Origin of the sequence: Streptomyces sp. NPDC101118, from assembly GCF_044759445.1 — a bacterium.
Taxonomy (GTDB): Bacteria; Actinomycetota; Actinomycetes; order Streptomycetales; family Streptomycetaceae; genus Streptomyces.
The window spans coordinates 1-57,385 of record NZ_JBIVZG010000010.1; the positions used below are offsets into that span (position 1 = coordinate 1).

46 protein-coding genes, 1 rRNA gene and 2 pseudogenes (1 of these 49 cut by a window edge) are annotated in these 57,385 nt (G+C 74.8%); 35 read left to right on the forward strand and 14 right to left on the reverse strand.

Features of this window, described 5'->3' with window-relative positions; genetic code table 11:
- The 3 genes and pseudogenes from rrf to ACIQUQ_RS17780 all read left to right on the forward strand — a co-directional run.
- A 5S ribosomal RNA gene (rrf, locus tag ACIQUQ_RS17770) occupies nt 1–91 on the forward strand; the annotation flags it as partial.
- 138 nt (nt 92–229) lie between these two features.
- Nucleotides 230–1,249 (forward strand): annotated as a pseudogene (locus tag ACIQUQ_RS17775) (hypothetical protein); the annotation flags it as partial.
- A 357-nt stretch (nt 1,250–1,606) separates the two neighbouring features.
- Nucleotides 1,607–2,524: a hypothetical protein gene (locus ACIQUQ_RS17780; RefSeq protein WP_403977016.1), complete on the forward strand. Its 918-nt coding sequence runs from the start codon at nt 1,607–1,609 to the stop codon at nt 2,522–2,524.
- Nucleotides 2,525–2,597: 73 nt separating this feature from the next.
- Here ACIQUQ_RS17780 and ACIQUQ_RS17785 read toward each other — a convergent pair whose 3' ends face one another.
- The gene (locus ACIQUQ_RS17785) at nt 2,598–3,869 is read right to left on the reverse strand and encodes a DUF1015 domain-containing protein (RefSeq protein WP_403976660.1); all 1,272 of its coding nucleotides are present in this window, start codon (nt 3,867–3,869) and stop codon (nt 2,598–2,600) included.
- Nucleotides 3,870–3,954: 85 nt separating this feature from the next.
- Here ACIQUQ_RS17785 and ACIQUQ_RS17790 point away from each other — a divergent pair, with 85 nt between their 5' ends.
- The 4 genes from ACIQUQ_RS17790 (at nt 3,955) to ACIQUQ_RS17805 (ending at nt 8,065) form a co-directional block, all read left to right on the forward strand.
- A complete protein-coding gene (locus ACIQUQ_RS17790; protein WP_403976662.1) occupies nt 3,955–4,998 on the forward strand; it encodes an HAD-IIA family hydrolase in 1,044 nt (347 codons plus the stop codon).
- Between the two features lie 132 nt (nt 4,999–5,130).
- The gene (locus ACIQUQ_RS17795) at nt 5,131–6,180 is read left to right on the forward strand and encodes a FecCD family ABC transporter permease (RefSeq protein WP_403976664.1); all 1,050 of its coding nucleotides are present in this window, start codon (nt 5,131–5,133) and stop codon (nt 6,178–6,180) included.
- Nucleotides 6,177–7,238, forward strand: a complete 1,062-nt coding sequence (locus ACIQUQ_RS17800; protein ID WP_403976666.1) for a FecCD family ABC transporter permease — start codon at nt 6,177–6,179, stop codon at nt 7,236–7,238. Before ACIQUQ_RS17795 ends, ACIQUQ_RS17800 begins: the two co-directional genes overlap by 4 nt.
- Before the next feature lie 5 nt (nt 7,239–7,243).
- Nucleotides 7,244–8,065, forward strand: a complete 822-nt coding sequence (locus ACIQUQ_RS17805; protein WP_403976667.1) for an ABC transporter ATP-binding protein — start codon at nt 7,244–7,246, stop codon at nt 8,063–8,065.
- A 57-nt stretch (nt 8,066–8,122) separates the two neighbouring features.
- Here ACIQUQ_RS17805 and ACIQUQ_RS17810 read toward each other — a convergent pair whose 3' ends face one another.
- Complete coding sequence (locus ACIQUQ_RS17810) at nt 8,123–8,470, reverse strand: SCP2 sterol-binding domain-containing protein (protein ID WP_403976669.1); 348 nt, start codon at nt 8,468–8,470, stop codon at nt 8,123–8,125.
- 190 nt (nt 8,471–8,660) lie between these two features.
- Between ACIQUQ_RS17810 and ACIQUQ_RS17815 the strand changes: the two genes are divergently transcribed.
- The 5 genes from ACIQUQ_RS17815 (at nt 8,661) to ACIQUQ_RS17835 (ending at nt 14,036) form a co-directional block, all read left to right on the forward strand.
- The gene (locus ACIQUQ_RS17815) at nt 8,661–9,017 is read left to right on the forward strand and encodes a hypothetical protein (RefSeq protein WP_403976671.1); all 357 of its coding nucleotides are present in this window, start codon (nt 8,661–8,663) and stop codon (nt 9,015–9,017) included.
- Nucleotides 9,018–9,024: 7 nt separating this feature from the next.
- Entirely contained in the window at nt 9,025–9,840 is an 816-nt protein-coding gene (locus ACIQUQ_RS17820) for a TlyA family RNA methyltransferase (protein WP_403976673.1), read from the forward strand.
- Nucleotides 9,837–10,742 carry an NAD kinase gene (locus tag ACIQUQ_RS17825; protein ID WP_403976675.1) on the forward strand — a complete coding sequence of 302 codons (906 nt, stop codon included), beginning with the start codon at nt 9,837–9,839 and terminating at the stop codon, nt 10,740–10,742. The genes ACIQUQ_RS17820 and ACIQUQ_RS17825 overlap by 4 nt, the downstream gene beginning before the upstream one ends.
- Before the next feature lie 119 nt (nt 10,743–10,861).
- Entirely contained in the window at nt 10,862–12,619 is a 1,758-nt protein-coding gene (gene recN / locus ACIQUQ_RS17830; protein WP_403976677.1) for a DNA repair protein RecN, read from the forward strand.
- A 316-nt stretch (nt 12,620–12,935) separates the two neighbouring features.
- Nucleotides 12,936–14,036 carry a glycosyltransferase family 4 protein gene (locus ACIQUQ_RS17835; protein ID WP_403976679.1) on the forward strand — a complete coding sequence of 367 codons (1,101 nt, stop codon included), beginning with the start codon at nt 12,936–12,938 and terminating at the stop codon, nt 14,034–14,036.
- Between the two features lie 606 nt (nt 14,037–14,642).
- Here ACIQUQ_RS17835 and ACIQUQ_RS17840 read toward each other — a convergent pair.
- Nucleotides 14,643–16,256 carry a PucR family transcriptional regulator gene (locus tag ACIQUQ_RS17840; protein WP_403976681.1) on the reverse strand — a complete coding sequence of 538 codons (1,614 nt, stop codon included), beginning with the start codon at nt 16,254–16,256 and terminating at the stop codon, nt 14,643–14,645.
- A gap of 195 nt (nt 16,257–16,451) precedes the next feature.
- Between ACIQUQ_RS17840 and ACIQUQ_RS17845 the strand changes: the two genes are divergently transcribed.
- A complete protein-coding gene (locus ACIQUQ_RS17845; protein ID WP_403976683.1) occupies nt 16,452–18,008 on the forward strand; it encodes an APC family permease in 1,557 nt (518 codons plus the stop codon).
- 11 nt (nt 18,009–18,019) lie between these two features.
- Nucleotides 18,020–19,654, forward strand: a complete 1,635-nt coding sequence (locus tag ACIQUQ_RS17850; protein WP_403976685.1) for a flavin monoamine oxidase family protein — start codon at nt 18,020–18,022, stop codon at nt 19,652–19,654.
- 10 nt (nt 19,655–19,664) lie between these two features.
- Here the strand turns inward: ACIQUQ_RS17850 and ACIQUQ_RS17855 are convergent, their stop codons facing one another.
- Together ACIQUQ_RS17855 and ACIQUQ_RS17860 are read right to left on the reverse strand one after the other, a co-directional pair.
- The gene (locus ACIQUQ_RS17855) at nt 19,665–21,047 is read right to left on the reverse strand and encodes an FAD-binding oxidoreductase (RefSeq protein ID WP_403976687.1); all 1,383 of its coding nucleotides are present in this window, start codon (nt 21,045–21,047) and stop codon (nt 19,665–19,667) included.
- Nucleotides 21,048–21,271: 224 nt separating this feature from the next.
- Nucleotides 21,272–23,080 carry a glycoside hydrolase family 15 protein gene (locus tag ACIQUQ_RS17860; protein ID WP_403977017.1) on the reverse strand — a complete coding sequence of 603 codons (1,809 nt, stop codon included), beginning with the start codon at nt 23,078–23,080 and terminating at the stop codon, nt 21,272–21,274.
- 602 nt (nt 23,081–23,682) lie between these two features.
- On the opposite strand from ACIQUQ_RS17860, the gene ACIQUQ_RS17865 reads away from it, so the two are divergent.
- The 12 genes and pseudogenes from ACIQUQ_RS17865 to ACIQUQ_RS17920 all read left to right on the forward strand — a co-directional run bounded on the left by ACIQUQ_RS17865 (nt 23,683) and on the right by ACIQUQ_RS17920 (nt 39,916).
- Complete coding sequence (locus ACIQUQ_RS17865) at nt 23,683–25,335, forward strand: CTP synthase (RefSeq protein ID WP_403673307.1); 1,653 nt, start codon at nt 23,683–23,685, stop codon at nt 25,333–25,335.
- Between the two features lie 97 nt (nt 25,336–25,432).
- Entirely contained in the window at nt 25,433–26,059 is a 627-nt protein-coding gene (locus ACIQUQ_RS17870; protein ID WP_403976689.1) for an NUDIX domain-containing protein, read from the forward strand.
- A gap of 325 nt (nt 26,060–26,384) precedes the next feature.
- A complete protein-coding gene (locus tag ACIQUQ_RS17875; RefSeq protein WP_403976691.1) occupies nt 26,385–28,439 on the forward strand; it encodes a tetratricopeptide repeat protein in 2,055 nt (684 codons plus the stop codon).
- 151 nt (nt 28,440–28,590) lie between these two features.
- Nucleotides 28,591–29,706, forward strand: coding sequence for an alanine dehydrogenase (ald, locus tag ACIQUQ_RS17880; protein WP_399955115.1), 1,116 nt, complete (start codon nt 28,591–28,593; stop codon nt 29,704–29,706).
- A gap of 372 nt (nt 29,707–30,078) precedes the next feature.
- A complete protein-coding gene (locus tag ACIQUQ_RS17885; RefSeq protein WP_403976693.1) occupies nt 30,079–31,239 on the forward strand; it encodes a ParA family protein in 1,161 nt (386 codons plus the stop codon).
- Nucleotides 31,224–31,709: a hypothetical protein gene (locus ACIQUQ_RS17890; RefSeq protein ID WP_403976695.1), complete on the forward strand. Its 486-nt coding sequence runs from the start codon at nt 31,224–31,226 to the stop codon at nt 31,707–31,709. Before ACIQUQ_RS17885 ends, ACIQUQ_RS17890 begins: the two co-directional genes overlap by 16 nt.
- Nucleotides 31,710–33,593: 1,884 nt before the next feature.
- Nucleotides 33,594–34,928 carry a segregation/condensation protein A gene (locus tag ACIQUQ_RS17895; RefSeq protein ID WP_403976697.1) on the forward strand — a complete coding sequence of 445 codons (1,335 nt, stop codon included), beginning with the start codon at nt 33,594–33,596 and terminating at the stop codon, nt 34,926–34,928.
- The gene (gene scpB / locus ACIQUQ_RS17900) at nt 34,925–35,542 is read left to right on the forward strand and encodes an SMC-Scp complex subunit ScpB (RefSeq protein ID WP_403976699.1); all 618 of its coding nucleotides are present in this window, start codon (nt 34,925–34,927) and stop codon (nt 35,540–35,542) included. The genes ACIQUQ_RS17895 and scpB overlap by 4 nt, the downstream gene beginning before the upstream one ends.
- Nucleotides 35,542–36,894 (forward strand): pseudouridine synthase, encoded by a 1,353-nt coding sequence (locus ACIQUQ_RS17905; RefSeq protein WP_403976701.1) that lies wholly within the window; start codon nt 35,542–35,544, stop codon nt 36,892–36,894. The genes scpB and ACIQUQ_RS17905 overlap by 1 nt, the downstream gene beginning before the upstream one ends.
- A 150-nt stretch (nt 36,895–37,044) precedes the next feature.
- Nucleotides 37,045–37,818 (forward strand): annotated as a pseudogene (locus tag ACIQUQ_RS17910) (NUDIX hydrolase); the annotation flags it as partial.
- Nucleotides 37,819–38,039: 221 nt separating this feature from the next.
- Entirely contained in the window at nt 38,040–39,056 is a 1,017-nt protein-coding gene (locus tag ACIQUQ_RS17915) for an ADP-ribosylglycohydrolase family protein (protein ID WP_403976703.1), read from the forward strand.
- A gap of 98 nt (nt 39,057–39,154) precedes the next feature.
- Nucleotides 39,155–39,916, forward strand: a complete 762-nt coding sequence (locus ACIQUQ_RS17920) for a DNA polymerase beta superfamily protein (RefSeq protein WP_403976705.1) — start codon at nt 39,155–39,157, stop codon at nt 39,914–39,916.
- Between the two features lie 63 nt (nt 39,917–39,979).
- On the opposite strand, the gene ACIQUQ_RS17925 is transcribed toward ACIQUQ_RS17920, so the two are convergent.
- The 3 genes from ACIQUQ_RS17925 to ACIQUQ_RS17935 form a co-directional block, all read right to left on the reverse strand.
- On the reverse strand, nt 39,980–40,657 hold the full coding sequence (locus ACIQUQ_RS17925; RefSeq protein ID WP_403976707.1) for a DNA polymerase beta superfamily protein: 678 nt from the start codon (nt 40,655–40,657) through the stop codon (nt 39,980–39,982).
- 10 nt (nt 40,658–40,667) lie between these two features.
- Complete coding sequence (locus tag ACIQUQ_RS17930; protein ID WP_403976709.1) at nt 40,668–41,162, reverse strand: Rieske (2Fe-2S) protein; 495 nt, start codon at nt 41,160–41,162, stop codon at nt 40,668–40,670.
- A 77-nt stretch (nt 41,163–41,239) separates the two neighbouring features.
- Nucleotides 41,240–41,584: a DUF952 domain-containing protein gene (locus tag ACIQUQ_RS17935; RefSeq protein WP_403976711.1), complete on the reverse strand. Its 345-nt coding sequence runs from the start codon at nt 41,582–41,584 to the stop codon at nt 41,240–41,242.
- Between the two features lie 162 nt (nt 41,585–41,746).
- On the opposite strand from ACIQUQ_RS17935, the gene ACIQUQ_RS17940 reads away from it, so the two are divergent.
- The 5 genes from ACIQUQ_RS17940 (at nt 41,747) to der (ending at nt 46,780) form a co-directional block, all read left to right on the forward strand.
- The gene (locus ACIQUQ_RS17940; RefSeq protein WP_403976713.1) at nt 41,747–42,214 is read left to right on the forward strand and encodes a YidB family protein; all 468 of its coding nucleotides are present in this window, start codon (nt 41,747–41,749) and stop codon (nt 42,212–42,214) included.
- A gap of 389 nt (nt 42,215–42,603) precedes the next feature.
- On the forward strand, nt 42,604–43,692 hold the full coding sequence (locus ACIQUQ_RS17945; RefSeq protein ID WP_403976715.1) for a prephenate dehydrogenase: 1,089 nt from the start codon (nt 42,604–42,606) through the stop codon (nt 43,690–43,692).
- A gap of 185 nt (nt 43,693–43,877) precedes the next feature.
- On the forward strand, nt 43,878–44,582 hold the full coding sequence (gene cmk, locus ACIQUQ_RS17950) for a (d)CMP kinase (protein WP_403976717.1): 705 nt from the start codon (nt 43,878–43,880) through the stop codon (nt 44,580–44,582).
- A 56-nt stretch (nt 44,583–44,638) separates the two neighbouring features.
- Nucleotides 44,639–45,226, forward strand: coding sequence for a lysophospholipid acyltransferase family protein (locus ACIQUQ_RS17955; protein ID WP_403977018.1), 588 nt, complete (start codon nt 44,639–44,641; stop codon nt 45,224–45,226).
- Nucleotides 45,227–45,325: 99 nt separating this feature from the next.
- Nucleotides 45,326–46,780: a ribosome biogenesis GTPase Der gene (gene der / locus ACIQUQ_RS17960; protein WP_399955070.1), complete on the forward strand. Its 1,455-nt coding sequence runs from the start codon at nt 45,326–45,328 to the stop codon at nt 46,778–46,780.
- Nucleotides 46,781–46,804: 24 nt separating this feature from the next.
- Here der and ACIQUQ_RS17965 read toward each other — a convergent pair whose 3' ends face one another.
- Nucleotides 46,805–47,239 carry a hypothetical protein gene (locus tag ACIQUQ_RS17965; RefSeq protein ID WP_403976719.1) on the reverse strand — a complete coding sequence of 145 codons (435 nt, stop codon included), beginning with the start codon at nt 47,237–47,239 and terminating at the stop codon, nt 46,805–46,807.
- A gap of 136 nt (nt 47,240–47,375) precedes the next feature.
- Entirely contained in the window at nt 47,376–48,173 is a 798-nt protein-coding gene (locus ACIQUQ_RS17970; protein ID WP_403976721.1) for a hypothetical protein, read from the reverse strand.
- Between the two features lie 298 nt (nt 48,174–48,471).
- On the opposite strand from ACIQUQ_RS17970, the gene ACIQUQ_RS17975 reads away from it, so the two are divergent.
- Nucleotides 48,472–49,125 carry a transglycosylase family protein gene (locus tag ACIQUQ_RS17975; protein ID WP_403976723.1) on the forward strand — a complete coding sequence of 218 codons (654 nt, stop codon included), beginning with the start codon at nt 48,472–48,474 and terminating at the stop codon, nt 49,123–49,125.
- On the opposite strand, the gene ACIQUQ_RS17980 is transcribed toward ACIQUQ_RS17975, so the two are convergent.
- The 3 genes from ACIQUQ_RS17980 to ACIQUQ_RS17990 are packed head-to-tail and all read right to left on the reverse strand — an operon-like array spanning nt 49,025 to nt 53,212.
- A complete protein-coding gene (locus ACIQUQ_RS17980; RefSeq protein ID WP_403976725.1) occupies nt 49,025–49,765 on the reverse strand; it encodes an ATP-binding cassette domain-containing protein in 741 nt (246 codons plus the stop codon). The genes ACIQUQ_RS17975 and ACIQUQ_RS17980 overlap by 101 nt on opposite strands.
- A complete protein-coding gene (locus ACIQUQ_RS17985) occupies nt 49,755–52,730 on the reverse strand; it encodes an ATP-binding cassette domain-containing protein (RefSeq protein WP_403977020.1) in 2,976 nt (991 codons plus the stop codon). The genes ACIQUQ_RS17980 and ACIQUQ_RS17985 overlap by 11 nt, the downstream gene beginning before the upstream one ends.
- Entirely contained in the window at nt 52,718–53,212 is a 495-nt protein-coding gene (locus tag ACIQUQ_RS17990) for a hypothetical protein (protein ID WP_403976727.1), read from the reverse strand. The genes ACIQUQ_RS17985 and ACIQUQ_RS17990 overlap by 13 nt, the downstream gene beginning before the upstream one ends.
- A 136-nt stretch (nt 53,213–53,348) precedes the next feature.
- Here ACIQUQ_RS17990 and ACIQUQ_RS17995 point away from each other — a divergent pair, with 136 nt between their 5' ends.
- From ACIQUQ_RS17995 to ACIQUQ_RS18005, 3 genes are all read left to right on the forward strand, one after another.
- Entirely contained in the window at nt 53,349–53,870 is a 522-nt protein-coding gene (locus ACIQUQ_RS17995) for a hypothetical protein (RefSeq protein WP_403976729.1), read from the forward strand.
- Between the two features lie 170 nt (nt 53,871–54,040).
- The gene (locus ACIQUQ_RS18000; protein WP_403977022.1) at nt 54,041–55,300 is read left to right on the forward strand and encodes an ABC transporter substrate-binding protein; all 1,260 of its coding nucleotides are present in this window, start codon (nt 54,041–54,043) and stop codon (nt 55,298–55,300) included.
- Between the two features lie 106 nt (nt 55,301–55,406).
- Complete coding sequence (locus ACIQUQ_RS18005) at nt 55,407–56,420, forward strand: helix-turn-helix transcriptional regulator (protein WP_403976731.1); 1,014 nt, start codon at nt 55,407–55,409, stop codon at nt 56,418–56,420.
- On the opposite strand, the gene ctaD is transcribed toward ACIQUQ_RS18005, so the two are convergent.
- Nucleotides 56,326–57,385, reverse strand: the 3' portion of a protein-coding gene (ctaD, locus tag ACIQUQ_RS18010) for a cytochrome c oxidase subunit I (protein ID WP_403976733.1). The gene runs 686 nt beyond the window's last position; only the last 1,060 of its 1,746 coding nucleotides appear in the window; the start codon falls outside the window, past its right edge; it ends in the stop codon at nt 56,326–56,328. The genes ACIQUQ_RS18005 and ctaD overlap by 95 nt on opposite strands.

The window sequence follows — 57,385 nt, forward strand, 5'->3', positions numbered from 1 at the left end:
GCCCGGTTACATTTCGAACCCGGAAGCTAAGCCTTTCAGCGCCGATGGTACTGCAGGGGGGACCCTGTGGGAGAGTAGGACGCCGCCGAACAATCTTTCAAAGGACCCTTGGTCCCAGCGTTCACGCTGGGACCAAGGGTCCTTTTTGTTTTATGCCTTTTGCCGAAGCGCGACCGCGGGCTGGTTGCGCGAGAATGATTGCGGCACCCCGAAGACAGGAGTCTCACCCATGTCCACCAACTCTCCCGACGATCGTCCGGAGCGCGAGCCTCGGCGTCGCGACGGCGACAGGGGCGGCTACCGCGGGGGCCGCGACGACCGCTCCGGTGGCGGCCAGCGTCGCGACGACGACCGCGGCGGTTACCGCGGCCGCGACGACCGTGGAGGCGACCGCGGTGGCTACGGCCGGCGCGACGACCGCCCCCAGGGTGGCGGTTTCCGCCGCGACGATCGCCCGCAGGGTGGCGGCTTCCGCCGTGACGACCGTCCGCAGGGTGGCGGCTTCCGTCGTGACGACCGTGCCCCGCGCCGGGACGATGAGCGCGGTGGCTTCCGCCGCGACGACCGTCGGGACGACCGTGGTGGCGACCGCCGTGACGACCGGGGCGGCTACGGCCGTCGGGACGACCGCCCGCAGGGTGGCGGCTTCCGTCGCGACGACCGTGCCCCGCGCCGGGACGACGAGCGCGGCGGTTTCCGCCGCGACGACCGCCCGCAGGGTGGCGGTTTCCGTCGGGACGACCGCCCGCAGGGCGGTGGCTTCCGCCGCGACGACCGTCCGTCGGGTGGTTTCCGTCGGGACGACCGGCCGTCCGGCGGGTTCCGCCGTGACGACGAGCGTGGTGGCGACCGCGGTGGCTACGGCCGCCGCGACGACCGCCCGCAGGGTGGCGGCTTCCGCCGCGACGACCGTGCCCCGCGCCGGGATGACGAGCGCGGCGGTTTCCGCCGTGACGACCGTCCCCAGGGTGGCGGTTTCCGTCGGGACGACCGTCCGCAGGGCGGTGGCTTCCGCCGCGACGACCGTCCGTCGGGTGGTTTCCGTCGGGACGACCGTGCCCCGCGTCGGGATGACGAGCGCGGCGGTTTCCGCCGCGACGACCGTCCCCAGGGTGGCGGCTTCCGCCGCGACGACCGGCCGCAGGGTGGCGGTTTCCGTCGGGACGACCGGCCGTCCGGCGGGTTCCGCCGTGACGACGAGCGTGGTGGCGACCGCGGTGGCTACGGCCGCCGCGACGACCGCCCGCAGGGTGGCGGCTTCCGCCGCGACGACCGCGCGCCGCGCCGGGACGACGAGCGCGGCGGCTTCCGCCGCGACGACCGTCGGGACGACCGCGGTGGCGACCGCCGTGACGACCGGGGCGGCTACGGCCGTCGGGACGACCGTCCGCAGGGTGGCTACCGCCGCGACGACCGTGCCCCGCGCCGCGACGACGAGCGCGGCGGTTTCCGCCGCGACGACCGCGGTGGCGACCGCCGTGACGACCGCGGCCGTGGCGGGGACCGCGGTGGTTACCGTGGCCGCGACGACCGGGGCGGCGACCGTGGCGGCTACGGCCGTCGCGACGACGAGCGCGGTGGCTTCCGCGACCGTGACCGCGAGCCCGTGAAGCGCCTCCCCATCGACGAGGACGTCACCGGCAACGAGATCGACGACGACGTCCACCAGGAGCTGCTCAGCCTGCCCAAGACCCTGGCCGAGGACGTGGCCCGGAACCTGGTCATGGTCGCGCGCCTGATCGACGAGGACCCCGAGCAGGCGTACGCGTACTCCCGCATCGCCCTGCGCCTGGCCTCCCGCGTCGCCGCCGTCCGTGAGGCCGCAGGCTTCGCCGCGTACGCCACGCAGAAGTACAGCGAGGCCCTCGCCGAGTTCCGCGCCGCCCGCCGGATGACCGGCTCCGTCGAGCTGTGGCCCGTCATGGCCGACTGCGAGCGCGGCCTCGGCCGACCCGAGCGCGCCCTCGCGATGGCCGGCGAGCCCGAGGTGCAGAAGCTCGACAAGGCCGGCCAGGTCGAGATGCGCCTGGTCGCCGCCGGGGCCCGGCGCGACATGGGGCAGCTCGACGCCGCCATCGTCACCCTGCAGAGCCCGGAGCTGGCCTCCAACTCCGTGCAGCCCTGGACCGCCCGCCTGCGCTACGCCTACGCCGACGCGCTGCTGGCCGCCGAGCGCGAGGACGAGGCGCGCGACTGGTTCGCCAAGGCCGCCGAGGCCGACAAGGACGGCACCACCGACGCCTCCGACCGGCTCGCCGAGCTCGACGGCATCGAGTTCACCGACGCCATGGCCGACGAGTCCGAGGACGAGGACGAGGCGCCCCACGCCTCGGACGAGGCCTTCGACGAGGACGGGGACGACGAGGACGACGTCGACGACGAGGCCGACGACCAGGACCCCGAGGAGGTCCGGCGCGCCGAGGCCGCGGGCGACGTGACCGAGTACTACGACGAGGACGACGAGGAGTACGAGTCCTTCGACGAGGACCCGGCCTCCGACGCCGACGCCGGCGACAAGGCCTGACGGCCGCCGCGCAGCAACTGACGGAGGGCGGCACCCCCACCGGGGGTGCCGCCCTTCGGCGTTCCCGGGCCGCTCAGTCCAGGGCGCGCAGCACCAGGCCGGTGGCCGGCTTCGGGCCGAACGACGTGGACTTGCGGGGCATCGTCACGCCCTGCCGCGCCAGGTCCCGTACGACCTCCTCGCGGACCGGGTGCATCAGGACCGCGGTGCCGCCGTTGCGCTCGGCCATCTCCACCGTCGCCGCCGTGTCGTGGATGTAGGCGATGTGCTCCGGCTCGTCCGGCACGTGCCACAGGTGGTCCAGCAGCGTCGCGTGCAGGACCGTCGCGTCCAGGCGCCGCCACGCCTCGGGGCGGTCGGTGCGCACCGTGCGCTCGATCAGCTCCGGGTCCGGGTCGGTGACCAGGTGGAAGGTGCCGTCGCCGGTGACCAGGAAGGCGTTGCCGCCGGCCGCGGCCCCGGCGAGGGCGGTCATCGCCGTCTCGAGCGGCCCCTCGACCTGCTGGACCCGGAACGAGCCGGCCAGTGCGGCCAGCGCGTCCGCCACCGGCAGCCGGCGCAGCATCCGGTGGATCGCGCGGACCTGCAGCGGGTACTGCGTCGTGTCCACCAGCAGGACCAGGCCGTAGTCCCAGGGGCTGGGGCCGGTCTGCTCGGACTGCAGGCGCAGGTACGTCGCCCAGCGGTGGTGCCCGTCCGCGATCAGGGCCTGGCGGTGGGCCAGGTCCCCGGTGACGGCCGCCAGCTCGGCCGGGTCCGTCAGGGCCCACAGGCGGTGGTGGAAGCCGTCCTCGGTGGTCGTCGAGAGCAGCGGCTCCCGGTCCGCGACCGCCTCGATGACCGCGGCCGCGCCCGTGTGTGCGCCCTCACCCGGGTAGGTCAGCAGCAGCGGCTCCAGGTTCGCCGACGTGGCGCGCATCAGCCCCGCCCGGTCCGTGACCACGTGCGGCATCACGTCCTCGTGCGGCAGGACGATGCCCGCCTCGGCGGGGGAGAGGGCCAGAGCGCCGATCACACCGCGCTGCACCATGCCGTCCCGGCGCTGCTCGTACACGTACAGGGCCGGCTCGGGGTCGGCGTGCAGGACGCCCTCCGCCAGCCAGTCGGCCAGGGTGCGGGCGGCCTGCTCGTTGCGGGCGTCGGGCGTGGCGGCCTGCGGGAGGATCAGCCGCACGATGTTGTGCGGGTCGGCCGACTCCAGGTGGTTCAGGCCGTCCGGGCGCACCACCACGTCGTACGGGGGAGAGGTGACGGCCGCGAGGCTGCCGACCCGCTCGGGGACGTAACGCAGTCCGTGGAAGGGGATCAGGCGCAGTCCCTGCCCGGCGGGCCCAGATGTGGTCATTGATGCATGGTAAGTGCGCCGCCACGATGCGGGATGATCGGGGGAGAGCTACCGGAACAGCCGAATCGTACGAGGAGCGGACAGGATGACTCGGGTGACCAGGACCAGGCCCGCGGGCAGCGCGCGGAGCCTGCACCGGGCGTACGACACCGCCCTGCTGGACCTCGACGGGGTGGTGTACGCGGGCGGTGAGGCGATCGCGCACGCCGTGGACGCGCTGGGCACCGCCCGGGCCGACGGGATGCACCTCGCGTACGTCACCAACAACGCGCTGCGGACCCCGGACGCCGTCGCCGCGCACCTCACCGAGCTGGGCGTACCGGCCGCCGCGGGCGACGTGATCACCTCGGCGCAGGCGGTGGCCCGGCTGATCGCGGAGCAGGTGCCCGCCGGGTCGCGGGTGCTCGTGATCGGCGGGGAGGGGCTGCGCGTCGCGCTGCGCGAGCGGGGGCTCGTACCCGTGGAGTCCGCCGAGGACGACCCGGCGGCTGTGGTGCAGGGGTACGGGGGCCCGGACCTGGCGTGGGGGCGCTTCGCGGAGGCCTCGTACGCGATCGCGCGGGGCGTGCCCTGGTTCGCGTCCAACACCGACCTGACCATCCCGAGCGGCCGGGGCATCGCGCCGGGCAACGGGGCCGCCGTCGAGGTGGTGCGCATCGCGACGGGTGCGGAGCCGCAGGTGGCGGGCAAGCCCCTCACGCCGATGCACCGAGAGACGATCCTGCGGACCGGGGCCGAGCGGCCGCTGGTCGTCGGGGACCGGCTCGACACCGACATCGAGGGCGCCCACAACGGCGGCGTCGACTCGCTGCTGGTGCTGACCGGTGTCACGGACGCGGCCGGGCTGCTGGCCGCGGAGCCGCGGTACCGGCCGACGTACGTGGCGGCCGACCTGCGGGGGCTGCTCACCGGGCAGCCGGAGGTCGCGCCGGCCGGCGACGGCTTCGTCTGCGGGGGCTGGACGGCGGCCGCGCGGGACGGCGTACTCGCGCTGGAGGCGGACGGCGGAGCCGGGGAGGGCGACCCGCTGGACGGGCTGCGGGCGCTGTGCGCGGCGGCCTGGACGCACGCCGGGGAGGGCGCGTGCGCGCTGGACTCGGGGAAGGCGCTGTCGCGGCTGGGGCTGTGACGACCGGGTACGGGCACCGGGGCTCGGTTCCGGGCCGGGACCGTGCGGCCGGCGCCGGTTCGGGGCAGGCGGCGGAAGTGATCTTCAACCGGGAATCCTGGGATGATCGCAGGGTAGGCTAACCTAACTCGCGTGTTGGTTGAGAGTCCTCCCGAACAGAGCGCGCCGCCCGGCGCGCCCGCGCCGCGCTCGCGGCAGGCCGTGCGCGTCACGGGCCTGGCCGCCGCGTCGGTCGTGCTCGTGCTCGTCCTGACGGCGAGCATCGCCGTCGGGTCCAAGCCGATCCCGCTGGACCAGGTCTGGCACGGCCTCTTCCACTACTCCGGCACCGTGTCGGACGTGGTGGTGCGCGACACCCGCGTGCCGCGCACCGTGCTCGGGCTGCTCGTGGGGCTCGCACTCGGACTCGCCGGCGCGGTGATGCAGGCGCTCACCCGCAACCCGCTCGCCGAGCCGGGCATCCTCGGCGTCAACGCGGGCGCGGCGGCCGCCGTGGTCTCCGCGGTCAGCTTCCTCGGCGCGTCCACGCTCTCGGAGTTCGTCTGGTACGCGTTCGCCGGCGCCGCCTTCGTGTCGGTGCTGGTGTACGCACTCGGCGGCAGCCGCAGCGCCACGCCCGTACGGCTCGCGCTGGCGGGCACCGCGGCCAGCGCCGCCCTCGTCGGTTACATCAACGCCGTCGTCCTCATGGACAGCAAGGCGCTGGACCGGCTGCGGTTCTGGACGGTCGGCTCCCTGACCTCCGCCAACATGGACACCGTGTGGCAGGTGCTGCCGTTCATCGCGGTCGGTGCACTGCTGGCGCTCACCCTGGGCCGCCCGCTCAACGCCATGGCCATGGGCGACGACACCGCGAAGGCGCTGGGCGCACACCTCACCCGCACCCGTGTCATCGCCATGGCGGCCATCACCCTGCTCTGCGGCGCGGCCACCGCCGCCTGCGGGCCGATCGTCTTCGTCGGGCTGATGATCCCGCACCTGGCCCGGGTGATCACCGGGCCCGACATGCGGTGGATCCTCGCGTACTCCGCCGTCCTGTCGCCCGTGCTGCTGCTCGGCGCCGACGTGGTCGGCCGGATCATCACCCGCCCGGCGGAACTCCAGGTCGGCATCGTCACCGCGCTGATCGGCGGCCCCGTCTTCATCTTTCTCGTGCGACGCCGGAGGATGGCGCAGCTGTGAGCGTGACCCGGCGGGGCAAGAACCCCGCGACCCGTGTGCTGCGCGCCCCCGGCGGGATCTCCCTGCGGGTCGAGCCGCGCGCCCTGGCCGCCGGCACCGTCCTCGCCCTCGTGGCGCTGGCCGCGGCCGTCGTGCTGATCGGCACGGGCGACTACCCCATCGCCCCGCTGGACGTCGTACGCACCCTGCTCGGCGACGGCGTGCCCGCCGACGAGTTCATCGTGAACGACCTGCGGCTGCCGCGAGTGCTGGTCGCGCTGCTGGTCGGCGCCTCGCTCGGGATGGCCGGCGCGATCTTCCAGTCCGTCACGCGGAACCCGCTCGGCTCGCCCGACGTGCTCGGCTTCGGCTTCGGCTCGGCCGTCGGCGCCCTCGTGGTCATCGTCCTCTTCCACGGCGCCGCCACCGCCGTCGCCGGAGGTGCCCTGGTGGGCGGCGTGCTCACCGGCGCGGCCGTCTACCTGCTGGCGTGGAAGCGCGGGATCCACGGGTACCGGCTGGTGCTGGTCGGCATCGGCGTGGACGCGATGCTGGTGGCCGCCGTCAACTACCTGCTGACCAAGGCCCAGATGGTCGACGCCACGCGGGCCATGGTCTGGCTGACCGGATCGCTCGCCGGCCGGGACTGGGCCCAGGTGTGGCCGCTGCTGGCGGTCTGCGCGGTGCTGTTCCCGCTGGTCCTCGGCCAGAGCCGGGCGGTGCGGGTGATGGAGATGGGCGACGACGCCGCGTACGCGCTCGGCGTACGGGTCGAGCGCACCCGGATGCTGCTGATGCTGGCCGCCGTGCTGCTGACCACCGCCGCCAGCGCCGCCGCCGGGCCCATCGCCTTCGTCGCCCTGGCCGCCCCGCAGCTGGCCCGGCGGCTGACCCGCTCGCCGGGGGCCAACCTGCTGTCCGCCGCGTGGATGGGCGCGGTGCTGCTGATCGTCTCGGACTGGGCCTCGCAGCGGGCCTTCGGGACGGACCAGCTGCCGGTGGGCGTCGTCACCGGCCTGGTCGGCGGCGTGTACCTGCTGTGGCTGCTGGTCGGCGAGCGCAAGGCCGGGCGGATCTGATCGAGATGAGGAGCACCCAAGTGCAGCGGCTGACCGCCGAGAACGTCACCCTCGGCTACGACCAGCGGGTCATCGCCGAGAACCTGTCGGTCGAGATCCCCGACAACTCCTTCACCGTCATCGTCGGCCCCAACGCCTGCGGCAAGTCCACGCTCCTGCGCGCCCTGTCGCGGATGCTGAAGCCCAGCGCCGGCCGGGTGCTGCTGGACGGGCAGGCCATCGCGTCGATGCCCGCCAAGAAGGTGGCCAGGACCCTGGGACTGCTCCCGCAGTCGTCCATCGCCCCGGACGGCATCCGCGTCGCCGACCTGGTGGCCCGCGGCCGCTACCCGCACCAGGGGCTGCTGCGGCAGTGGTCGTCCGAGGACGAGCGGATCGTCCAGGAGTCGATGGCCTCGACCGGGGTGGCCGAGCTGGCCGACCGCGGTGTGGACGAACTCTCCGGCGGCCAGCGGCAGCGCGTGTGGATCGCGATGGCCCTGGCGCAGGAGACCCCGCTGCTGCTGCTCGACGAGCCGACCACGTACCTCGACATCCAGCACCAGATCGACGTGCTCGACCTGTGCGCGGAGCTGCACGAGACGCGGGGCCGGACGCTGGTCGCGGTGCTGCACGACCTGAACCACGCGGCCCGGTACGCCACCCACCTGATCGCCATGCGGGACGGCCGGGTCGTCGCGGAGGGCGCGCCGGCGGACATCGTCACGGCGGAACTGGTGGAGGAGGTCTTCGGGCTGCGCTGCCAGATCATCGACGACCCGGAGACGGGCACCCCGCTGGTGATCCCGGCCGCGCGCTCCCCCCGGACGAAGCCGGCGGCGGTCTAGCGGCGCTCGGGAGTGGGCGGTGCGGCGCGTCTCGGTGGCGCGGCGGTGCGGCGCGCCTCAGAGGAGGGAGCGCAGGCGCAGCAGGTCGCGGAAGCCCGCCTCCAGCCGGACCCGGCCGGAGGCCCAGGCGGCCGCGAAGTTCAGCCGGCCGTCGACCATGGCGACGAGGTCGTCGCCGGTCATCGCCAGCCGGATCTCCGCCCGCTCGTGCGGCGGGCCGGGCTCGGTGCCGACCACCCGGATCCGGCCGTTCTCGAGCCGCCCGGTGAAGGTGGTGTCCAGGTCGGTGATGTGGCAGCTGAGCGACCGGTCCAGCGCGGCCGCGCCGCGCACGTCCTTGTCGGCCCGCGCCAGGTTGCCGGAGAGCTGGTCCAGTGCCGTGCGGCACTCCTCGATCGTCGCCATCGTGCTGACGACCGTACCGCAGGGCGGTACCGCGTGACCGGTGACCGTGCACGGTGACGTGTCACGGTGCAATGGCATGGGGGTGCGCTCCGGTGCGTGCGCCGGTGGGCCCGGTGCGGCCGGTGAGCGGTGTGGCCGGTGTGACGCAGCGGTGCACCGGGGAGGCGCCGCTTCGGGGTAGCGTCGGGGTATGACCGAGTACCGTCCGGAGCCGGAGGCGCCGTCCGCCGCGCCCGGCACCGCCGAGCCCCTGGCCGGGACCGCCGTGCCCGTGCCCGCCGGGGCCGGGGCCGAGCTCGCCGCGGCCGTTGCGGCCGGGGCCGAGGACACCGTTCCGGACCCCGCCGGCCCCGGGCCGCTCGGGGTGGAGCGCACCCCCACGGGCCGTCCCGAGGTGGACGCCGCCCTGGACCGGCTGGCCGATGCCGACCACCTCCCGGCGGAGGGCCACGTCGCGGTGTACGAGGATGTGCACAGGGAGCTGCGCGACGCGCTGACCGCGCTCGACGCGCACCCCGCCCCAGGACCGTACGAACACAGGAGCTGAACCGAACGTGGCAGGAGTGGCACGCCGCCGCCTGGACGCCGAACTGGTACGCCGCAAGCTGGCCCGCTCGCGCGAGCACGCCGCCCAGCTGATCGCCGCCGGCCGCGTCACCGTCGGCGGCACCACCGCGACCAAGGCCGCCACCCAGGTGGAGACGGCCGCGGCGCTGGTCGTCCTCAAGGACGACAGCGACCCCGACTACGTCTCCCGCGGCGGCCACAAGCTCGCCGGGGCCTTCGCCGCCTTCGTCCCCCGGGGGCTGAAGGTCGAGGGCCGCCGGGCCCTGGACGCGGGCGCCTCCACCGGCGGCTTCACCGACGTCCTGCTCCGCGCGGGCGCCGCGCACGTCGTCGCCGTGGACGTCGGCTACGGCCAGCTCGCCTGGTCCCTCCAGAGCGACGACCGGGTCACCGTGAAGGACCGCACGAACGTCCGCGAGATGACCCTCGAACAGATCGACGGCATCCCCGCCGACCTCGTCGTCGGCGACCTGTCCTTCATCTCCATCGGCCTGGTCCTGCCCGCCCTCGTGCGCTGCACCGCGCCCGACGCCGACCTGGTGCTGATGGTCAAGCCCCAGTTCGAGGTCGGCAAGGAGCGCCTGGGCAGCGGCGGCGTGGTCCGCAGCCCCGAGCTGCGCGCCGAGGCCGTCCGCGAGGTCGCCCGGCAGGCCGGCGAACTCGGCCTGGGCGTCCTGGGGGTGACGGCGAGTCCGCTGCCCGGGCCGTCGGGTAACGTCGAGTACTTCTTGTGGCTGCGGGCGGGGGCACCGGCACTCGACCCGGCGGATGTTGACCGTGCAGTGGCGGAGGGGCCGCGGTGACGACTTCTGTGGGACGGACCGTCTTTCTGATCGCGCACACCGGCCGTCCGGCCGCCGTACGCAGCGCCTCCCTGGTGGTCCAGGGACTGCTGCGGTGCGGTATCGGCGTGCGGGTGTTCGAGCACGAGGCCGTGGACCTCCCGCTCCCGCCCGAGGTGGAACTCGTCACCGAGCGCAGCCCGGACGGGCTCGACGGCTGCGAGCTGCTCGTCGTCCTCGGCGGCGACGGCACCCTGCTGCGGGGCGCCGAGTTCGCCCGCGGCTCCGGTGTGCCGATGCTCGGGGTCAACCTGGGCCGCGTCGGCTTCCTCGCCGAGGCCGAGCGCGACGACCTGGACAAGGTCGTCGACCGGGTCGTCACCCGCGAGTACGAGGTCGAGGAGCGGATGACCCTCGACGTGACGGTCCGCACCAACGGAGACGTGGTCCACACCGACTGGGCGCTGAACGAAGCGGCGGTCCAGAAGGTGTCACCCGAACGGATACTGGAAGTCGTCATCGAGGTGGACGGCCGGCCCGTCTCGGGCTTCGGCTGCGACGGCGTGGTCTGCGCGACCCCGACCGGCTCCACGGCGTACGCGTTCTCCGCGGGCGGCCCGGTGGTCTGGCCGGAGGTCGAGGCCCTGCTGATGGTGCCCATCAGCGCCCACGCGCTGTTCGCGAAGCCGCTGGTCACCTCGCCGGACTCGGTGCTGGCCGTCGAGGTCCAGACCGGCACCCCGCACGGGGTGCTCTGGTGCGACGGCCGCCGGACGCTGGAGCTGCCCGCGGGCGCCCGCGTGGAGGTCCGGCGGGGCGCGGTGCCGGTCCGGCTGGCCCGGCTGCACCACGCCGTCTTCACGGACCGGCTGGTCGCGAAGTTCGCCCTGCCGGTGTCCGGCTGGCGGGGCGCCCCGCACTGACGTCCAGGCCGGCCCGTCTCCTGCCCGGATTCGGGTACGAACACGCGTACGGAAGCCGTTCGGGGAGGGAGACCGGCCCCGTGGACCGGGGTGTGGCATCGGGCGGCCGAAACCTCGGTATGGTCGGGTCCGTGCTGGAAGAGATGCGGATACGGGCCCTCGGGGTCATCGACGACGCGGTGGTCGAGCTCTCGCCCGGATTCACCGCGGTGACCGGCGAGACCGGCGCGGGCAAGACGATGGTCGTCACGAGCCTCGGGCTGCTGCTCGGCGGGCGGGCCGACCCGGCCCTCGTACGGATCGGCGCCAAGGCCGCCGTCGTCGAGGGCAGGATCACCCTGGCGCCGGACGCGGCGGCCGCCGTACGGGCCGAGGAGGCCGGGGCCGAGCTGGACGACGGGGCGCTGCTGATCAGCCGCACCGTCTCCGCCGAGGGGCGTTCGCGCGCCCACCTCGGCGGCCGTGCGGTGCCCGTGGGGCTGCTCGGCGAGCTGGCCGACGACCTGGTCGCCGTACACGGGCAGACGGACCAGCAGGGTCTGCTGCGGCCCGCCCGGCAGCGGCAGGCGCTGGACCGGTACGCCGGTGACGCGGTGGCCGTCCCCCTGGAGAAGTACACCGCGGCCTACCGCAGGCTGAGGGCGGTGGCGGCCGAGCTGGAGGAGCTGACCACCCGGGCCCGGGAGCGGGCCCAGGAGGCGGACCTGCTGCGCTTCGGGCTGGACGAGGTCGCGGCCGTCGAGCCGGCGGCCGGCGAGGACGTGGAGCTCGCCGCGGAGGCGGAGCGGCTCGGTCACGCCGAGTCCCTGGCCTCGGCCGCCGCGCTGGCCCACGCGGCCCTCGCGGGCAACCCCGAGGACCCCGAGGGGGTCGACGCGAACACGCTGGTCGCGGGCGCGCACCGGGCGGTGGAGGCCGTACGGTCCCACGACCCGGCGCTCGCCGGGCTGGCCGAGCGCATCGGGGAGATCGGCATCCTCATGGCGGACGTCGCGGGGGAACTCGCGGGGTACGCAGACGACCTCGACGCCGATCCGCTGCGGCTGGCCGCGGTGGAGGAGCGGCGGGCGGCCCTCACCCAGCTCACCCGGAAGTACGGGGGGTCCGAGGGCAGCGTGGCCGAGGTCCTGGCCTGGGCCGAGCGGGGTGCCGCACGGCTGACGGAGCTGGACGGCGACGACGAGCGGATCGGCGAGCTGACCGCGGAGCGGGACGGGCTGCGGTCCGAACTGTCCGGCCTTGCGCAGGCGTTGACCGACGCCCGGGCGGAGGCGGCGGAGCGGTTCGCCGCGGCCGTGACCGAGGAGCTGGCCTCCCTGGCGATGCCGCACGCGCGGGTGACCATCGACATCCGGCAGACCGAGGACCCGTCGGGCGACGGGGTCGAGGTCGGCGGGCGCGCGGTGCTGTACGGCCCCGCGGGCGCGGACGAGGTGGAGCTGCTGCTGGCCCCGCACCCCGGCGCGCAGCCGCGGCCGATCGCCAAGGGCGCGTCGGGCGGTGAGCTTTCGCGCGTGATGCTGGCCGTGGAGGTGGTCTTCGCCGGGTCGGACCCGGTGCCGACGTACCTCTTCGACGAGGTCGACGCGGGCGTCGGCGGCAAGGCGGCCGTCGAGGTCGGCCGGCGGCTGGCGAAGCTGGCCAAGTCGGCCCAGGTGGTCGTGGTCACGCACCTGCCGCAGGTGGCGGCCTTCGCCGACCGGCAGCTGCTGGTCGAGAAGACCAACGACGGCTCCGTGACGCGGTCCGGCGTGACCGTCCTGGAGGGCGAGGACCGGGTGCGGGAGCTGTCCCGGATGCTGGCCGGCCAGGAGGACTCGGAGACGGCCCGGGCACACGCGGAGGAACTCCTGGCGGCGGCACGGGCGGACGGCTGACGGGTTCCCGTTTGGCTGACGGGTTTCCGTACGGCCGACGGGCTTCCGTACGGCCGGCGGGTTCACGGGAGGCCGGGCCGCGGGCGGTCCGGCCTCCCGCCGTCCGGCGGTCCGCTTCCGCTTCCGGTTCCGTCCGGTTGTGGGCGAGGGCGACCGGTTTGGTCGCCCATGTGGGTGATCCCGCGGCGGTGGTGACGTTTCCTCACACGGGATCCACCCGAGGAAGGTCCCGGAAGACGGGCACGTACTGGCATCCTGGGCGGCGGTACGCGGGTACGCGTGCCGCCGCCCCTCTCGTTACAGGAGCCCCGGCCACGTGAGCAGTACCCCGGTCCCGGTCACGCCGTACGGGCGCACCCCGCTCCGCACCGTCCAAGTGCTGGGGGGCGGCGGCGCGGGGAGCAGCGCGCACGTCCGGTCGCTCGCCGCCGGTCTCGCCGCGCGCGGGGTGCGGGTGACCGTGTGCGCGCCCGTCGAGACCGAGGGCGAGTACGACTTCACGGGCGCCGGCGCGCGGTTCGCCCCGGCCGCGGTGACGGCCCTGCGCGCCGCCTGCACCGGTGCGGACATCGTCCACGCGCACGGGCTGCACGCCGGGATGCGGGCGGCGCTGGCGCTGCGCGGGCAGCGGGTTCCGCTGGTGGTGACCTGGCCGTCGGGGCCCTCGGGCGAGGGGCCGCTGGGACAGCTGACGCGGCTGCTGGAGCGGCGGGTGGCGCGGGCGGCCGCAGTGGTGCTGGGGGCGTCTTCTGCGCAGGTGGACCAGGCCCGGCGGCGGGGGGCGCGCGACGCCCGGCTGGCGCCGGTGACCGTGCCGGCCGCGCGGCAGGCCCCGGACGCGCCGGACGCGGGGAAGGTGCGGGCCGAACTGGGGGTCGTGGAGCGGCCCTTGCTGATCGCGGTGGGGTCGCTGGTGCCGCACCGGGGGTACCACGTGCTGCTGGACGCGGCCCGTGAGTGGCGCGCGCTGGATCCCGTACCGCTGCTGGTGATCGCGGGGGAGGGGCCGCAGCGTGCGGTGCTCGCCCGGCGCATCGAGACCGAGGGGCTGCCGGTCCGGCTGCTGGGGCAGCGGCCGGACGTGGCGGAGCTGCTGGCCGCCGCGGACGTGGCGGTGCTGCCGAGCCGGTGGGAGGCGCGGTCGCTGCTGGCGCAGGAGGCGCTGCGGGCCGGGGTGCCGCTGGTGGCCACGGCGGTGGGCGGGGTGCCGGAGCTGGTGGGGGAGGCGGCGGTGCTGGTGCCGTACGGCGATGCGGGGGCCTTCGCGGGGGCGGTGGCGGCGCTGCTGGACGACGCCCCGCGGCGGGCCGGGCTGGCTGCCGCCGGGCTCCTCCAGGCCGGGACGTGGCCGTCCGAGGACGACACGGTGGCGCAGGTCCTGGCGGTCTACGACGAACTGATGGACCGGGTGCGCTGACCCTCCCGGGCGGGTTCCGTGCGGGTCCCGTGCCGGGTGCCGTGCCGGGTGCGGTGCGGGTCCCGTGCCGGGTGCCGTGCCGTTGGGGTGCGGGCCGTCTGCCGGGTGCGGTGCGGGCCGTGTGCCGGGTGCGGGTGGTTGCCCTGCGGGGCGTGTCCCCTACCCGCCCTTCCTCCGTTCCCCGGGCTTCGCCCGGACCCGTTTCGGGGGCTCCGCCCCCGGACCCCCGCTCCTCAAACGCCGGAGGGGCTTGATGTGCCGGCGGCACTGGATATGCCTGCGGCGCCCGGGGGTGCCTGCGGCGCGGGATGTGCCGGCGGGGGCTGGGTACGCGCAGCGAAATCCAGCCTCGCCGGCGTTTGAGGCGCGGGGTCCGGGGCGGAGCCCCGGTCTCGGGAAAGGGGCGGGGTGGGGAAACGGCTCCGCGCAGCGGCAACGGCCCGCACCACAACGGCGCCGCACACCGCACGGGACCCGCGCCCCCGGCAACGAACCGCACCCCGCACAGGACCGCACCCGGAAGCGCACCGCACCCGGCACGGGACCGGGGCCGGCACGGGGGGTGGGGTGGGGCGGGGGGTGGGGTGGGGCGGGGCCCGCCGGAGGCTAGAGGTGGCGGCGGGCCCTCAGCGCCAGGCTCAGGGACAGGACCGTTTCCGGGTCGTCCAGGTCCGTGCCCAGGAGTTCCGAGATGCGGGCCAGGCGGTTGTACAGGGTCTGGCGGTTCAGGTGGAGCTCGCGCGCGGTCTCCGCCTTGCGGCCCGCGTGGGCAAGGTACGTCTCCAGGGTCGGCAGCAGCGGGGGCCGCGAGGTGGTGTCGTGCGTGCGGAGGGCGCCGATCGCGCGGTCCACGAAGGCCGCCAGGTCCGGGTGGTCCCGCAGCCGCCACAGCAGCAGGTCGATGTCCAGGCGCCGGGCGTCGTACCAGGGGCGGGCCGGCAGGCCCTGGGCCGCGGTGGCCGTCTCGGCGGCGTGCCGGAGGCCCGAGGAGGCCGCGGCCCAGCCGCCCGCGACGCCCACCACGACCACGGGCGCCGAGCCGGCACGGTCCAGCCCCGCCCGTTCCACGCCCGCCCGCAGCGCCGCCGCCACCCGGTCGGCGACCGCGGTGCGTTCGGTGTCCGTGCGGAGGGCCAGCAGCAGCGGGACCCTGCCCTCCACCGGGCGGACGCCCAGCAGCACCGGGACGCCGACCGCGGACAGCTCCTCCAGCACGGCCCGTGCCAGGACCGCCCAGTTGCCGGACGGGCCCAGGTCCGAGCCCAGCCGCATGACGACGGGCAGCAGCGGCCCCGAGCCCGGCTTGAAGCCCAGGACCCGGGCCTGCGCCGGGGCGTCCTCGGCGGAGATGCGGCCCTCGGCGAGGTCCGTCAGGAAGTCGCCGCGGCCGCGCGCGGCCAGTTCCTCCTCCTGCCGGGCCTGCATCAGGACCACGGCCAGCACCCCGGCCGTCCGCTCCGCGGCCATCCGGTGCACCGGCAGCAGCGGGGCGGCCACGCCCAGCAGCACCAGCCGGGCCCGTACCGAGGAGGTGCCGTGGCCGCCGCCGGGCACGTCGACCAGCACGCTGTTGGCCGGCGGGGCCTCCTCGCGCTGGCCGCGCAGCCCCTCCCACACCTGCAACGGGTCGGCGCCCGCCTCGCCGGACGAGCTCCCGGCGGCGTACAGCAGCTGGCCGTCCGGGGTCTCCAGGAAGACCGGGTTGGCGGTGAAGTCGGCCAGGATGCGCAGCACCTGGGGGATCCCGCCGCCGCCCAGCAGCGCCTCCGTACAGCGCCGGTGGACCTCCTCGGCGCGCTGGAGCAGGGCGTAGTGCCCGTTGACGATCTCGGTGTGGACCTCTTCGGTCACCGTGACGAAGGGGACCTCGCGGTGCAGCTGGACCAGGGGCAGGCCGGCCGCGCGGGCCGTCTCCACGATGGTGGCCGGCAGCCGGCTGAAACGCGGGCCGAGCTCCACCACCAGGGCGGCGATGCCCCGGTCGGCGAGCCGGCGTACGAAGGCCCGCTGCTCGGCGGGGCGGGTGCCGAGCCCGAGGCCCGTGGTCAGCAGCAGCTCACCGCCCTTGAGCAGCGAGGCGATGTTCGGGACCTCGCCCGCGTGCACCCAGCGCACGGTGCGGCCGAGCCGGTCCGCTCCGGCCACGACCTCCGGCAGTCCGCTGCGCAGTCCCGGCAGTTCCAGCGCCCGCTGAACAGTGATTCCGCCCTGGTTGTCCATATCGCCGGACGCTACCCGGCGCCGTGTTCCATGAACATCACTTGAAGGTTACGGACGCCCTCTTGCGCCCTGATGGCCCGACAACTCGTCGGACGGCAACGGCGATTATCAGACTGCGTGCCGATTGTGGTCTACGTCACGCGGCACCAGAGTGGCCGCCTCACGTCGGGCACGCAGAACCGGAAGAGGACGACCATGTCCAACAGTTCCACCGGCACCACCCGAACCACCGGCGAGGTCCACCGCCTCAAGGCGAACTCCGTCGGCCTGGTCGGCGTCGTCTTCATGGCCGTCGCCACCGCCGCCCCGATCACCGCCATGACCGGAAACCTGCCGATCGCCGTCGGTTTCGGCAACGGCACCGGCGCCCCCGCCGGCTACCTCTTCGCCACCGTCGTCCTGACCGTCTTCGCGGTCGGCTACGTCGCCATGGCCAAGCGCATCACCGCCGCCGGTGCCTTCTACGGCTACATCTCCCACGGCCTCGGCCGGATCGCCGGCATGGCCTCGGGCATGCTCGCCGTCCTCGCCTACATCGTCTTCGAGGCCTCGATCGTCGGCGTCTTCTCCTACTTCGCCCAGACCACCGTCAAGGACCAGCTCGGCGTCGACCTGCCCTGGATCCTCTACGCGGCCGCCATGCTCGCCGTCACCGCCGTCCTGGCCCACTTCGACATCAACCTCACCGCCAAGGCGCTCGGCGTGATGCTGATCGCCGAGATCGCGGTCCTCTTCGCCGTCGCCACCGCGGTGCTCATCGCCGGCGGCGGCCCCGACGGCATCCCCGTCGAGCCGGTCAACCCGGCCAACGCCTTCACCGGCACCTCCGCCGGACTCGGCCTCTTCTTCGCCTTCTGGTCCTGGGTCGGCTTCGAGTCCACCGCCATGTACGGCGAGGAGTCCCGCGACCCCAAGCGGGTCATCCCCAAGGCCACCCTCGTCTCCGTCGTCGGCGTCGGCCTCTTCTACATCTACGTCTCCTGGATGACCATCGCGGGCAACGGCCTGGCCGAGTCCGTCAAGCTGTCCTCCTCCGCCAGCCCGCTCGACCTGTTCTTCGCCCCCACCCAGTCCTTCATCGGCGCCTGGGCCGTCGACGCCTTCCAGTGGCTGCTGCTCACCGGCTCCTTCGCCTGCGGCATGGCGTTCCACCAGTGCGCCGCCCGCTACCTCTACGCCATCGGCCGCGAGGGCTTCCTCCACCCGGCGCTGGGCCGCACGCACGAGCGGCACGGCTCCCCGTACGTCTCCTCCGTCGTCCAGACGGTCGTCGCCACCGCCCTGGTCGCCCTGTTCTGGCTCACCGGCCAGGACCCGTACCTGCACCTGTACACCCTGCTCGCGATCCTCGGCACGATGGCCATCCTGATCGTCCAGACCCTCTGCTCCTTCGCGGTCATCGGCTACTTCCGGCACAACCACCCCGAGGACCGGCACTGGTTCAAGACCTTCACCGCCCCCCTCCTCGGCGGCATCGGCATGACCGCCGTCGTGGTCCTGCTCGTGATCAACATGGAGACCGCGGCCGGCGCCGCCGCCGACTCGCTCTTCTTCAAGCTCATCCCCTGGATCGTCGGCGCCGTCTTCTTCGGCGGCCTCGGCCTCGGCCTCTACCTCAAGGCCAGGGCCCCCGAGCGCTACGAGATCATCGGCCGGATCGTCCTGGAGGACTCCGCGGAGCGCGCGGACGACGACGGCACCGGCGGAACCGACGGCACCACCGACCTCTCCCCTTCCCCCGCGAACGTCTAGGAGCCGCCGCCATGGCCCGTACGCCCCTGATGCACGCGCTCACCCGGCTCGCCCACGAGCACGCCGCCGCCCGCCGGCTGCGCATGCCCGTCGCCGAGGTGCGCGGCCTCAGCCGCCGCGCCCTGCTGGAACGCGCCGCGGCCCTCGGCCTCGGCACCGCACTCGCCGCCGGCGCCGCCACCGCCCCGGCCCGCGCCGCCGTCCCCGCCCCCGACGGCAAGAAGCCGCAGCCCGCCCGCGTCGCGGTCGTCGGCGCAGGCATCGCGGGACTCACCGCCGCCCTCACCCTCAAGGACGCCGGCATCGCCGCCACCGTCTACGAGGCCAACCCCGGCCGGGTCGGCGGCCGCATGTGGACCCAGCGCACGCACTGGGCGTACGGGCAGACCTCCGAGATCGGCGGCGAGCTGATCGACACCAGCCACAAGAAGATCCTGGAGCTCTGCCGCCGCTTCGACCTGCCGACCGAGGACTTCCTCGGCGGCGGCCCCAACGGCGCCGAGGAGGTGCTCTGGTTCCAGGGCGCCTACTACCCGCGCGACCAGGCGGACGAGGACTTCAACGCGGTCTACCAGCAACTCCGCCGGGACCTCTCCGAGTCGGGCGAGGTCGCCTGGAACACCACCACCCCCACCGGCACCGCGCTCGACAACATGTCCCTCCACGAGTGGATCGAGACCCGGGTCCCCGGCGGGCACACCTCACGCCTCGGCCGGTTCATCGACGTCGCCTACAACGTCGAGTACGGCGCCGACACCGTCGACCAGTCCGCCCTCGCCCTGGTCCTGCTGATGGGCTACCAGACCAATCCGGGCAACTTCAACATCTGGGGCCTGTCCAACGAGCGCTACCACATCACCGGCGGCAACGACCGGCTCCCGAACGCCATCGCCGCCGCCCTGCCCGCCGGTTCGATCGTCATGGGCCGCGAGCTGACCGCCGTACGCGCCAACGCCGACGGCACCCAGACCCTCACCTTCAACGACTCCGGCGCCACCCGCACCGTCACCGCCGACCACACGATCCTGTGCGTGCCGCTGCCCGTGCTCCAGCGCATCGACACCTCACAGGCCGGCTTCGACCCGCTCATGCGCAACCTGCTCCGCGACGCCCGCATGGGGTACTGCACCAAGCTCAACATGCAGTTCACCGCCCGCCCCTGGCGAGGCACCGGCCCCTGGCCCGGCGTCTCCGCCGGCGACTGCTTCACCGACTCCGACGTCCAGCAGACCTGGGACACCACCAAGGTCCAGCCGGGCAACGGCGGCATCCTCATCCAGTACGGCGGCGGCACCCTCGCCAGGAGCCTCGACCCGGCCGGCCCCTTCGGCACCGAGTCCGACCCGTACGTACGCTCCCTCGCCTCCCGCATGCTCACCGGCATCGACGCCTTCTTCCCCGGCACCAAGGCGGTGTGGAACGGCAGGGCCCAGCTGTCCGCCTGGCACGAGAACCCCTGGGCCCTCGGCGCCTACTCGTACTGGCCCGTCGGCTACCTGCACCGGTACGCCAAGTACGAGGGCACGGCGCAGGGCAACGTCCACATCGGCGGCGAGCACTGCAGCTACGACTTCCAGGGCTTCATGGAGGGCGGCGCCACCGAGGGCGAGCGGGCGGCGCGGGAGGTGATCGCCGCCCTCACCTGAGCGGGGCGGCTCACGCCGGCCGGATGTTGTGGTTGAAGCGGAAGACGTTGTCCGGGTCGTACTCCCGCTTCACCGCGGCCAGCCGCCGCATGTTCTCGGCGCCCAGGCCCGCGGCCACCCGGTCCGCGCCCTCGTCGCCGATGAAGTTGAGGTACGTCGCGCCGGTGCTCCACGGGGCCACACCGGCGCGCACGTCCTTCACCCACGACCGGAACCGTTCGTCCTCCGCCGGGTCCTCCCACAGCGCGAACGGGTGCACCGCCCACGCGGCGTCCCGGTGGGCCAGCGGCCAGTCGCCCGCACCCGCCGCGATGGCACCGCCCTGCGGCCACACCACGTGCTGGGTGGGCGCCGGCACCGGCATCGACTCGCCCAGGGCGCAGAAGGCGTCCACGAAGGCGTCCGGGACGCCCGTCAGGTACTCCGCCGACCAGTAGTTCCGCATCCCCGGCGGGTCGTCGAGCATGCACTGCAGCTCGGCGTACGGGAGCTGCGTGACGATCTCCACCTCGTGCGGGATCGCCAGCAGCGGCTCGGCCAGCTTCCGCAGCCCCTCCTCGGGACCGGCGTACGTCAGCAGCGCGCCGCACAGCCGCCGGCCGACGAGGTGCTCCGGGATGAACTCCTCGGGCGGCCCGGTCAGGTAGATCGCGCCGCCCGCCGCCTCGTCCGGCCCCGACTCGATGACCTCGCGGTAGGTGGCGGTCACCTGGGGCCCGTACTCCGGCAGGCACAGCGTCATCGCGATCGACATGGCCGGCAGCTCGTGCAGGCGCAGCGTCAGGGCCGTCGCGATGCCGAAGTTCCCGCCGCCGCCGTGCAGCGCCCAGAACAGCTCCGGGTTCTCCTCCGCCGTGGCCTCCACCCGCCGGCCGTCCGCGGTCACCAGCTCCACGCCCAGCAGGTTGTCGGACGCCAGGCCGAAGGCCCGCGACAGCCAGCCGTCGCCGCCGCCGAGGACGAAGCCGCCCACGCCGGTGGTGGAGGCCCGGCCGCCCGGCGTGGCCAGCCCGTACGGCTCGCAGGCCCGGTCCAGGTGGCTCATGGTGGCGCCGCCCTCCAGCCGGGCCGCCCTCGCGGCCGGATGGACCGTCACCCCGTGCATCCGGCGCATGTCGACCACCAGCGCGCCGTCGCCGAGACCCGAGCCGGCCACGCTGTGGCCGCCGCCCCGGACCGCGATCCTCAGGTCCAGGTCCCGGGCGAACCGGACCGCGCGGACCACGTCGTCGGTGGTCTCGCACTGGGCGATGACGGCGGGCCGCCGGTCGACCATCGCGTTGAAGACGGTCCGCGCCTCGTCGTAGCCCGGGTCGTCCGGGGCGAAGACCTCACCGGTCAGGTCCTCGCGGAGCTCGGTGAGCGCCGTGGCCGCCTTGGAGTGGGGATCCATCGCAGTCCCCTTCCGGCTTCGGGGGGAGGGACCCTTCCAGGCTAGGCGGGTACGGCGGGCCGGGCGCGCCGGGCGGCGGGGCCGCGTACGGACGCCCGCAGCAGACGGCCCGCAGCGGGTGGCCCGCAGCAGGCGGCCCACAGGTGGCCCGCACGGCTGCCCGCCGGCCGGACCGGCCCGTACGGCCCTGAGAGCGCCGCGCGCCCGGGGCCGTCGCCCGGTCGTCAGGCCCCGTACGCGCCGGACGCCGTCAGCCGCAGCGCCGTGTCGATCAGCGGAACGTGGCTGAAGGCCTGAGGGAAGTTCCCCACCTGCCGCTTCAGCCGCGGGTCCCACTCCTCGGCCAGCAGCCCCAGGTCGTTGCGGAGGGACAGCAGCCGCTCGAAGAGCCGCCGTGCCTCGTCCACCCGGCCGATCATCGCCAGGTCGTCCGCCATCCAGAACGAGCACGCCAGGAAGGCCCCCTCGTCGCCCTCCAGGCCGTCGACGCCGGCCTCCTCGCCGGCCGTCGGGTAGCGCAGGATGAAGCCGTCGGACGTGGACAGCTCGCGCTGGATGGCCTCGATGGTGCCGATGACGCGCTTGTCGTCGGGCGGCAGGAAGCCCATCTGCGGGATCAGCAGCAGCGAGGCGTCCAGCTCCTTCGAGCCGTACGACTGGGTGAAGGTGTTGCGCTCCTTGTCGTAGCCCTTCTCGCAGACGTCCCGGTGGATCTCGTCGCGCAGCTCGCGCCAGCGCTCCAGCGGACCGTCCGCGTCCCCGGACTCGATGAGCTTGATCGTGCGGTCGACAGCCACCCAGGCCATCACCTTGGAGTGCACGAAGTGGCGGCGCGGGCCGCGGACCTCCCAGATGCCCTCGTCGGGCTGGTCCCAGTGGGTCTCCAGGTAGCGGATCAGCTTCAGCTGGAGCAGCGAGGCGTAGTCGTTGCGGGCGAGGCCGGTCATGTGGCCCAGGTGCAGGGCCTCGGTGACCTCGCCGTACACGTCGAGCTGGAGCTGGTGGGCGGCGCCGTTGCCGACCCGGACCGGGCTGGAGTCCTCGTACCCGGGCAGCCAGTCCAGTTCGGTCTCGCCCAGCTCCCGCTCGCCCGCGATGCCGTACATGATCTGCAGGTTCTCGGGGTCGCCGGCGACCGCGCGCAGCAGCCACTCGCGCCAGGCACGGGCCTCCTCGCGGTAGCCGGTGCGGAGCAGCGAGGAGAGGGTGATCGCCGCGTCCCGCAGCCAGGTGTAGCGGTAGTCCCAGTTCCGGACGCCGCCGATCTCCTCCGGCAGCGAGGTGGTGGGGGCCGCGACGATGCCGCCGGTCGGGGCGTACGTGAGGGCCTTGAGGGTGATCAGGGAGCGGACCACGGCCTCGCGGTAGGGCCCGTGGTACGTGCAGTGCTCGACCCACTCGCGCCAGAACTCGGTGGTGGCCTCCAGGGCCCCCTCCGCCTCCGGCAGGGCCGGCGGCTCCCGGTGGGAGGGCTGCCAGCTGAGGGCGAAGGCGATCCGGTCGCCCGGGGCCACGGTGAAGTCGGCGTAGGTGGTGAGGTCCTTGCCGTACGTCGGGACGTCGGAGTCCAGCCAGACCGAGTCGGGGCCGGCCACGCCGACCGTACGCCCGTCCACCCGGTGCACCCAGGGCACGATCCGGCCGTAGCTGAACCGCATGCGCAGGGCGGAGCGGACCGGCACCCGGCCGCTGACGCCCTCGACGATCCGCACCAGCTGGGGGGCGTGGTCCTCGCGGGGCGGCATGAAGTCGATCACGCGGACGGTGCCGCGGGGGGTGTCCCACTCGGATTCGAGGACCAGGGAGTCGCCGCGGTAGCGGCGCCGGTCGGCGCGGGGCGGGGTGTCGCCGTTGAAGGCGGGGCCGAGCCGCCAGAACCCGTGGTCCTCGGTCCCCAGGAGCGCGGCGAAGATGGCGTGCGAGTCGAAACGTGGCAGACACAGCCAGTCGACCGAGCCGTCCCGGCAGACGAGAGCGGCGGTCTGCATGTCTCCGATGAGTGCGTAATCCTCGATGCGCCCGGACACGTGGATCTCCAGTCGAACGGCCACGCCCGCCCCCGGCGGGGCGTTCGTTTCGCGGTCTAGGGTCGTTGACGAGTTCAAGCTTGCCGGAACGGGCGGGGTGTTGCCGATTGCCGGGCCCGCTCGTCAGGGATATCCGAGCAGGATACGACGGCACCCTAGTGATCTCCTGGAGTCGGCCGACAATGCGGTTCGGCCGAACGGGTGATGCCGGTGGGGCGTGTGGGACCGGCCCGTGCGGCTGCCGGAGGCCCCGCCGACCAGGCCCGAAGGCGGCCCCGCGGCGGCTGCGCGGACCACGCGCGAACGACGCGCGGGCGACCGGCGGACGACGCCCCGGCGACCGGCGGACGGCCTTCGGGCGACGGGCTCGCGACGGGCGGGCGACCCGCGCACGGCGGCCCGGACGCCCCGCCCGAGGACCCGCCGGACGGCTTTCGGCCGCGTGGCCGGAAGCGCCCCCCGCCGGTCGCTGATAGGCTGGTACCCCGTGGACCGGGAGTCCGCCTGTGCGAATCAGGGGCCCCGAAACCGCAGCTTCGGCACCCCCGGAAACGGGAGAAGTGGCCGGACGCACCTCACTTCGCGACCACGGGAGCCCCCTCTTGGCGATGCCGCCCAAATCCATGACGACCAAGCACATCTTCGTCACCGGAGGTGTCGCTTCGTCCCTCGGCAAGGGCCTGACGGCCTCCAGCCTGGGTGCCCTGCTCAAGGCGCGGGGCCTGCGGGTCACCATGCAGAAGCTCGACCCGTACCTCAACGTCGACCCGGGCACGATGAACCCGTTCCAGCACGGCGAGGTGTTCGTCACCAACGACGGCGCCGAGACCGACCTGGACATCGGCCACTACGAGCGCTTCCTCGACGTCGACCTCGACGGCTCGGCCAACGTCACCACCGGCCAGGTCTACTCGCAGGTCATCGCCAAGGAGCGGCGCGGCGAGTACCTCGGTGACACCGTGCAGGTCATCCCGCACATCACCAACGAGATCAAGCACCGCATCCGCCGCATGGCGACCGAGGACGTCGACGTCGTCATCACCGAGGTCGGCGGCACCGTCGGCGACATCGAGTCGCTGCCGTTCCTGGAGACCGTCCGCCAGGTCCGCCACGAGGTCGGCCGCGACAACGTGTTCGTGGTCCACATCTCGCTGCTGCCCTACATCGGCCCCTCCGGCGAACTGAAGACCAAGCCCACCCAGCACTCCGTCGCCGCGCTGCGCAACATCGGCATCCAGCCCGACGCGATCGTGCTGCGCGCCGACCGCGACGTCCCCACCTCCATCAAGCGCAAGATCTCGCTGATGTGCGACGTGGACGAGGCCGCGGTGGTCGCCGCCATCGACGCCAAGTCGATCTACGACATCCCGAAGGTCCTGCACACCGAGGGCCTGGACGCGTACGTCGTGCGCAAGCTCGACCTGCCGTTCCGCGACGTGGACTGGACCGTCTGGGAGGACCTGCTCGACCGGGTCCACAACCCCGACCACGAGGTCACCGTCGCGCTCGTCGGCAAGTACATCGACCTGCCCGACGCCTACCTGTCGGTGACCGAGGCGCTGCGCGCCGGCGGCTTCGCCAACCGGGCCCGCGTCAAGATCAAGTGGGTCACCTCGGACGACTGCAAGACGGCCGCCGGTGCCGCCAAGCAGCTCTCCGACGTCGACGCGATCTGCGTCCCCGGCGGCTTCGGCGACCGCGGCGTCAACGGCAAGGTCGGCGCCATCACCTACGCCCGCGAGAACAGGATCCCGCTGCTCGGCCTCTGCCTGGGCCTGCAGTGCGTGGTCATCGAGGCCGCCCGCAACCTGGCCGGCATCGAGGACGCCAACTCCACCGAGTTCGACGCCTCCACCGCGCACCCCGTCATCTCGACCATGGAGGAGCAGCTGGCCTTCGTCGAGGGCGCGGGCGACCTTGGCGGAACGATGCGCCTGGGCATGTACCCGGCCAAGCTCGCCGAGGGCTCCATCGTGCGCGAGGTGTACGACGGCAAGGAGTACGTCGAGGAGCGCCACCGTCACCGCTACGAGGTGAACAACGCGTACCGCTCCGAGCTGGAGAAGAAGGCCGGCATCCTGTTCTCCGGCACCTCCCCGGACAACAAGCTGGTCGAGTACGTCGAGTACCCGCGCGAGGTGCACCCCTACCTGGTCGCCACCCAGGCGCACCCGGAGCTGCGCTCCCGCCCGACCCGCCCGCACCCGCTCTTCGCGGGCCTGGTGAAGGCGGCCGTCGAGCGGCAGGCCGCGGCCCAGTAGGCAGCGCCACCGGCTATACGGTGGGAAACCGGGGTACGGACGGCCGTGCCCCGGTTTTCCGCGTCCGTCGGGTCGTTCTCGCAGGGAGGGCATGTACATGGAGATCAGGGACACCGCCGAGGAGTGGCCGGTCAGGTCCGGGCAGACCCCCTTCCGGGGTGCCAAGACCAGCGTCCGCTCGGACGAGGTGGTGATGCCCGACGGCTCCGTCGCGCGCCGCGACTTCCAGGTCCACCCCGGCTCCGTGGCCGTGCTCGCCCTCGACGCCGAGCAGCGCGTGGTGGTCCTGCGCCAGTACCGGCACCCGGTCCGGCACAAGCTGTGGGAGCTGCCCGCCGGGCTCCTCGACGTACCCGGGGAGAACCCGCTGCACGCCGCCCAGCGCGAGCTGTACGAGGAGGCGCACGTCAAGGCCGAGGACTGGCGGGTGCTGGTGGACGTCTTCGCCAGCCCCGGCGGCTCCGACGAGGCCATCCGGGTCTTCCTGGCCCGGGACCTGGCCGAGGCCGAGGGGGAGCGCTTCGAGGTCGCCGAGGAGGAGGCCGACATGGAGCTGGCCCGGGTGCCGCTGGCCGACCTGGTGCGCGGGGTGCTGGCCGGCGAGCTGGGCAACGTGGCGCTGGTGAGCGGCGTGCTGGCGCTCCAGGCGGTGCTGGCGGGCGACGGCGTGGACTCGCTGCGCCCCGCCCTGGCTCCCTGGCCGGCGCGCCCGTACGAGGCCTGAGGGCCCCGCCGGGTACGGGGGAGCGTCTCCGTACCCGCAGCGGGGGAGCGGCTCCCCCCTGCCCGCGGCGCGGGGCGCGGCTCTCCCCGGCCCGGGAGGACGGGTGAGCGGCTCCCCGTGACCGCGGCGCGAGGCGTACGGAGTAACCCGGCTTCGCGGTACTACCATCCGCTGATCCGATCGGGCGATTTGCCGGGTCCGTCCCCGCCGCGCTCCGCCCGGAACGCCGCTTACGGTCAACTACGCTCAGAAGCCCCCGACCTGGCTCCCACCCGGGACCTCCGGCGGGCGTTTCCCGCCACAGGCAGGGAGAGGAGCGAGCCCCGTGACGGACGAGGCGCTGGAACCCGATCGCGGCACTGGCCCCGCGGACGCCGCCGCGCCGCCGGCCTTCGTCGGCCGGCGGCGTGAGCTCAAGGAGCTCCGCGAGGACATCGCCCGCACCGGCCTCGACACCCTCTCGGGCCGCAAGGCCAAGGCCCCCCGCGCCCGCGTCCTGCTCGTCGCGGGCCGCCCCGGCTCCGGCCGCACCGCCCTCGCCGAGGAGTTCGCCCGGCAGACCGCCCCCGACTACCCCGGCGGACTGCTGCGCGCCCGCCTCACCACCTCGGACGGCGAGCGCGTACCCGCCGAGCGCACCGCCCGCGAACTGCTGGAAGCCCTCGGCGAGCCCACCCCGCCCGGCGCCGACGGCGACGAACTCACCTCATCCCTGCGCGCCGCCCTGGCCGGCCGCCGGGCCCTGCTGCTCCTGGACGACGCGGCCGACGCCGAGCAGGTCGACCCGCTGCTCCCCGACGACGGCGACTGCCTGGTCGTCGCCACCGCCGAGGGGCCGCTCACCGGCATCCCCGACGTACGCCCCTGCACCCTGGGCGGCCTCGACACCCCCGCGGCCGTCGAGTTCCTCACCGCCCGCATCGGCTCCGTGCGCGTCACCGTCGACCCCCGCGCCGCCGAGACCCTCGCCGAGGAGTGCGCCGGGCAGCCCGCCGCGCTGGCCCTGGCCGGCGGCTGGCTCGCCGCCCACCCCAAGGCCTCGGTCGCGGACGTGGCCAAGCAGCTGCACGACATGCCGGCCGAGCGCGGCGCCCTCGCCCGGGCCTTCCGGCTGGTCTACGAGTCGCTGCCGGCCCCCGCCCAGCGCACCCTGCGGCTGCTGCCCCTCGCGCCGGCCGGCGCCGTGGACGCCCACACGGCCTCCGCGCTGGCCGGCTGCTCCATCGCCGCCGCCCAGTCGACCCTGGAGGACTTCGCCGCCCTCGCCCTGGTACGGCCGGCCGCCGACGGCCAGTACCTGCTGCCCGGCTGCCTCGTCCCGCTGCTGCGCGCCCTCCTGGAGACCAGGGAACGTCCCGCCGAGGTGCAGCTGGCCCGGGCCCGGATGCTGGAGCGGACGGTGCGGCTCCTCCAGTCCTGCCTCGCCGTGATCGAGCCCGACGCGGACGAGGGGGAGGGGGCCGGGAGCCCGCTGCCCGGGGTGCCGGCACCCGGCGGCCGGTCCGCTCCGCCGCGCGCCCTGCGCTTCCCCGACGCCCGGGCCGCCGGGGCCTGGCTGGACGGCCGGCTGCCGGTCCTGACGGCCGCCGCCCGGCTCGCGGTGGCCGACGGGGAGCTGGACACGCTGGCCAGGCGGCTGGTGGCCGCGCTGGTACGGGCCCTGGCGGCGCACCGCGGCACGGAGGCGGCCGCGCCCGAGCTGTACGGGCTGCACGGCCTGGTCCTGGACGTGGCGGAGCGGCGCGGCCTGCACCGGGAGCGGGCCGCGGCCCTGCTGAACCTGGGTGACCTGGACCACGGCACCGGCCGCACCCGGGCCGCCCTGGACCGCTACCGGGCCGCGCTGGACGCGGGACGGGCGGCGAACGACCCGTACGCGACCGGCCGCGCGATGGAATCCGTAGGCGGCGCGTACCAGGAGCTGGGGGACTGGCACCGGGCCGCGGACTGGTTCGGCCGTGCACTGGCCCAGAGCCTGTCGCGCGGGGAGCGCGCGGACGAGGCGCGGCTGAACGGCCGGCTCGGCAGCGTGCACACGTACGCGGGACGTTACGGCGAGGCGCTGCGCTGCTGGCGGTCGGCCGCGGCAGGCTACCGGAAGCTGGCCGATGTGCCGGGCCGCGCAAGGGCGTTGAGCGAGATGGCGCGCGTCCAGGAGTACGCCGGACGGCCCGAGGAGTCGCTGCACACCTGCCGTGCCGCGATCGACCTGGCGCGGGAGGCCGGGGACCAGCGGCTCCAGGCCGCGCTGCAGGTGCGGCTGGCCGACACGCTCGACCGGCTCGGCGACCCGGCGGCGGCCCGGCTGCACCGGGCGGCTGCGGACAGACTGCTGGGAGACGACCCCGTAGCCTGCGAAATCCGTAGTGCTTCCGGCTGAGATTAATGCTTTGTAAGGCTAGACAGCCGGAAATCCTTCATTAGACTGGCTCTGCCGCGTTCATCTGCGGTGCATCCCGTTGCGCACTCCCGCCGACGGGTATGTATGGATTGAGCCGTTTAATCCCCTGAGTCAAGGACCGTGATCGACGATGAAGGTCGGCATCCCCCGCGAGGTCAAGAACAACGAGTTCCGCGTGGCCATCACCCCCGCCGGTGTCCACGAGCTCGTCCGCAACGGCCACCAGGTCTTCGTCGAGCAGAACGCCGGTGTCGGCTCATCGATCACGGACGCCGAGTACGTCGCCGCCGGCGCCGAGATCCTCGCCACCGCGGACGAGGTCTGGGCCACGGCCGACCTGCTGCTGAAGGTCAAGGAGCCCATCGCGGAGGAGTACCACCGCCTCCGCAAGGACCAGACCCTCTTCACCTACCTGCACCTGGCCGCCTCCAAGGAGTGCACCGACGCGCTCCTCGAGTCCGGCACCACCGCCATCGCGTACGAGACGGTCGAGCTCGCCAACCGCGCGCTGCCGCTGCTCGCCCCGATGTCCGAGGTCGCGGGCCGCCTGGCCCCGCAGGTCGGCGCCTACCACCTGATGCGCTCGGCCGGCGGCCGCGGCATCCTCCCCGGCGGCGTCCCGGGCACCCAGGCCGCCAAGGCGGTCGTCATCGGCGGTGGCGTCTCCGGCTGGAACGCCGCGCAGATCGCCATCGGCATGGGCTTCCACGTGACCCTGCTCGACCGCGACATCAACAAGCTCCGCGAGGCCGACAAGATCTTCGGCACGAAGATCCAGACGATCGTCTCCAACGCCTTCGAGCTGGAGAAGGCCGTCCTCGAGGCCGACCTCGTCATCGGCGCCGTGCTGATCCCGGGTGCGAAGGCCCCGAAGCTGGTCACCAACGAGCTGGTCTCCCGGATGAAGCCCGGAAGTGTCCTTGTCGACATTGCGATCGACCAGGGCGGCTGCTTCGAGGACTCCCGTCCGACCACCCACGCCGAGCCGACCTTCCAGGTCCACAACTCGGTCTTCTACTGCGTCGCCAACATGCCGGGCGCGGTCCCGAACACCTCCACCTACGCGCTCACCAACGCCACGCTGCCCTACATCGTGTCGCTGGCGAACAACGGCTGGGTCGAGGCGCTGCGCCGCGACGCCGCCCTCGCGCTGGGCCTCAACACCCATGAGGGCCAGGTCGTTTACGGCCCGGTCGCCGAGGCCCACGGCTACGAGCACGTCGAGCTGAACACCCTGATCGGCTGAGCCCAGGGACCTGCGTCAACCGTCTGACGCCAATCTCACGCGTCCGGCCGGACCTTGCCCCGCAAGGTCCGGCCGGACGTGTTTATCGACACCGTGTACCGGGGGACACCCCCTCCCGGGCGCGGCACGCCGAGGGGGATCAACTCGCCTCGAACGTAACCCTTTAACCGTTTCGCACACCCGCGAAACTTCACAGTGACAGCCCGTACGCCCTTGACAGAGTGGTGTTCGGATGCCGACACATCGTGCCGCGTCCGGCCGATTGTGTTGCTGCGGAGCGGTGACACGCCATAGAGTCGCCAACCGTCGGCATGGTGCCACGCTGACCTATCGATAAGTTTCCTGGTCACGTCCGAGGAGGTAAGACGACTTGTGAATGAGTCGACATTTGCTCCTGGGGGTGGTCAAGCAGGAGGGTCTGCGCGGGGCCAGGGCCCTGCCGGGCTCGAAGCTGTCGGCTCCGTCGCGGTCCGCACCTTCGCAAACCACCAGCACATGACGACGCCCCAAAAGAGCATGGACGGCCTAGACGTGAACTCCATGGCCGGCGACCTGAGCGGCCGAGAGCCCACCGGTTTCGCCGACTACGACGAGGTGCCCGAGGGGCACTTCTACGACCCCGACGCCGAGTACGAGCCCGACCCCGAGTACGCGGCCACCCTCGCCCCCGACGCAGCGAGACAGCGTCGGGAGCGGATCGGCCCGACCGGACGGCCGCTGCCGTACTTCCCGATCCCGGGTCCCCTGACCGACCACGGTCCCGCGAAGATCATCGCGATGTGCAACCAGAAGGGCGGCGTCGGCAAGACCACGTCGACCATCAACCTGGGTGCCGCGCTCGCCGAGTACGGGCGGCGCGTGCTGCTCGTCGACTTCGACCCGCAGGGCGCCCTGTCGGTCGGCCTCGGCGTGAACCCGATGGAGCTGGACCTCACCGTCTACAACCTGCTCATGGAGCGGGGCATGTCGGCGGACGAGGTGCTGCTCAAGACCGCGGTCCCCAACATGGACCTGCTGCCGAGCAACATCGATCTCTCGGCCGCGGAAGTGCAGTTGGTGAGCGAGGTCGCGCGCGAGTCGACGCTCCAGCGCGCGCTGAAGCCGCTGATGAACGACTACGACTACATCGTGATCGACTGTCAGCCCTCGCTCGGCCTGCTGACCGTCAACGCCCTGACGGCGGCTCACAAGGTCATCGTGCCGCTGGAATGCGAGTTCTTCGCGCTGCGCGGTGTGGCGCTGCTGACCGAGACCATCGAGAAAGTCCAGGAGCGGCTCAACCCGGAGCTGGAGCTCGACGGCATCCTCGCCACCATGTACGACTCCCGTACGGTGCACAGCCGTGAGGTGCTGGCGCGCGTGGTCGAGGCCTTCGACGACCACGTCTACCACACCGTCATCGGGCGTACGGTCCGCTTCCCGGAGACCACGGTCGCCGGCGAGCCCATCACCACGTACGCCTCCAACTCCGTCGGCGCCGCCGCCTATCGCCAGCTCGCCAGGGAGGTGCTCGCCCGGTGTCCCGCCGAGTGAGTCTGCCCGGAGCCGACGAACTCTTCCGTACGACAGGGGGGATGGCGCTGCAGGCGTCCTCGCCCCGGCGCCCGGCGGACCCCGGGCACGAGGACGCCGCCGCGGACGACGCGGCGGAGGGCCGGGCGCGGGAGGGCGAGACCGTGGCGGCCGCGGAGCCGGTGGTGACTCCGCAGAGGCGCCCGCAGGAAGGTTCCCCCGCCCCCGCCGCGGCCGCGAGCCCGCGGCGCAAAGGGGGCGGCCGGAACCGCCGCCCGAGCGGGCGGGAGCGGCACGACGAGAAGATCACGGTCTACGTCTCCGCCGAGGAACTGATGGACCTGGAGCACGCGCGGCTGGTGCTGCGCGGGGAGCACGGGCTGGCCGTGGACCGCGGCCGCATCGTCCGCGAGGCGGTCGCGGTCGTCCTGGCCGACCTGGAGTCGCGCGGCGACGCCAGCATCCTGGTCCGCCGCCTCCGCGGCCGCTGACGGGGCCCCGGCCCCGCAGCCCCCGGGCCCCTGCCCCGGGCCCCAGCCCCGGGCCCTGCCCCGGGCCCCTGCCCCGGGCCTCTGTCCCAGCCCCGGGGTCGTAGCCCCTGCCCTGGGCCGTAGCCCTCGGGCCACAGCCCCCGGCCGTAGCGCCGGGCCCTGGGCCGGTGCCCTCGGGCCGGCCTCCGCCCCCGGGCCACTGTCCCGCCCCCGGGCCGTAGCGCCGGGCCTCGGGCCGTAGCCCCCGGCCTCGGGCCGTAGCGCCGGGCCTCGGGCCGTAGCCCCCGGCCTCGGGCCGTTGCCCTCGGGCCGGCCACCGTTCCCGGGCCGGAGTCCTCGGACCGGAGCCCCTGGCGCATGAGCCCCCCGGCCCCACGGGCCGTAGCCCTTGGCTGTCTGGATCGCCGGCCCACGGGTCGCTGCCTCGGGCCCCACGGGCCGCAGCCCCCAGGTCCCCGGTCCGCTGCTCCTGGCTCCCGGTTGACCGGAACCCCCGTGCCACGGGCCCGCTGCCACTGGCCCACCGGGCCGCCTGGCCCTGGGCCTGCGTGCCGGAGCCCGGGCCCCCGGCCCGCCCCCCGGAGCTGTGGGCCCCTGGCCGTCCGGGGCTGGTGCCACTGGCCCACGGGAGCCGGTGCCTCCGGACCCCAACCGACCGGAGCCCGGGGCCCCAACGGCCCGCCTCGGGCCCTGGCCTCCCTCGGAGCCGCCGGCCGGCACTGGGGGTGCGGGAGGGCCGGCGTCCGATCGGTGCCCGGTACGGCGGGCCCTGCGGGGCATGCCCCTGGCCCGCCCTCTCACCGTCTCCCCGGGGCTCCGCCCCGGACCCCGGCGCCCACCGCAGCGGGAACTCCGAGACACCGTCTCCGCAGGGCTTCGCCCCGGATCGGCCATGGCGGAGGCGCCGAGCCGCGGTCCGCTCCGGGCCCGCCCCGGGTGGTGGAGGGCGGGGGTACCGGGGCCCGGTTACTGGCCGGGTTCTGGGGCTTCCCGGGGGTGTGGGCCTGGGCGTCGTCGGCGCTGGGATCCGGTCGGGGCCGCGACTGCGGGGCCGTGTGGGGCGTCGTGGTGGGCGGTGGCACCGATAGCCTTCCGCGTACTGCCGTGACTTCCGCACCCTGGACCGTGATGCCCCCGAACGACCCCGTGCCGCCCGCCCGCGGCCTCCGGCGCCTCCTGGGCCGCGGCCCGGGCGCGTCACCGTCCACCCGGCCCGGCCCGGCGCCGGAGGCCCCCGAGACCGCCCCGGAGCCCCGCCCGCAGGACACCACCGTGCCGGCCGGCGGGGACGTGCCCGTCCCCGCCTCCGCTTCCCCCGGCGATGCGGCCCCCGCGGGGCTGCAGCCCGCCCCTGCTCCGGTCGCCGAAGACGCGTCGCCGCTCGCTCCCGCCGAGTCCGGCGCACCCGCCTCCGGGGCGGATGCGCCCCGCGGCCACGACGCAGCCCTCCCGCGCCCGGCGGACGCCGAGCCTGCGCCAGGTCCCGTGGACGGGGCCACGGCGGCCGCCGGGGAACTGCCGGGCGCAGACTGGTCCGCCGTTCCGCCGCCGTACGAGGGTGCCGCTGCCGCGCAGCCGGGCGAGGCCGTGCCGGCTGCGGCGGCGGTCGCTGCCGCAGCCGCGCCCGCGGCTCGGGTGCGGGACGAGGCCGGCGGGCCCACCCCGGCCTGGCCTGCGGGTGGAGCCGAGCCGACCGTCCACCGTCCCCCCGTCGGACCGTCGGGCGAGCCCCGCACCGCGGGGCCGGCAGCACATGGGGAGGGAACGGTGCCCGCCGCTTCGGGAGGCGGCCGGCAGGCACCCACTGAGCCGGGAGGCGACGGTCCTGCACCCGCCGGGCTTGGAAGCGACGGGACGGCCCCCGGTGAGCCGGGAGCCGACCGGGTGGCCCCCGCCGGGTCGGGAAGCGACGGTCTTGCACCCTCCTGGCAGGGAGCCGATTGGGCGGCCCCCGCCGGGTCGGGAGGCGACGGTCTTGCACCCGCCGGGCCGGGACGCGAGGGGACGGTCCTCGGTGAGCCGGGAGGCGACCGGGCGGCCCCTGCCGGGTCACGGCACGTCAGTGTCGGTTCGACACGAGCGGGTGGCGACGGTCTTGCACCCGCCGGGCCGGGAGGCGAGGGGACGGTCCTCGGTGAGCCGGGAGGCGACCGGGCGGCCCCTGCCGGGTCGGGTGGCGACGGTCTTGCACCCGCCGGGCCGGGAGGCGAGGGGACAGTCCCCGGTGAGCCGGGAGGCGACCGGGCGGTACCCGTTGGGTCGGGAGGAGAGGGGACGGCACCCGCCGGGCCGGGAGGGGAGGGGGCGGCACCCGCCGGGGGTGGCGGGGCAGCACCCGGTGAGCCGGGAGGCGCGCCGGCACCCGCGGAGCCGGGAGGCGGGTCGGTACCCGCGGAGCCGGGAGGCGACGGGCGGTTCACCGTGCGGCTCCACAATTTCGAGGGGCCCTTCGACCTGCTGCTCCAGTTGATCTCGCGGCACCGGATGGACGTCACCGAGGTCGCGCTGTCGCGGGTCACCGACGAGTTCATGGCCCACATCCGGGCCATGGGGCCCGACTGGGACCTCGACCAGACCACCGAGTTCCTCGTCGTCGCCGCCACGCTCCTCGACCTCAAGGCCGCCCGGCTGCTGCCCACCGCCGAGGTCGAGGACGAGGCCGACCTCGCCCTCCTGGAGGCCCGCGACCTGCTCTTCGCCCGGCTGCTCCAGTACCGCGCGTACAAGCGGATCGCCGAGATCTTCGAGGAGCGGGCGGAGGCCGAGGGACGCCGGTACCCCCGTACCGTCGGCCTCGAGGACACCCACGCCGAGCTGCTGCCCGAGGTCGTCATCAGCATCGGCGCCGAGGGCTTCGCCCGGCTGGCGGTCAAGGCCATGCAGCCCAAGGCCAAGCCGCAGGTGTACGTGGACCACATCCACGCCCCCCTGGTCAGCGTCCGGGAGCAGGGCGAGCTGCTGGTGGCCCGCCTCAGGGAGCTCGGCCGGGCCGGCTTCCGGGAGCTGACCGCCGACGCCGCAGACACCCTGACCGTCGTCGCCCGTTTCCTGGCCCTCCTGGAGCTCTACCGGGAGAAGGCCGTCGCCCTCGACCAGGAGGAGGCGCTCGGCGAGCTGACCGTCCGCTGGACCGGCGGCACGGGCACGGACGCCGGAGCCCCCCTCGTCTCCGACGAGTTCGACCAGACCGTACGGCCCGACGAGGAGGACGCCCGATGAGCGTCGCGGACCTTGAGCTGAAACCCGCCCTGGAGGCCGTCCTGATGGTCGTGGACGAGCCCGCGACCGAGGAGCACCTCGCCAAGGTGCTGGAGCGCCCCGTCCGCGACGTGGCACTCGCCCTGCGCGAACTGGCCGACGAGTACACCGTCCAGCGCCGCGGTTTCGAGCTGCGCCTGGTCGCCGGCGGCTGGCGGTTCTACACCCGGCCGGAATACGCGGCGGCCGTCGAGGGCTTCGTACTGGACGGGCAGCAGGCCCGGCTCACCCAGGCGGCCCTGGAGACCCTCGCGGTCGTCGCCTACCGCCAGCCGGTCAGCCGCTCCCGGGTCTCCGCGGTCCGCGGCGTGAACTGTGACGGCGTCATGCGCACCCTCCTCCAGCGCGGTCTGGTCGAGGAGGCGGGCACGGAACCCGAAACAGGTGCGATCCTGTACAGGACGACGAACTACTTTCTGGAGCGGATGGGCCTGCGCGGCCTGGACGAGCTCCCGGAGCTCGCGCCCTTCCTCCCGGAGGCGGACGCGATCGAGGCCGAGACGCAGGAAGGCGTCCCGTCGTTCGATCCGGACGCTCCGGACACAGACGAAGACGACAAGACGACGGACATTTGATGCGAAGCAGCGGCGGCAACGGCGGCAACAGGAACAGCGGCGGTGGCGGCGGGCGTGGCAACGCCCGCGGCGGCAGCTCCGGCGGGGGCGGTGGCTACCGCGGCGGCGGCTCCGGCGGTGGCAGCGGCTCCGGCCGCGGAGGCTCCGGCGGCGGTTCCCGCGGAGGGTCTGGCGGCGGCTACCGCTCCGGTGGCAGCGGCTCCGGCGGCCGCGGTGGCAGCTCCGGCCGCGGTGGCAGCTCCGGCGGCGGTTACGGCCGCGGTGGCAGCTCCGGCGGCTACCAGGGCGGCTCCGACTCGCGCGATCGCGAGCAGGCGCCCCGCATCCGCAACCCCCGCCCCGAGGAGCGTCGCTACGACGTGGGCCCCGAGGGCGAGCGCAGCGGCCGCAGCGGCCCCAAGGCGGGCGGCGGCGGTGCCCGTGGCGCGGCCGCGCGCGGTGGCGCCAAGGGCGGCCCCCGCACCTCCAAGACGCCCGGCATCGGCGGGGCGGGCGGCCCGCGCAGCGGCCCCGGCAGCCGCAGCGGCCAGTCGCGCCCCCGCGAGCTGGACGCGCGGATCGAGGAGCGCGTGCGCGAGCGGTACGCCGACAAGCCCGTGATCAAGACCCCGAAGACCTTCCCGGGCGCCGAGCAGGAGGGTGAGCGCCTGCAGAAGGTGCTGGCCCGGGCCGGCATGGGCTCGCGGCGCGCCTGCGAGGAGCTGATCGAGCAGGCCCGCGTCGAGGTCAACGGCGAGATCGTCACGGAGCAGGGCAAGCGCGTCCAGCCGAAGGACGAGATCAAGGTGGACGGTCTGACCGTCGCCACCCAGTCGTACCTGTTCTTCGCCCTCAACAAGCCGGCCGGCGTCGTCTCCACCATGGAGGACCCGGACGGCCGCCAGTGCCTCGGCGACTACGTCACCAACCGCGAGACCCGGCTGTTCCACGTCGGCCGTCTCGACACGGAGACCGAGGGCATCATCCTGCTCACCAACCACGGCGAGCTGGCCCACCGCCTCACCCACCCCAAGTACGGCGTGCAGAAGACCTACCTCGCCGCCATCACCGGCCCGCTGCCCCGCGAGATCGGCAAGCGCCTGCAGTCCGGCATCCAGCTGGAGGACGGGTACGCGAAGGCCGACCACTTCCGGGTGGTCGACCAGGTCGGCAAGAACTACCTGGTGGAGGTCACCCTCCACGAGGGCCGCAAGCACATCGTCCGCCGCATGCTGGCCGAGGCCGGCTTCCCGGTCGAGAAGCTCGTACGGACCGCCTTCGGCCCGATCGAGCTCGGCGACCAGAAGTCCGGCTGGCTGCGCCGCCTCACCAACACCGAGGTCGGCATGCTGATGCGCGAGGTCGGTCTGTAGGACGGCCGCGCACCGCGCGCAACGCTCACGGCAGGGCCCCCGCCTCCACCGGCGGGGGCCCTGCCGTTTCCGTTTCCGCTCGCACTCCCTTGTCCGCGGAGCCGAGGGGGCTTTATAGTCAGTGTGACTATTAAAAAGGGGGGTGTCCCGGTGCCGCAGGGCTATGACCCGTACGCCTTCGAGCCGTTCGCCGTCACCGTCGACCTGGCGGTCTTCACGGTGCGGGGCGGCCGGCTGCACGTGCTGCTGATCCGGCGCGGCCGGGAGCCGTACGCGGGGGCCTGGGCGCTGCCCGGCGGGTTCCTGCTGCCGCGGGAGTCCGCCGAGACCGCCGCACGCCGGGAGCTGGCCGAGGAGACGGGGCTGCCGGAGCCGGTGGTCGCGGGACTCCACCTGGAACAGCTGCGCACGTACAGCGAGCCGGACCGGGACCCGCGGATGCGGGTCGTGTCGGTGGCGTACACCGCGCTCGTACCGGACCTGCCCGAACCGGCGGCGGGCGGCGGCGGGGACGCCGAGCACGCCCGCTGGGTGCCGCTCGACGGCGCCGGTGACGGCGGCCCCGGCGACGGCGGCCCCGGCGACCAGGAAGGGCCGGGCCCCGGAGGGAGCGGTGCGCTCGCCTTCGACCACGACCGGATCCTGGCCGACGCGCGGGAGCGGGTCGGCGCGCGGCTGGAGTACACCTGCCTCGCCACCGCCTTCTGCGCCCCCGAGTTCACCCTCGGGGAGCTGCAGGCGGTGTACGAGACGGTCTGGGGCACCGTCCTGGACCGGCCCAACTTCCGGCGCAAGGTGCTGGCCACCCAGGGGTTCGTCGAACAGGTCCCCGGGGCCGCCCGGCTGACCGGCGGACGCGGCAAACCGGCCGCCGTGTACCGGGCCGGGCCCGCCACCGCGCTCCACCCGCCGCTGCTCCGGCCGGGCGACGGATCCCGCCGGGGCGACCGGCAGGACCGGCGGCCGGCGGACCCGGCACCCCGGACACCGGCGCCGGCACGGACAGAAGCACAGGCACAGGCACAGGCACAGGCACAGGCACCGGCACCGGCGCACGCACCGCCGGCGGCGCACTCCAGGGCCCGGGAAGAGGCCCGCGAGCAGGCGCAGCCACACGCAGGAACACCGAGGGAAGGACGACGGGGATGACGACGACCAGGACCAAGTGCGCGGCGACCGGCTCGCTGATCGGGCTGGCGCTCGGGGACGCCCTGGGCTTCCCCACCGAGTTCAACGACGTACCGTCGATCCTCGCCAAGTGCGGGCCCTGGCGGGAGATGGAACTGCCCAGGCCCGCCGTCGTCTCGGACGACACGCAGATGACCCTGGCCCTCGGCCGGGCCCTGCGCACGGCGATGGAGCGCGGGTACCTCGCCCCGCTGCGGCTGCTGCGCCCGCTGCGCGACGAGTTCACCGACTGGTACCACTCGCCGCAGAACAACCGCGCCCCCGGCCGCACCTGCATGGTCGCCTGCCGCCTGCTGGACACCGGCCGGGACTGGCACGAGGCCAGCCAGATCGACTCCAAGGGCTGCGGCGCCAACATGCGGGTGGCGCCGATCGGCCTGGCCCCCGGCCTGACCACGGACCAGCGGGCCGGCGCCGCGCAGCTCCAGTCCGCCGTCACCCACGGCCACCCCACCGCGCTGGCCGCCTCCGACCTGACGGCCCGGGCGGTGTGGCTCCTCGCGCAGGGCGCCGAGCCCACCGGCCTGGTGGGCCTGCTCCGTTCGTACGCGCTCGACAACCGCACCCGGTACCACGAGACGTGGCTGGGCGACCTGTGGACCCGCGCCCACGACGCCTCGCCCGAGGACTTCATCGCCCGCGGCTGGGACGAGTGCCTGGCGGTCCTGGACCGGCTGGCGGCCGCCCTGCGCAACCCCTCGCCGGAGACCGACCCCTGCCTGACCACCGGGGAGGGCTGGATCGCCGAGGAGGCGCTGGCCACCGCGCTCCAGTGCTTCCTGCTCTTCCCGGAGGAGCCGCTCCGGGCGCTGCGCCGGGCCGCCTGCACCTCCGGGGACTCCGACTCGATCGCCTGCCTGGCCGGCGCCTTCGCCGGGGCCCACCTGGGCGCGGCCGCCTGGCCCGGCGAGTGGGCGGAGCGCATCGAGTACCGCAGGGAACTCCTTGCGCTGGGGGCCCTCTGGGACGCCTGAGCGGCGGGGGCCCGCCGGCCCGGGAGGCGGCAGCCGGCCGGCCCGGGGGGACGGGGGCCGGCCGGCGGGCCCCGCCGGCCGGCTGGCATGATCGGGCCATGCTGGACGCCCTGAGTGTGGACCTGACCCCCGTCGTCGCCGAGCAGCCCGACCCGCTGCTGTTCGCGACCGTCTCGGGCGCGCACCTGTACGGGTTCCCCTCGCGGGACTCCGACGTGGACCTGCGCGGCGTGCACCTGCTGCCGGTCGCCTCGCTCATCGGGCTGCGCGAGCCGGAGGAGACCCGCACCCGGATGTGGGACCGCGACGGAGTCGAGATGGACCTCGTCACGCACGACCTGCGCAAGTTCGTCCGGCTGATGCTCCGCCGCAACGGCTACGTGCTGGAACAGCTCCTCTCGCCCCTGGTGGTGCACACCACCGGGGCGCACGAGGAGCTGCGTGCGCTGGCGCCCGGGGTGCTCACCTCCCACCACGCCCACCACTACCGGGGGTTCGCGGGCACGCAGTGGCGGCTCTTCGAGCGGACCGGGGAGCTGAAGCCGCTGCTGTACTCCTTCCGGGCGCTGCTGACCGGCGTGCACCTGATGCGGGCGGGGGAGGTGCAGGCGCACCTGCCGACGCTGTGCGGGGAGGTGCCGGAGGCGCCCGGGTACCTGGGGGAGCTGATCGAGGCGAAGGCCGCCGCCGAACACGGGCCCGCGGAGGGCCTCGTACCCGGCCGGCTGCGGGCGGACCACGAGGCGCTGCACCGCGTGCTCGACGCGGCCGAGGCGGAGACCCGGCTGCCGGAGCGGCCCGGATCCCTCGACGCGCTCCACGAGTTCGTCGTACGGGCCAGGACCGGCGAGCCGTCCTAGCCGTACCGTCCGGGCCCGCCGACGGCCCTGCCCCTGCCGGCACGGCACGGCCAGGGCCGGCCGTCAGGCCGAGGCGCGGCGGGTGCGGACGAGGAAGTCCTCGACCGCGGGCCGGTCGGGTTCGGGCGCCAGCGGGGTGCCGGCGGCCGCGGCCTCCGCCTCCTCCGTGAGGCGGTTCATCCAGGACTCGACCTCCGCCCAGGTCAGTTCGCCGCGCTTCACCGCCAGCAGCCGGTCCCGGTACGGACCGGCGTCGATGTCCAGGCGGCCGGTGCGCAGCAGGTCCCGGCAGGACAGCAGCAGCCGCAGCAGGTGCATGGCGTGCTTCCAGCGCGGGGCGCCGTGGTTGCGCACGTCGGCCTCCAGCTTCGCCCGCTGGCCGGCCGCGTAGCGGGCGAAGGTGGTGTGGGCACGGGCCGACAGGAACGCCGGGCGCAGCGCGAGGAGTTCCTCGCCGGTGCCGGTGATCCGCTCGACCAGCGGGGAGTGCAGGCACTCCAGGATGTTCGGGTTGTTCTTCAGCGCCAGCTCGCAGAAGCGTTCCAGCTCCCACGAGAACTGCTCCTCCAGCGGCCCCTCCACGTGCGTGGGGGGCTTCTCGAAGCGCCAGTACAGCGGGGTCGGGGCGAGGAAGACACCGCGCCGGTCGGTGTCGCTGCCCTCCGTCGCCAGTCCGAACGCGCGTGAGCCCATCACGCACGCGTAGATCGTGTGGTCGCGTACCAGCGCTTCGGGATGCATACGGGCGAGGCTACGCCAGCCGGATCTCGCCGCCCTCGACGGTGATCTCCTTCCCGGGCAGCGGCTTCGTCGCGGGTCCGTGCACCACCGCGCCGTCCCCGACGGCGAACTTGCTGCCGTGGCAGGGGCAGTCGATCGTGCCGTCCGCCACCTTGTTGACCGTGCAGCCGCGGTGCGTGCAGACCGCGCTGAAGGCCTTGAACTCGCCCGTCGTGGGCTGGGTGACCACGATCTTCTCCGCCGCCAGGACGGTGCCGCCGCCGACGGGCACCTCCGAGGTCTTCAGCAGCGCCTCCCCGGGCGTCCCGCTCGCCTCGGCCGGGGCGGACGCGGACGCGGACGGCGGGGCCGACTCCGCCGGGGTGCCGGCCCCCGTCGTCGCGGGCGGGGTGCTCGCGCCCGTACCGCCCCCGTCGTCGTCGGAACCGCAGCCGGCCAGGGTGCCGGTCGCCAGGACCGCCGCACCGGCCGCCATCACGGCACGGCGGGAGGTGTCTTCACGCATGTTCGCTCCTCGGGTCGTCGCTCAGGTGCAGCATCCTGGCGCGCCCGGGTCCCCAGGAGAAGCACCCGCCGCCCGCGTCAGGCGGCGCCGCTCCACGGGACGAGGTCCAGCGGTACGCCGTCCCCGTCGCGCCGCACCTCCCACAGCCTGGTCACCGCCGCCCGGTCGAGGGGTCCGTACACGTGCGGGTAGCGCGCACCCGCTTCACCCTCCCGGCGGACCTCCGACGTGAGGGCCCGCTCGTCGACCTCCACCGCGAGCAGCGGGCCGGGCACCTGCCGGTAGTGCCGGCCGGCGATCTCCAGGACGGTGGGCCGGTCGGCCGAACAGTGCGTGAACCCCTCGGAGTCGAGGGAGGGCGGGGCGTACGGGAGGCCGGGGTCGGCGGACCAGTCGGCGAGCGTGACGAGGTGGAAGATCATGCCCCGGTTGTACCGCAGGGCCGTCCGGGGCGCCGTCCGCCAGGTGGCGGTACGGGGTGGTCCGGGTGACATTGTCCGTGGCCCGGCGGCCGTACGGCCCTCGCGGTCCGGTACCGGACCCGCACCGGCGCGGGCTCCGGCCCTCACTCGAAAGGCGTGACCATGGCGGGTAACGACCTCGGCTCCCTGCTGGGCGGTCTCCTCGGCGGCGGTGGCAGTGGCAGCGGGCAGGGCGGCGGCGCGGGCAACGTCCTCGGCGCACTGCTCGGCGCCCTCATGGGCGGCAGCGGCCAGGGCTCGGGCGGCCAGGGCTCGGGCGGCCAGGGCCCGGGGAGCGCGAACGGCAACCCGCTCGGCGGGCTGCTGGACCTGCTGACCAGGTCCGGCCTCGTCGACCAGGCCCGGTCCTGGGTCGGCGCCGGCGAGAACCAGCCGGTCAGCGGCGCCCAGCTGGCGGAGGCCCTGCCGGACGACGCCCTCCGGAAGGCGGCCGCGGAGGCGGGCGTCTCCCCGGAGGAGGCCGCCGACGAGATCGCCCGCTCCCTGCCCCGGGTCGTCGACAGGCTGACGCCCCAGGGCACCCTCCCGAGCGGCTCGCTGGAGGACATCATCCGCGCGCAGAACCTGTGAGCCTGACGCGGGGCAGGGCTTCGGCACCGGCGGTGCGCCGGGCCTGGCCGCCCGCACGGCGTTCCCCGGGCGCGGGGAACAGCCCCGGCGCGGCGGCGGCCCCGAGCCCCCGGGAGCCGCCGCCGACGCGTCCGGGCCACCCCCGCGTCCGGGCACCCTGACGTCCGGGCAACCCCCTGCGTCCAGCCACCTTCACGTCCGGGCCACCCCCGCGTCCGGGCAACCCCCGCGTCCGGGCACCGGCACACGCGGTCCGCCCGTACCCCCTCGCCCGGTATGCGGGCCCCCGGCGGGCAAGATCGTCTCGGTGGGCGGGCGGTCGCGCGCGGCGCGTCACGGGCTGACTACGCTGGACAGCCCAGCCCGCCCCCCGACCAAGGAGCGCCCCCGTGAGAACCGCCGTCGTCATCGGAACCGGACTGATCGGCACCTCCGCGGCGCTCGCCCTCGCCGGACGCGGGGTCAAGGTCCACCTCGCCGACCACGACCCCGCCCAGGCCCGCACCGCCGCCGCCCTCGGCGCCGGCACCGACGAGGCCCCCGACGGCCCGGTCGACCTCGCCCTTGTGGCCGTGCCCCCGGCCCACGTCTCCGCGGCCCTCGCCGACGCCATGGCCCGCGGCCTCGCCCGCGGCTACGTCGACGTGGCCAGCGTCAAGGGCGGCCCCCGGCGCGAGCTGGAGGCCAAGGGCATCGACCTCACCACGTACATCGGCACCCACCCCATGGCCGGCAAGGAGCAGTCCGGCCCCCTGGCGGCCACCGCCGACCTCTTCGAGGGCCGCCCCTGGGTCCTCACGCCCACCCGCGAGACCGACACCGAGGTCCTCAACCTGGCCCTGGAGCTCGTGGCCCTCTGCCGCGCCGTGCCCGTCGTCATGGACGCCGACGCCCACGACCGGGCCGTCGCCCTCGTCTCGCACACCCCCCAGCTCGTCTCCAGCATGGTCGCCGCCCGCCTGGAGACCGCCGACGAGACCGCCGTACGGCTCTGCGGCGGCGGCATAAGGGACGTCACCCGGATCGCCGCCTCCGACCCCCGCATGTGGGTCGAGATCCTCTCCGCCAACCCCGGCCCCGTCGCCGACGTGCTCTCCGGCATCGCCGCCGACCTCGACGAGACCGTACGGGCCCTGCGCGCGCTGCAGTCCGCCGACGAGGACGAGCGCCGCGAGGGCGCCGCGGACATCGAGGACGTGCTCAGGCGCGGCAACGCCGGCCGCACCCGCGTGCCCGGCAAGCACGGCACCGCCCCCGCCGCGTACGAGACGGTGGCCGTACTCATCAGCGACCAGCCCGGCGAGCTGGCCCGGATCTTCGCGGACGCCGGCCGGGCCGGCGTCAACATCGAGGACGTGCGCATCGAGCACGCCACCGGCCAGCAGGCCGGCCACGTCCAGCTGATGGTCGAGCCGCGCGCCGTGGCCGCCCTCACCGCCACCCTCCGCGAGAGCGGCTGGGCCCTGCGCCAGCAGTGACCCGGGACCGCGGGCGGCCGTCGCCCGCCGGCGTCCGGGGCCCGGGCCCCGGACGCCCCCGGCCCCGGGCCCCGGACGCCCCCGGGGCCCCGCCGCCACCGCCCGGCCGGGGCCGCCCCGCCGGGCCGGTAACCTTGGAGAGGGGCGTTTTCGCGCGCCCGGACACCGCTCGCGCAACCAGGAAGGTGCAAGACACCGTGGAAACCGCTTCGTCCGCCGTGATCGTCGCCATCGACGGTCCCTCCGGCACGGGCAAGTCCAGCACCTCCAAGGCCGTCGCGGCCAAGCTCGGGCTCTCCTACCTCGACACCGGCGCCCAGTACCGCGCCATCACCTGGTGGATGCTCAGCAACGGCATCGACACCGAGGACCCCCAGGCCATCGCACTCGCCGCCGCCAAGCCGGTGATCGTCTCGGGCACGGACCCCTCCGCGCCCACCATCACCGTCGACGGCCTCGACGCCTCGGGCCCCATCCGCACCCAGGAGGTCACCTCCAAGGTCAGCGCCGTCAGCGCCGTCCCCGAGGTGCGCGCCCTGATCACCGACCTCCAGCGGACCATCGCGGCCGCCGCCGAGGGCGGCATCGTGGTCGAAGGCCGCGACATCGGCACCACCGTCCTCCCGGACGCCGACCTCAAGGTCTTCCTGACCGCCTCCGCCGAGGCCCGCGCCGCCCGCCGCAGCGGCGAGCTCAAGGGCAAGGAGGCCACCGACCTGGCCACCACCAAGGCCGCCCTGATCAAGCGCGACGCCGCCGACTCCGGCCGCAAGACCTCCCCGCTCGCCAAGGCGGACGACGCCGTCGAGGTCGACACCACCGACCTCACCCTGGACCAGGTCATCGAGTGCGTCGTCACCCTGGTCGAGGAGAAGCGGGCCGCCAAGTGAACGACACGCCCTCTCCCCGGGGAGCGGCGGTCGGACGCCGGATCGGCATCGGCCTCATGTACGGCCTGTGGCGGCCCCGCGTGCTCGGCGCCTGGAAGGTGCCCGCCACCGGACCCGTCATCCTGGCCGTGAACCACGCCCACAACATCGACGGCCCGATGCTCATGGGCACCGCGCCGCGCCCCGTGCACTTCCTGATCAAGAAGGAGGCGTTCGTCGGCCCGCTCGACCCGTTCCTGCGCGGAATCGGTCAGCTCGCCGTGGACCGCACGAGCGCCGACCGCACCGCCATCACCCGGGCGCTCGGCGTCCTGGAGACCGGCGGCGTCCTCGGCATCTTCCCCGAGGGCACCCGCGGGGAGGGCGACTTCGCCTCGCTGCGCGCCGGCCTCGCGTACTTCGCGGTCCGCTCCGGCGCCCCGATCGTCCCGGTGGCCGTGCTCGGCAGCACCGACCGCCAGGGCCGCCTCGTCAAGGCGCTGCCCCCGCTCAAGGGCCGCGTGGACGTCGTCTTCGGAGACGCCTTCGACGCCGGCGACGGCACCGGGCGGCGCACCCGCAAGGCGCTGGACGAGGCCACCGTACGCATCCAGGAGCGGCTGACCGCCCACCTGGAAAACGCCAGGCGCCTCACCGGGCGCTAGGTGAGACTCTCTAAGAGGGAGCGGCTCACCGCCACGACCAAGTAGTGGACCCGCCCCGCGGGTGCCACCGACCACCACGAACGACGAGGAACGGACTTCATGAACGACCAGCACGACCACGGAGCGCTCGGCGACGCCGAGTACGCGGAGTTCATGGAGCTCGCCGCGGAAGAGGGCTTCGACATCGAGGACGTCGAGGACGCCATCGAGGAGGCCGGCCACGGCCCGCTCCCCGTCCTCGCCGTCGTGGGCCGCCCCAACGTCGGCAAGTCCACCCTGGTGAACCGCATCATCGGCCGCCGCGAGGCCGTCGTCGAGGACAAGCCCGGCGTCACCCGCGACCGCGTCACCTACGAGGCCGAATGGGCCGGCCGCCGCTTCAAGGTCGTCGACACCGGCGGCTGGGAGCAGGACGTCCTCGGCCTCGACGCCTCCGTCGCCGCCCAGGCGGAGTACGCCATCGAGGCCGCCGACGCCTGCGTCTTCGTCGTCGACTCCAAGGTCGGCGCCACCGACACCGACGAGGCCGTCGTCAAGCTGCTGCGCCGGGCCGGCAAGCCCGTCGTGCTGTGCGCCAACAAGGTCGACGGCCAGAGCGGCGAGGCCGACGCGGCCGCCCTGTGGTCCCTCGGCCTGGGCATGCCCTACCCGGTCTCCTCGCTGCACGGCCGCGGCACCGGCGACATGCTGGACGCCGTCCTGGAGGTCCTCCCCGAGGCCCCGGCGCAGACCTTCGGCGGCAGCACCGTCGGCGGCCCCCGCCGCATCGCGCTCATCGGCCGCCCGAACGTCGGCAAGTCCTCGCTCCTCAACAAGGTCGCGCGGGAGGAGCGGGTCGTCGTCAACGAGCTGGCCGGCACCACCCGCGACCCGGTCGACGAGCTGATCGAGCTCGGCGGCGTCACCTGGAAGTTCGTCGACACCGCCGGCATCCGCAAGAAGGTCCACCTCCAGTCGGGCTCCGACTACTACGCCTCGCTGCGCACGGCCGCCGCCGTCGAGAAGGCGGAGGTCGCGGTCATCCTGATCGACACCAGCGAGAAGATCAGCGTCCAGGACCAGCGGATCATCACCATGGCCGTCGAGTCCGGCCGCGCCGTGGTCATCGCGTACAACAAGTGGGACACCCTCGACGAGGAGCGCCGCTACTACCTCGAGCGCGAGATCGAGACCGAGATGCAGCAGGTCTCCTGGGCGCCCCGGGTGAACGTCTCCGCCAAGACCGGCCGCCACATGGAGAAGCTGGTCCCGGCGATCGAGACCGCCCTCGCGGGCTGGGAGACGCGCGTCCCGACCGGCCGCCTCAACGCCTTCCTCGGCGAGATCGTCGCCGCCCACCCGCACCCGATCCGGGGCGGCAAGCAGCCGCGCATCCTGTTCGGCACCCAGGCGGGCACCAAGCCCCCGCGGTTCGTGCTGTTCGCGTCGGGCTTCCTGGAGCACGGCTACCGCCGCTTCGTCGAGCGCCGCCTGCGCGAGGAGTTCGGCTTCGAGGGCACCCCGATCCACATCTCGGTCCGGGTGCGCGAGAAGCGCGGCCAGAAGAAGAAGTAGGCGACGTACGGGCGTACGGCGGGCTCAGGCCCCCCGGCGCGGGGCGGGCGGCAGCGCCGCCGGGACGTGGGTTCCGGACGGGTGCTGCCGCCCGCCCGCGTACGCGTACGCGGAGCCGTGCCCGCCCGCGTACGAGGGGACCTGCCAGCCGTCGCCCGGCCGGTCCCCGTAACGGTCGCCGGGCCGGTCCCCCGCCCGGTCGCCCCAGGGCGTCCACGGTTCCGCGTACGAGCTCAGGAAGCCGCCGCTGGTGAGCGCACCGAAGCCGGCGAACCCCAGGTCCTCCTCGCCCGTACGGTCGCCCGGCAGCGCCCGGAAGGCCCGCAGGTACTCCGAGCAGAGGGCGTCGTAGATCGGAGTGTGCGAGCCGCCGTGGGGCTCCCGCTCGCGCGCGGGGCGCATCGCGGGGACGTGGCCGTAGCCGTGGCTCTGCTGGCGAGAGGCGTCGTATGAGTGCACGTGCTGCCAACGACCCCCGAGGCCGCTCGGATGCGGGCGCGGCCGGAAAAACGCAGATCGCCGGGGGTACACGGACCCGAACACGGCCCTGACGTGTACCCCCGGCGCGTCCCGCCCGCCCGTCCCGGGCGACGGATCAGGTGCCCGCGAGCGGCAGCTCGGCGGCCACGAGCAGCCCGGAGGCCGCCGCCTTGTCCAGGGCGTCGCGGAGCAGGTCCTCACGCGGCTGCTGGCCGATGGAGCCGACCGGCGCGGCGTACACCAGCACCTTCTGCGAGCGGTTGGCGGCGGCCCGCCAGCCCTCGGTGACCGGCAGCGCCTGGTGGGCCTGCCACCAGGCGACCGGGCTGCCCCCGTTCGGGCCCGGCTGGAGCACGGCGTGCAGCTTGCCCATGGCGAGCAGCACCGACCAGCCCGAGAGCGCCGACGGCAGCGAGGCCATGTCGGTGACCGGGACGAAGCCCTGCTCGATCAGCAGCGGGAGGAAGTCGTCGCCGGGGCCGGTGGTGCCGGGGCGGGCGATCGGCGCGGTCGGCTCCACCACGAGGGCCGGGTACAGCTCGCCCCCGATGAGGAGCAGCCCGCTGGTGATGCCCAGGACGGCCTGGCCGCCCGGCACGGCCTGCGGCACGGCCTGGGCCAGGTCGGGGGAGGGGCCGTCGCCGGTGATGCTGCGGACGGCGCCCTGGAGCTGCTCTTCGGAGACCGCCACGACCTGGGAGGGGATGCAGGTGGCGTGGGCGAAGGCGAGCACGGCGGTCTCGTCGCCGACGAACAGCACGGTGCTGGTGCGTTCCCGCTCGGAGTCCCCCGGGGTGCGGCAGGAGGTGCAGTCGTAACTGCCGGGCGCGGTCTCGCCCCGGAGCAGGAGTTCGGCTTCTTCGTCGCCGATCTCGGCGCGTACGTCATCACTGACGTCGAGCATGCGCGGCACGGGGTGACTCCTCGGACTAGACGTGCGTGGCCGGGCGGTTCCCGGCTCTGCCGGTCTCAACGGGGGACCCGCGGCCGGGGTCACGCCGTTCAGGGGAACGGAATCGAACCGGCCGACCACCCGGGTGAACCCGCCACCCGGGTCTTTCCCTTCGGTGCGTTTCCTGGCCGTTGCGGGCCTCTCGCTGTCCGAAGTCGCACGAACGGGTGGCCGACGGGCCTGGGCCGACCGGGTGGGCCCGCGTGACCCCGCCGCGCGGCACGGCGGCCCCCCGGCGAGCGGTGCGTAGCGTGACCCGATGCCTCCCCTCCGGAACCTGGCGGCGGTCCTGCTGGCCGCCGCCGCGCTGGCGCTCGTCCCGCCCCCGGCCGTACGGGCCCACGCCGCCGGCCCGGACGCCCCGGCCGTGGCCCCGCCGCCCCCGGCACCCGGGCCCGCCGGCGTCGGCCACGTCGGCTCGGAGGGCGTCATCGGCACCGGACCCGGCGACTGCGGACCCGGCGGCACCTGGCCCTGGGACTGCCTCGCCGACTGCGAGAGCAGCGGCCGCTGGAACATCAACACCGGCAACGGCTACTACGGCGGGCTCCAGTTCCGGCAGACCACCTGGGTCAGGTACGGCGGGCAGGCCTACGCCGCCCGCGCCGACCTCGCCACCCGGGCACAGCAGATCAGGGTCGCCGAGAACCTGCTGCCCGAGCAGGGGTGGGAGGCCTGGCCGGTGTGCGCCAGGAGGTACGGGCTGAGCGGGCGCGCCCACGTGGTGCGGGCCGGCGACACCCTGTACTCGGTGGCCCGCAGGTACCGGGTCGCGGGCGGCTGGCAGGAGCTGCACCGGCTCAACTCCGCGCTCATCGGGGCCACTCCGAACGTGCTGCGGATCGGCTGGATCCTGGCCCTTCCGAAGGTCGCGGCAGCAGCGCTGCCACCGGCTCCACCGCCTCTGCGCTGAACGCGACCCGCCCGCGCACGAGTTCGTGCACCAGGACGCCGGGACGGGCCAGGGCCCGCGGCACCCGCTGCTCCGCGGCCACCACCGTGGCCCCCGCCCGGGCGAGGCCGGCGAGCAGCCCGTACGTACGGGCCGCCACCTCCGGGGACATGGCCTGCACCGGCTCGTCGACCAGCACCACCGGGTCCGGGCGGGCACCGGCGGCGAGCAGCGCCCGGGCCACCGCGAGCTGGCGCTGCTCACCGCCCGACAGGGTCGCCGCGGTGCGGGGGAGCAGGACGGCGAGCGCCGGGTACGCCTCCAGAGCGGCCGAAGGGTCACCGGCGGGGGCGGCCAGGGCGAGGTTCTCGGCCACCGTGAGCGTGCCGTACAGGGCACGCTCGTCCGGTACGAAGCACAGGCCGCGGCGCGCCCGGTCGTGGGCCCGCATCCGGGTCACGTCCTCGCCGCGCCAGCGCACCGTGCCGGCCGCGACCGGCACCGCGCCGGCCAGGGCCCGCAGGACGGAGGTGCGGCCGGATCCGTTCCGGCCGACGAGGAGCGTGAGGGTGGCGGCGGGGAGGGCCAGGTCCACGCCGTGCAGGGCCTCCAGGGGGCCGTAGCGCACCTTCACACCTGACATTGCAATGTCAACGGTCATGCGGCGTCCGGGAGGGGAGGGGCTCGGGGCGGAGCACACCGGCCTCCATGCGGTGGACGGTGTCGGCGAGCCGGGCCACCAGGTCGAGGTCGTGCTCGATGAGGAGCAGCGCCGTCCCGTCGGCGGCCAGGGCGCGCAGGACGCGGGCGAGGGCCTCGACCTCGGCCGTGTCGAGTCCGGCGGCCGGCTCGTCGAGCAGCAGCGCCCGGGGGTCCGCCGCGAGGGCCCGGGCCAGCTCCACCCGCCGCAGCGTGCCGGTCGACAGCCCGGCGGCCGGGGCGCGGCGCACCGGGCCGTCGAGGTCCAGCAGCCGCAGGGCCCGCTCGACCGCCCGGGGGGCCGGGCGGTGTCCCTGCTCGGCGCCCACGCGGACGTTCTCCTCGACGGTGAGGGAACCGAAGACCGCCGGCTGCTGGAAGGAACGCAGCAGCCCCAGGCGCGCACGCGCGTACGCGGGCAGCCGGGTGACGTCCCGTCCGCCCAGCAGCACCCGGCCGCCGCTGGGCCGCAGCGTGCCGGCCAGGCAGTGGAAGAGGGTGCTCTTCCCCGCGCCGTTCGACCCCACCACACCCGTCACCCGCCCGGCCGGCACGACCAGCTCGACCCCGCGCAGTACGTGGTACCCCCCGTAATGCGCGTGCAAGGCCTCGGCCCGCAGCGCGACGCGCCCCGCCGCGCCCGCCGCTGCCGGGACGGGCCCCTGCGGCCCCCGGCCAACCCCGCGCACCCCCTCGCTCCCGAGGACGGGCACGGGAACAGCCGCGCCACCGGCCCGGCGCGGCTCCGCCGGCGGCCCTGCGGGGCCGTGCGCGACTGGTCGCGCCCCGTCGTGCTCGGGTGTACCGGGACCGGGACCCACGGGCTGGGGCCCGGCGGCGCGGGGGCCGGCGGCGCGGGGCGTCGGGGCCGGCCCGGGCGCGGGTGCGGCGGGTGGCGGTGTGCCGGGGCCCTGCCCCCGCCCCTCGGGGGCAGGCGGGCGTCCGGGCCGGGCGTCCGGGTGCGCTTCGGGCGGCGGTGTGCCGGGGCTGCGCGGGGCCGGGGCGCGTCCGTCGGGCTGCGGTCCGGCAGGGATACGGGCAGCGGCGGGAGCGGGGGCCGGACCGGCCCCAGCCGACGGGGGCGGCGGGCCGGGGCGGCGGGCGGTCGTGGGCGGCGGGGGAGGGGCGGCGGGGGCGAGGAGACCGGCGAGGCCCGTCGGGAAGCGGCCGACCAGCGTGGCCAGCAGACCGATCGCGGCGGCCGCGACACCGCCCCGGGCACCGGCGTCCAGGCCGACCAGCAGCGCGGCGGCCAGCAGCGCGCCCAGCATGCTGTCCGCGCCCACGACCACCACCGCGGCGAACCACAGCAGCCCCCGCACCGGGTCGAAGGCCTCCGGGTCGAAGGCCCGCACCCCCATCCCCAGCATCCCGCCGCCCAGCGCGGCCAGGGCGGCACCGACGACGAACGCGCCCAGCTTCAGCCGGTCCACGGCCACCCCCGCCGCCCCCGCGCCCGCCGGATGGTCCCGCATCGCGGCGAGCCCCCGCCCGGTCCGCCCCCGCCGCAGCGCACCCACCGCCACCAGGGCCACCGCCAGCAGCACCAGCTCCAGGACGTAGTACGCGCGGTCCTCGGCGAAGCCGGCCGGGCGGCCCAGCTCCAGCCCGGCGGTGGCGTACGGCTGGGCGAAGACGAACCGGCTCACGGCCACCCCGACCGCCAGGGTGGCCAGGGCCAGCGCCAGCCCGTGGCGCCGGATCGCGGGCCACCCGGTCAGCAGCCCGAGCGGCGCCACCAGCAGCACGGCGAGGGCGAGCGCGGCCGGCTCCGGCACGGCGGGCAGCCCGGGGAACCGCCCGGCGGCCAGCAGCGCGGTGAACAGCGCCCCCAGCCCCGCGTACGCCGCCTGCCCCAGCGAGATCTGACCCCCGCGCCCCGTGACCACCACCAGCGACAGCAGCACCACGGCCAGGGCCGGCACCCGCACGGCGGTCTGCAGGTCGTCCCCGCCGAACCCCAGCGGCAGCAGGAACAGCAGCCCGGCCGCGAACCACACGAGCGGCGCCCGGCCCCCCACCCGCCACCCGCCGCCGGCACCCACCGGCCCCGCCGCCCCCCGCTCCGGCACCTCCCCCGCGGGCACCGGCACCAGCAGCGTCGCCCCGAGCAGGGCCAGCACGAACAGGTTCGCCGCCACCGCCCCCAGCAGCGGCGCGGCCCAGCCCTCCGGATGGAACCGCGTCAGCTGGGCCTGCGCCACCCCCAGGGCGAGCGCGGCCAGGATCGCCACGGGCAGGCTCCGCATCCGGGCCAGCACCGTGACCGCCACCACCTCCAGCACCAGCAGCGGCAGCCCGTACGGGTCCAGCCGCACGTACGGGGCCAGCAGCACGCCCGTCAGCCCCGCCGTGAACGACCCGAAGGCCCAGCCCACCGCGGCCACGCGGTCGGCGTCGATGCCGCCGAGCGCGGCCAGCGCCCGGTTGTCCACCACGGCCCGCAGCGACCGCCCGAAGCGCGTACGCCGGGTCACCACCGCCACCAGCAGCGCGACCAGCACCGCCGCCGCCAGCTGGGACCACGGCTCGCCGCCCACCAGCACCGGCGCGTCGTCCCGCGCCCCCGTCCCCCACGCCAGCACGGCCGCCCCCACCAGCAGCACGAACACCCCGATGGAGGCCACCAGCGTCAGGTCGGGACCGGCGCCCCGCACCGCCAGCGGCCGGAACACGGCCCGGTCCAGCAGCAGCCCGATCCCGGGCGCGACCAGCAGCAGCGTGACCGCCCCCGCGGCCGGCACCGGCCAGTGCCACTCCACCGCCAGCTGGCGCATCACGTACGCGCACACCATCGCCACGGCACCGTGCGCGAGGTTCAGCACCCCGGTGGCCCGGTAGGTGACGATCAGCCCGATCCCGGTGAGCGCGGCGGCACTGCCGACCGCCAGCCCGGCCAGCGTCAGCTCGTACGTCAGCGAGGCCACGACGGCTCGCACACCGGGCACGGCGTCAGATCCGCGCCGGCCGCCTCCTCCGCGTCCGGACGGCCGTCCACCAGCGGGCAGTCGGGCCGGTGGGCCAGCGTCCCGCCGGGCACCCGCAGCGGCGGCCCGTCGGAGGACGCCAAGGCTCCTGGGGCCAAGGCCCCGTACGCCACCGCCCCCGACGCGGAGGACACCGCCCCGGACCCGAACGGCACCGCCCCGTCCCGTTCCTGACGGCCGTGCGCCACCGGTCCCGGAACCCCTTCCGCCGCCGTCCCGCCCCGCACCAGCACCGCCGCCAGCAGCACCGCCCCCGCCACCATCAGTGCCGCCCCCGGCACCGTGCAGGAGGCCAGGTAGGGCAGCTGCCGCTCGGCGTAACGCTCGCCGGAGATCCCGTACCACCCCAGCACGCACAGCAGCGCCCCGCAGACCAGCGCCCCCACGGCGGCCCACAGCGCCGGGCGCGGAGCGTCCCGCATCGGCAACCCCCTCGACGGTGGTGCGCACCGGCCCCGGAGGACCGGACGGCGGCTGGTTTCTTGCACTATGCCCGGAAGCATCAGACCCTGGAAGCATCGAGCCGAACGGCTCGCTCGGACACCGGTGGTGAGCCAGATGGTCCTGGGCAGACACTCTCGTATCGCGGCGCTCGCCGCGGCGGCGGTCCTCGTGCTGACCCCCGCCGCGGTCGGATGCTCCGACGACGGCGGCGGCAACGGCGGTGCCACGCCGGGCACGCCGAGCGTGGCGGCCCCCACGCCGACCGGCCCGTCCGGCCCCGCCGACCCGGCCGCGGCCGAGGCGGAGGTCACCAGGAACTGGGTGGCGTTCTTCGACCCGAAGACCCCCACCGAGGAGAAGGTCAAGCTGCTGGAGAACGGCGACACCCTCCAGCCCGTGCTGCTCGCCATGCGCGCCGACCCCAACGCGCAGCAGACCTCGGCCAAGGTGACGAAGGTCGAGTTCACCTCGCCCACCGAGGCCTCCGTGACGTACGACCTGCTCGTCGGCGGCACCCCGGCCCTGACCGCCTCCAAGGGCACCTCCGTCCACGTGGACCAGGTCTGGAAGGTGTCCACGAAGACGCTGTGCGCGCTGATCCAGCTCAGCGGCGACACGTCCGTGCCGGGCTGCTGACGCCCTTGCCCCCGCGCCGGGCCGACGTACGCCGGACCGCCCGGCAGCCGGCGCTCCCGCGCCCGGCCCTCCGGCGCCCGGCCCTCCGGCGCCCGGCCCTCCCTCGCCCGGCTGCCCCTCACCGGGCCGCCCCGCACCGGGCGGCCCGCCCCCGAGCCCTCCGGCACCTCCTGCTCGCGGCCGTCGTCGCGCTGGGCGCGGCCTGCGGCAGCCGGCTGCCCGAAACCGCCTTCGAAGGGCGGGGCACCACGCCGCCGTCGGCCGCCGCCACCGGCGCGCCGGTCCGCGTCGGCCTGATCGCCAGCGTCACCAGCCCGGTCGGGGGCGACGCGTTCACCGGTCCCGGCGAGGGCGCCAAGGCGTACTTCGCCACCCTCAACGCGCAGGGCGGCCTCGGCGGGCGCCCCGTCGAGGTGGTCACCTGCGACGACGGCGGCAGCGGCATCGGCAACAACGAGTGCGTCCACGAACTCCTCGACGAGCGGAAGGTGTTCGCCCTGGTCGCCACCACCGCCCTCGACTACGCCGGCGCCCCGCTCGTCAGCCGGGCCGGCGTCCCCGACATCGGGGGACAGCCCATCGGACCCGCCTACGACACCTACCCGCACCTGTACGGGATCTACGGCAGCCAGGCCCCCCGCACCGGCACCGCCCCCGGCTGGAACGGCACCCTCTACGGCGGCACCGAGGTCTACCGGTACTTCAAGCAGACCCAGGGCGCCCGCAGCGCCGCCGTGGTCGCCTACAACCAGGCCGCCTCCGCCGCGTACGCCCGGCTGGTCACCGAGGGCCTGAAGGCCGAGGGCTACACCGTGGTCCAGGAACAGGTGGACTTCGCTCTGCCCAACTTCCGTGCGGTGGCGGCCGATCTGAAGGCCCGCGGCGTGGACCTGGTCTTCGACGCGCTCGACAGCCACGGCAACGCCCGCCTGTGCGAGGCGATGGACGCGGCCGGGGTCGACGTCACCGCCAAGGTCACCAACGTGCAGAACTGGAACGACACCGTGGAGCGCGACTACGCCGCCGCCCCGCGCTGCCGCAACTCCCTCTGGGTGACCGGCTCCAGCCGCAACCACGCCGAGGCGGGCCACCCCGCGGTGCGCGAGTTCCGCACCGCCATGGGCGACCGGCCGCTGTCCCAGTGGCAGCTGGAGGGCTGGGCCGCCGCCATGTGGTTCACCGACGCGGCCCGCTCCTGCCTGCCGGACCTCACCCGCGCGTGCGTCGAGCGCTTCATGGACCGCCCCGAGCCCTACACCGCCCGGGGCCTGCTGCTGCCGGCCTCGTACGTGCCCTCCGCCACGCCCCCCGAGGAGCGCCGCACCTGCCTGTCCGTGGCCCGCTGGCAGGACGGCAGGACCTGGGTGGACCAGGGCCCCGACATGACCGCCAACTGCTTCGTCGTCCCTCAGCTCCCGTACCGGCCCTGACCGCGGCTCCCGTACCGGCCCGGCCGCGCGGCTAGTCGGCGGCCCGGCCGGCAGCTCCCGTACCGGCCCGGCCGCCGCCGGCCGGCGCGCTGGCAGACTCGGGCCCATGCTCGAGACCTCCGCACGACTGCTGCGCCTGCTCTCCCTGTTGCAGGCCCACCGCGAATGGACCGGCGCCGACCTGGCCGAGCGGCTCGGCGTCACGCCGCGCACGGTCCGCCGGGACGTGGACCGGCTGCGGGAGCTCGGCTACCCGGTCAACGCCAGCCCCGGCACCGGCGGCGGCTACCAGCTGGGCGCGGGTGCCGAGCTGCCGCCCCTGCTGCTCGACGACGACGAGGCGGTGGCCGTGGCCGTGGGCCTGCGCACCGCCGCCGGGAACGGCGTCGAGGGCATCGGCGAGGCCTCCGTACGGGCCCTGGCCAAGCTGGAGCAGGTGCTGCCCGGGCGGCTGCGGCGGCGGGTGTCGGCCCTCAACGAGTTCACGGTGCCCATGCTCAGGGCGCCCGGCGGGCCGGCCGTCGACGCCTCCGTGCTGACCGACCTGGCCGCGGTGTGCCGGGACGGCGAGCGGCTGCGCTTCCTCTACCGGGACCACCGGGGCGAGACCAGCCGGCGCACCGTCGAACCGCACCGGCTGGTGTGCACCGAGCGCCGCTGGTACCTGGTGGCCTGGGACGTGGACCGGGACGACTGGCGGACCTTCCGGGCCGACCGGATCGAGCCGAGGCCGCCGCACGGCCCCCGGTTCCCGCCGCGCACCCCGCCCGCCGATGACCTGGCCGCGTACGTGTCGGAAGGCGTCTCCCAGCGGGCCTACGCCGCCCGGGCCGTGCTGCGGCTGCTGGTGCCGGCCGAGGAGGCGGCCCGTACCGTCTCGCCCTCGGACGGCGTACTGGAACCCGTCGACGCGCACAGCTGCCTGCTGCACACCGGCGCGGCGGCGCTCGACGTGCTGGTGATCCACGTGCTGATGATGGGCTTCGAGTTCGAGGTGGTGGAGCCGCCGGAGCTGGCCGGCCGGATCAGGGCCGCCCGGGACCTGCTGGGCCGGGCGGCGGAGCGGAGCCGGGAGGGGAGCCCGGAGCCGGGCCCGGGGCGGGAGCCGGACCGGGCGTGAGCGCGGCCTCCGCGGCGGCGATGTCGGGGTGGTGCAGGTCGAAGGCGGGGGATTCGGAGCGGATCCGGGGCAGGGTGAGGAAGTTGTGGCGGGGCGGCGGACACGAGGTCGCCCATTCCAGTGACCTTCCGTAGCCCCACGGGTCGTCGACCGTGACCCGCTCGCCCTCGTGCCGGGTCTTCCAGACGTTGTAGAGGAACGGCAGCGTGGAGAGCCCCAGCAGCAGGGCGCCGATGGTCGACACGGTGTTGAGCGCGGTGAACCCGTCGGCGGCCAGGTAGTCGGAGTACCGGCGGGGCATCCCCTCGGCACCGAGCCAGTGCTGCACCAGGAAGGTGGTGTGGAAGCCGATGAACAGCGTCCAGAAGTGGATCTTCCCGAGCCGTTCGTCGAGCAGTCTGCCGGTGAACTTGGGCCACCAGAAGTAGAAGCCCGCGAACATCGCGAAGACCACGGTGCCGAAGACCACGTAGTGGAAGTGGGCGACGACGAAGTACGAGTCGGTGACGTGGAAGTCCATCGGCGGCGAGGCCAGGATCACGCCGGTCAGCCCGCCGAAGAGGAAGCTGACCAGGAAGCCGACGGCCCACAGCATGGGCGTCTCGAAGGACAGCGAGCCCCCCAGCATCGTTCCGGTCCAGTTGAAGAACTTCACGCCCGTCGGCACGGCGATCAGGAAGGACATGAACGAGAAGAAGGGCAGCAGCACGGCGCCGGTGGCGAACATGTGGTGCGCCCAGACCACGATGGACAGACCGGTGATCGTCATGGTGGCGGCGACCAGGGTCAGGTAGCCGAACACCGGTTTCCGGGAGAACACCGGAATGATCTCCGTGATGATTCCGAAGAACGGCAGGGCGATGATGTAGACCTCGGGATGGCCGAAGAACCAGAACAGGTGCTGCCAGAGCAGCGCGCCGCCGTTGCCGGCGTCGAAGACCACCGAGCCGAACCGCCGGTCCGCC

Bases quoted from the DNA above. Each gene is read 5' to 3' on its own strand.
- ACIQUQ_RS17785 (WP_403976660.1), bottom strand. From the start codon at position 3,869: ATGACCACATCTGGGCCCGCCGGGCAGGGACTGCGCCTGATCCCCTTC.
- ACIQUQ_RS17790 (WP_403976662.1), top strand. From the start codon at position 3,955: ATGACTCGGGTGACCAGGACCAGGCCCGCGGGCAGCGCGCGGAGCCTG.
- ACIQUQ_RS17805 (WP_403976667.1), top strand. From the start codon at position 7,244: ATGAGGAGCACCCAAGTGCAGCGGCTGACCGCCGAGAACGTCACCCTC.
- ACIQUQ_RS17810 (WP_403976669.1), bottom strand. From the start codon at position 8,470: ATGGCGACGATCGAGGAGTGCCGCACGGCACTGGACCAGCTCTCCGGC.
- ACIQUQ_RS17815 (WP_403976671.1), top strand. From the start codon at position 8,661: ATGACCGAGTACCGTCCGGAGCCGGAGGCGCCGTCCGCCGCGCCCGGC.
- recN (WP_403976677.1), top strand. From the start codon at position 10,862: ATGGTCGGGTCCGTGCTGGAAGAGATGCGGATACGGGCCCTCGGGGTC.
- ACIQUQ_RS17840 (WP_403976681.1), bottom strand. From the start codon at position 16,256: ATGGACAACCAGGGCGGAATCACTGTTCAGCGGGCGCTGGAACTGCCG.
- ACIQUQ_RS17845 (WP_403976683.1), top strand. From the start codon at position 16,452: ATGTCCAACAGTTCCACCGGCACCACCCGAACCACCGGCGAGGTCCAC.
- ACIQUQ_RS17850 (WP_403976685.1), top strand. From the start codon at position 18,020: ATGGCCCGTACGCCCCTGATGCACGCGCTCACCCGGCTCGCCCACGAG.
- ACIQUQ_RS17855 (WP_403976687.1), bottom strand. From the start codon at position 21,047: ATGGATCCCCACTCCAAGGCGGCCACGGCGCTCACCGAGCTCCGCGAG.
- ACIQUQ_RS17865 (WP_403673307.1), top strand. From the start codon at position 23,683: ATGCCGCCCAAATCCATGACGACCAAGCACATCTTCGTCACCGGAGGT.
- ACIQUQ_RS17870 (WP_403976689.1), top strand. From the start codon at position 25,433: ATGGAGATCAGGGACACCGCCGAGGAGTGGCCGGTCAGGTCCGGGCAG.
- ald (WP_399955115.1), top strand. From the start codon at position 28,591: ATGAAGGTCGGCATCCCCCGCGAGGTCAAGAACAACGAGTTCCGCGTG.
- scpB (WP_403976699.1), top strand. From the start codon at position 34,925: ATGAGCGTCGCGGACCTTGAGCTGAAACCCGCCCTGGAGGCCGTCCTG.
- ACIQUQ_RS17905 (WP_403976701.1), top strand. From the start codon at position 35,542: ATGCGAAGCAGCGGCGGCAACGGCGGCAACAGGAACAGCGGCGGTGGC.
- ACIQUQ_RS17915 (WP_403976703.1), top strand. From the start codon at position 38,040: ATGACGACGACCAGGACCAAGTGCGCGGCGACCGGCTCGCTGATCGGG.
- ACIQUQ_RS17920 (WP_403976705.1), top strand. From the start codon at position 39,155: ATGCTGGACGCCCTGAGTGTGGACCTGACCCCCGTCGTCGCCGAGCAG.
- ACIQUQ_RS17925 (WP_403976707.1), bottom strand. From the start codon at position 40,657: ATGCATCCCGAAGCGCTGGTACGCGACCACACGATCTACGCGTGCGTG.
- ACIQUQ_RS17930 (WP_403976709.1), bottom strand. From the start codon at position 41,162: ATGCGTGAAGACACCTCCCGCCGTGCCGTGATGGCGGCCGGTGCGGCG.
- ACIQUQ_RS17935 (WP_403976711.1), bottom strand. From the start codon at position 41,584: ATGATCTTCCACCTCGTCACGCTCGCCGACTGGTCCGCCGACCCCGGC.
- ACIQUQ_RS17940 (WP_403976713.1), top strand. From the start codon at position 41,747: ATGGCGGGTAACGACCTCGGCTCCCTGCTGGGCGGTCTCCTCGGCGGC.
- ACIQUQ_RS17955 (WP_403977018.1), top strand. From the start codon at position 44,639: ATGTACGGCCTGTGGCGGCCCCGCGTGCTCGGCGCCTGGAAGGTGCCC.
- der (WP_399955070.1), top strand. From the start codon at position 45,326: ATGAACGACCAGCACGACCACGGAGCGCTCGGCGACGCCGAGTACGCG.
- ACIQUQ_RS17975 (WP_403976723.1), top strand. From the start codon at position 48,472: ATGCCTCCCCTCCGGAACCTGGCGGCGGTCCTGCTGGCCGCCGCCGCG.
- ACIQUQ_RS17980 (WP_403976725.1), bottom strand. From the start codon at position 49,765: ATGACCGTTGACATTGCAATGTCAGGTGTGAAGGTGCGCTACGGCCCC.
- ACIQUQ_RS17990 (WP_403976727.1), bottom strand. From the start codon at position 53,212: ATGCGGGACGCTCCGCGCCCGGCGCTGTGGGCCGCCGTGGGGGCGCTG.
- ACIQUQ_RS17995 (WP_403976729.1), top strand. From the start codon at position 53,349: ATGGTCCTGGGCAGACACTCTCGTATCGCGGCGCTCGCCGCGGCGGCG.
- ACIQUQ_RS18005 (WP_403976731.1), top strand. From the start codon at position 55,407: ATGCTCGAGACCTCCGCACGACTGCTGCGCCTGCTCTCCCTGTTGCAG.